This is a genomic window from Xenorhabdus aichiensis (assembly GCF_028598775.1).
Taxonomy (GTDB): Bacteria; Pseudomonadota; Gammaproteobacteria; order Enterobacterales; family Enterobacteriaceae; genus Xenorhabdus; species Xenorhabdus bovienii.
Genome location: NZ_JAQRFO010000029.1, coordinates 1 through 57,671, shown reverse-complemented (window position 1 = coordinate 57,671; position 57,671 = coordinate 1). Strand labels below are relative to the sequence as shown.

Here is a 57,671-nt window from a genome sequence, read left to right as displayed (position 1 = left end):
TCGGCGCATTTTTGCTGAAATGCAGCGTCTGCTCGAAAGGGGTCAACCCATCGACCTGATCACCTTATCGGAATCCCTTGAGCAGAACGGGGAACTCGATAGCGTTGGCGGGTTCGCCTATTTGGCGGAATTATCAAAAAATACCCCAAGTGCAGCGAATATTAACGCTTATGCTGATATCGTCCGGGAACGCGCTGTTGTCCGAGATATGATTGCGGTTGCCCATGAAATTGCGGATGCGGGTTATGATCCACAAGGGCGAACCAGTGAAGATTTATTGGATCTGGCGGAATCACGGGTATTCCAGATCGCAGAAAATCGGGCGAACAAAGATGAAGGTCCGAAAGGCATTGAACAGATCCTTGAAGAAACCGTCGAACGCATTGAGCAGCTTTATCAGCGTCCACATGATGGGGTAACGGGGGTTTCCACAGGATATCAAGATCTTGATAAGAAAACTGCCGGGTTACAGAAATCTGACCTGATTATTGTCGCTGCACGTCCTTCAATGGGGAAAACAACTTTCGCCATGAACTTGTGTGAAAACGCGGCGATGATGCAGGATAAACCGGTACTTATTTTCAGTCTTGAGATGCCCGGCAACCAGATTATGATGCGTATGCTGGCGTCGCTTTCTCGTGTGGATCAAACACGTATTCGTACGGGTCAGCTTGACGATGAAGATTGGGCACGTATTTCCAGCACTATGGGGATCTTGCTGGAAAAACGTAATATGTATATTGATGACTCATCGGGTTTGACCCCTACCGAAGTACGTTCCCGTGCCCGACGGGTTTTCCGCGAACATGGCGGGCTTAGCTTGATTATGATCGACTATCTGCAATTGATGCGGGTACCTTCCCTATCTGACAACCGTACACTGGAAATCGCGGAAATATCCCGCTCACTGAAAGCTTTGGCAAAAGAGCTTCAAGTGCCAGTTGTGGCACTCTCTCAGCTTAACCGTAGCTTGGAGCAGCGTGCTGATAAACGTCCGGTTAACTCAGACCTGCGTGAATCAGGCTCTATCGAGCAGGATGCCGACTTGATCATGTTTATCTATCGTGACGAAGTTTATCACGATAACAGCGAACTGAAAGGTGTGGCAGAAATCATCCTTGGTAAGCAGCGTAACGGCCCTATCGGTAGGATAAGGCTGACGTTTAACGGCCAATGGTCACGGTTCGATAATTACGTAGGGCCAAACTATAGCGACGAATAATCTTACTTACCAAAACCAACTGACCGGAAAATAGTAACGAGGGGACAAAATGAAAGCGGCAACTGCTGTTATCGACCGCCGCGCTCTGCGACACAATCTGCAACAGGTCAGAGTAAAAGCTCCTGACAGCAAACTGGTTGCAGTTGTGAAAGCAAACGCCTATGGACATGGTTTTTTAGAAGTCGCGTACACAATGGAAGATGCTGATAGTTTTGGTGTCGCTCGCATTGGAGAAGCACTGGCCCTGCGTAGTGGAGGGATCGTCAAGCCCATTCTATTACTGGAAGGTTTTTTTGAAGCGGCGGATTTACCCGTTTTGGTCGTCAACCATATCGAAACCGTAGTCCACAGCATTGAACAGCTCGAAGCACTGGAACAGGCGAACTTATCCCATCCCATTAAAGTGTGGATGAAGCTGGATACGGGAATGCACCGTCTGGGTGTTCGTATTGATGAAGCGGAAGACTTTTATCAACGCTTGAGTCGCTGCCATAACGTCGAGCAGCCGGTTAATATCGTCAGCCATTTTAGCCGTGCAGATGAGCTGACCGTGGATACAACCCCTCAGCAAATTGATCGCTTTATGGCATTTATTGCGGATAAATCGGGTGAAAAATCGATCGCTGCATCGGGTGGCATTTTATTGTGGCCACAGGCACATCTGGATTGGGTTCGTCCGGGTATTATGATGTACGGTGCATCGCCGATAGCAGATAAAACCGCTGCTGACTTCAACCTGATGCCTGCGATGACATTGAAATCCAGCTTAATTGCCGTGCGTAAACATAAGGCAGACGAATCGGTTGGTTACGGTGGCACTTGGATCAGTGAACGAGATACAACTCTTGGTGTTGTGGCAGTGGGATATGGTGATGGTTATCCGCGCAGTGCGCCATCGGGTACGCCTGTATTGATTAATGGGCGCGAAGTTCCTTTGGTTGGGCGGGTCTCAATGGATATGATTACCGTCGATTTGGGGCCAGAATGTCATGACAAAGTCGGGGATGAAGTTACCCTTTGGGGGAGTATCCTACCTGTTGAAAAAATTGCGGAACACACCGGCATCAGTGCTTATGAACTGATCACGAAATTGACTTCACGTGTTGTGATGGAATATCTAGACGAATAATCCGTTAAATTATATTGTCTGTTATAGTGTCCTTATACCCAATAGATTTCTCGTTGCAGCCGACAAAGCTGCAATCGGAAAGATGAAGGGTATATATAATCCAGTAACAGGGAGTATACGCAGTGTTTCAGAATATTGATGCTTACGCAGGTGATCCTATCCTTTCGTTGGTGGAAGCATTTAAAAAAGATCCCCGTGCAGAAAAAATCAACCTGAGCATCGGTCTATATTACGATGAACAGGGTATAACACCTCAATTGCAGGCTGTTGCAACCGCAGAAGAACAAATGAGTGCTTTGCCACAGTCTGCTTCTCTTTATCTCCCAATGGAAGGATTGCTTGCCTATCGCTCGGCAATTCAGGAATTGCTGTTTGGCAAAGATCACCCATTATTAGGGCAGAAGCGTATTGCAACGATCCAAACTGTTGGAGGCTCTGGTGCATTAAAGGTCGGCGCTGACTTTTTACACCGTTATTTCCCTGACTCTGAAGTGTGGTGCTGTGATCCGACATGGGAAAACCATGCATCAATTTTTGCTGGAGCAGGGATCAACGTGAATTATTACCCTTATTTTGATGACAAAACTAAAGGGGTAAAATTCGATGAAATGTTGGCAACATTCAACCAACTGCCGGCAAAAAGTATTATTTTGATGCATCCTTGCTGCCATAATCCAACCGGTTCTGATTTAACCAGTGACCAGTGGGATCAAGTGGTTCAGGTTGCAAAAGAACGAGAATTGATTCCATTCCTTGATATCGCCTATCAGGGATTTGCGGATGGTGTAGAAGAAGATGCTTACGCTATCCGTGCGATGGCGAATGCGGAACTGCCATGTCTGGTCTGTAATTCATTCTCAAAAATTTTCTCCCTGTATGGTGAGCGCGTCGGTGGGTTGTCAGTCGTCTGTGATGATGCAAAAGCAGGTGAATGTGTCTTAGGACAATTGAAAGCCAGTGTGCGCCGTATTTATTCCAGCCCACCTAATTTTGGTGCGCAGGTAGTTGCCAGGGTATTGAGCGATCCTGAATTAAAAGCCCTGTGGTTGAAAGAAGTTGGGCAGATGCGTTTGCGTATTAAGGAAATGCGAACTGTTTTGGTTAATGCTCTGAAAAGTGCGCTGCCAGAGAAAAATTTTGATCACTTGTTGAAACAGCGTGGCATGTTCAGTTATACCGGATTCAGTCAGGAACAGGTTGATCGCCTGCGTGAAGAATTTGGCGTCTATCTGGTAGTCTCTGGTCGTATTTGTATGGCGGGCGTGAATCACCAAAACGTACAGAAAATTGCTGAGGCGTTTGCGGCGGTTAGTCGATAATTTTTATTCTCTTGAATATATATTGAATATATAACTATAATCCCTTGTTACAGTATTAGGCAGGGGGTTTTTGTTACCACACAGAATTAATTTTTCTAAAAAATAAATCATTAAAACAATAACAGTATTAATATTCCACATATTAAAAGATTAAAATCAGGAATAAAGAAAATGTAATGCCAATTTTTGAGCTCTTTCATCGATTTTAAGATGAACATTAATCTGTAAAGGTGTAAATACGCTTTTATTAGGATAATTTTTTAAAAGAGTCAAAGCATTATGGATATGCAATCAAGAAAGTATGGTAGAACGTTTCATTATCCGTTCTCGCCAGGCACGACCAGTGATGATCGTATTAATCATAGCTGGTGGCAAGATGTACAGAAAATTAAACATCTCATTCATACAGAAAAGTTAGACGGAGAGAATAACTGCCTAAATCAGTATGGTGTATTTGCACGCTCTCATGCAGCACTGACACAATCCATATGGACACAGCAGATCCGTCAGCGCTGGCAATTAATCAAGGGTGATTTAGGTGATATCGAAATTTTTGGTGAGAACCTGTATGCCATTCACTCTATTGAATATCGTCAGCTCGAAGAGTATTTCTTTGTATTTGCAGTGCGGATTAAAGAGATGTGGTTGAGCTGGGAAGAAGTCAAACTTTATGCCGCGTTATTCGATTTCCCGACCGTACCTGAAATTATCATTCCTGAAACACGGAGTGAATCTGTATTTATGAAAAACATTATTGAAACAGCAAAGCAGGAAAGCTGTTTTTCTTCATGGGATACAAAGACCAAACAATCCTGTTCAATGGAGGGCGTTGTCAGCCGTGATGCAGAGGCATATTCGGTGATTGATTTTCCACATCACGTTTTTAAATACGTGCGGAAAAATCATGTCAAAACCGATATTCACTGGAAACGCCACTGGCAAAGAGCACCTCTCTATTTTGAATACCACTCAGGAGGAGATACAAAATGAGTTGGGTATTCAGTAAAAATAAATCGTGGGATGATTTATCAGCGAGATACTCTTTTATTGCTGATATGTACGGAGTTCAGCAAGATCCCATTCATCATGCCGAGGGGGATGTTGCTATTCATACTCAAATGGTTTTGGCGGCATTGGTGCAATTACCGGAATATCAAAAGTTGACGCCAGAAGAGCAGGAAATTCTCTGGACGGCGGCGCTGTTGCATGATGTGGAAAAGCGCAACACAACGCGGGTTGACTGGGATGGTCGGATTGTTTCTCCTGGCCATGCCCGCAAAGGTGAAATGACTGCCAGACAGATTCTGTTTCAGCAAATTCCGGCACCGTTTGAAATTCGGGAACAGATTGCGGCTCTTGTGCGCTTTCATGGGTTACCATTGTGGTTGATGGAAAGACCTGATCCCCAAAAGGCGCTATTGGCGGCTTCATTGCGTGTCGATACCCACTTGCTGGTTTTATTGGCAAAAGCGGATGTTCTGGGGCGAACATGTCATGATGCTCAAGAGTTACTAGAATGTATCGAACTGTTTGAACTTTACTGCCGTGAGCAGGATTGCTGGCGTAATCCCCGGTTGTTTCCTTCAGGAGAAGCCCGTTTCCATTATTTTTCTACAGAGAGCAAACAACCGGATTATCAACCTTACGATGACTATGGCAGTCAGGTGATTTTGTTGTGTGGATTGCCCGGCATGGGAAAAGATCATTTTATCCAGCAGTATTATGCAGGCATGCCTGTAATCAGCTTGGATGCTATTCGTCGGGAGCACCAGATAAGCCCTGAAGATAAAGACGCTAATGGTTGGGTTGTACAGCAGGTAAAACAGCAGGCCAAAGAAAAATTACGCAGTCAGCAGAGCTTTATTTGGAATGCCACTAACCTTACAGGACAAATACGTCAGCAGTTGATCAAGTTGTTTATAAGCTACAACGCTAGAGTTCGAATTGTTTACATTGAACAAGATTATAAGCGTTGGCGGCAACAGAACAGCAATCGTCAATATATTGTGCCAGATAAAGTCATGGATAGGATGCTTTGTAAGCTGGAAGTTCCAACGCCTGAAGAGGCACATGAAGTTTGTTATTTCATCGATTCTGTCATGCTAAATAACGTGAGCTCTGCTTAAGGAAAGGAACTAAAGTGCCTGAGACACGATCAAAGTTTTTGTCAAAGAAAACAAAATCGTGGAGGCCCTCAGGCAATGATTACGTTTCCCTTTCATTCGCTAAGCCAGTTTTAGTTGACGCAGTGGCCTGAATTTTCCGGCCCCAATCCTAGCACGACTACGCCACACATAATTTCCGGTCAAATTGATATGCTCCCAACTGAGCGGAGACAGGAGGGGGTTTTCTACAGTCGGATAAGCGCAGCTTGTTACCAGACCGCGCTTATCCGGCACAATATCACCCTTAACGCAATGCCTTAAGAATATGATATGCAGCTTCCACGCGGATAGGATTTGGATAGTTCTTGTTAGCCAACATCACAATGCCAATCTTCTCCTCCGGGATGAAAGCAATATAAGCCCCAAAGCCGTCGGTACTGCCGGTCTTATGCACCCAGGATGCCGGTACGGCAGAGCGTGGCGGTATCAGTGCCTCAACCTTATGCGGCTGCAAGGCGATGTCATTGCTGCTGTCGGCAATCACCCTCTGCGGATTGATAGGCCAGTTATGCATTTCCCATCCCAGTCCCTGGAACATGCTTCCCGCTCGGTAATAACGAGACTGGGCCGCGAGGATGGCTTTCTTTAACTTATCGTTATCGGCAGACAGGCTGTCCGGAGCCATATTGACCTGCATGTATTTCACCATATCTTGCGTGGTAGATTTTACCCCGTAGGCTTCTGCACTCAACATGCCCGGTGTGACGCGCACCGGCTGGCCATTCTTATATCCCCACGCGTAATCTGACTGCATCGATTCCGGGACGGTTATAAAAGTATGCGTCAGTTTTAAAGGCAGGAAAACATACTTCGTCATATAGGTTTCAAATGTCAACTGGCTTTTATTCGCCGTCAGCGCACCGAATAAGCCAATGCTGGCATTGGAGTAATTACGCATCATCCCGGGTGCCCACCGTGGCTGCCATTGTTGGTAGTACTGCCACAATGACTTCTGGTCCGTGACCGAATCTGGGAGCTGAAGAGGAAGCCCCCCCGCAGTGTACGTCGCCAGATGCAACATTTTAACACCCCGCCACTGACTTCCCGTTAGCTCAGAACTGTATGCCGTCACCGGATCATTAAGGTTTAGGGTATCAGTTTGCATGGCATATCCCCCGGCGATCCCGGTAAAGGTCTTGCTGACCGAGCCCAGTTCAAACAGGGTATTTTCCGTTATCGGGCGTCGAGTTTTTATATCCGCCACGCCATAGTTAAAAAATTGCGGTTTTCCGTCATAAATCACCGCGACAGCCATACCGGGAATATCCTGCTTTTCGAGCAGCGGTGTAAGCGTATTATTGACAATCTCTGCAACCTGTTGCGCCGTCAGTGTTTTTTGTGCTGAGGCATAAAACGAAGAGGTTGCGATTGTGGCAAAGACCAAAGTATTGATTACAAATTTTTTCATTATTGGGAAACCTTCCATAGGTTGATATATCAGACTGTTACTCTGTGATTGCTCCCCGCCCTATCGAGGATTTACAGCGGATTTTGCTAAAAAGCCGAGCCTGAATTTACGTGATTTTGAAATAGCGGTTCTTAAGCAGAGTTGACGTTAAATAAATAGTCGCTGAATATTTCTGTAGAGAAGAGGAAGGCTGTGGAATATATCAGCCTTCCTGTCTTAGCTATTCCAATGAAAAAGGGTTACTTTTTCAGTAGCTGATAAAACGTTGGATTATCATCACACTGTCCGCTACCACACTCCAGCACAGTAGAAACCAGATTGGCTGCGATCAAAAACGCGAACAGCACCATAGCTACTTTGCCTAATGTGGGCGGTGCGTATCTTGATGAATCGGTGTTACCTGCTTTCAGAGGCATAATGACAGCGATGGCAATAATGGTAAGAATCGATAAGACTGCGGCCCAAGTATAAAAATGCAAGCCTAAGAAGGTGGAGCCATACCCTGTATCTCCCGGCAGGATATGTAGAGAAACTTGACGCATAGCGATAAAACCGGTCACGAGACAGCCAAGCAAAGATAGACTGTAGTGAGCATTTTTAATACCGAAGTAAATATTGAACAGAAAACCTAAGCCAATCATGATGATACCTGCACGTTGTAACAGACATAATGGGCAGGGAAGTTCAAAACGTGCCAATTGATAATAGAACGCGACTATCAAAACGACACTGATGCCGAATAGACCCAGGATATTCAAGACCATTGCAGGATTAAGACTGCGGGATGCTGACATTGTATTATTCATTACGGCCTCCGGTTAGAAAGAAAGGTTTAATGCATCAGTCGCATGATATTTAAACCAAAATACCGTGATGATTAATAATGCAAACCAAAGAATGTAGGTCAGCTTTTTCTTGCCAGTAATAACTGTGGCAATGATAACTAACGCAATTAAGAAAGGTAAAAACATATACATGTTGAATCTCCATTATCACTTTAAAGCATATGTTATATCATTATGGCATTAATGCACCGATAATGTGATCAGTAATAATATTAGTTCAATAAAAGATCATTGATTAAGCAAAATTTATTTCATTAGAAATGATTGTAGGAAATGCCTTTATTGCATGGGGAAAAATAAAACTGGTCAATAAATGGACATAATTCCCCACAGAGTGGGGAGAATATTTGTTTGTGTGGGATGTTAAATAATATTATTGACGCTCAAGTATCGGCTTCAAAAACCGTGCCGTATGGGATTTTTCACATTGAGCTACTTCTTCTGGTGTTCCTGACACTAATATTTCACCGCCACCGTTGCCACCTTCAGGGCCAAGATCGATAATCCAGTCAGAGGTTTTGATAACATCCAGATTATGCTCAATCACCACGATAGTATTTCCCTGATCCCGTAATTGATGCAGGACAGACAGCAATTGCTGAATATCGGCGAAATGCAGGCCAGTTGTTGGTTCATCAAGAATATACAGCGTCTGGCCTGTACCACGTTTGGATAATTCGCGTGACAGCTTAACCCGTTGGGCTTCCCCACCTGAGAGCGTGGTAGCCGATTGCCCCAGACGAATATAGGAAAGACCGACATCCATCAAGGTTTGCAGTTTTCGGGCGAGAGCAGGAACTGCATCAAAAAACTCACGGGCTTCTTCAATGGTCATATTCAGCACTTCATTGATATTTTTGCCCTTATATTTGATTTCCAACGTCTCGCGGTTATAGCGCTTACTCTTACAGTGATCGCAAGGCACATAAACATCGGGCAGGAAGTGCATTTCAACCTTAATCACGCCATCACCCTGACACGCTTCACAGCGCCCGCCCTTGACGTTGAAACTGAAACGTCCTGGCGTATAGCCACGGGCGCGGGATTCAGGCACGCCAGAAAATAATTCCCTCACTGGCGTAAATACGCCAGTATAAGTGGCAGGGTTGGAGCGGGGTGTTCTACCGATCGGACTTTGGTCGATATCGATGACTTTATCAAAATGTTCCAGCCCTTGAACATCAAGGTAAGGCGCTGGATTAATATTGGTCGCTCCATTTAACTGACGTTGCGCGATTGGGAATAATGTATCGTTGATCAGAGTCGATTTTCCGGAACCTGAAACACCCGTAACACAAGTGAACAAGCCGACAGGCAGCTTTAATGTCACTTTTTTCAGGTTATTGCCCTTGGCCCCAATCAATTTCAGAATTTTGTCGGGATTGACAGGAACACGCTGTTCAGGGATCGCAATTTTACATTTACCGCTCAGGAATTTCCCAGTGAGAGACTCCTTGTTAGTCATGATATCTTCAATAGTCCCTTCGGCAACAATTCTGCCGCCATGCACACCGGCTCCCGGCCCGATATCAATGACATGATCAGCCGCACGAATGGCATCTTCATCGTGTTCAACCACGATGACAGTATTCCCCAAATTGCGCAGATGCAGCAAGGTTTCTAACAAACGTTCATTATCACGTTGATGCAGGCCAATAGATGGCTCATCCAGTACATACATGACGCCAACCAGACCCGCTCCAATCTGGCTGGCCAGCCGGATACGTTGTGCTTCACCGCCGGAAAGGGTTTCCGCTGACCGGGAAAGAGTTAGATAATTCAAGCCGACATTCACCAGAAATTTCAGGCGGTCTCGGATCTCTTTCAGGATTTTTTCAGCAATTTGGGCGCGCTGCCCACTCAGTTTGATATTTTGGAAAAACGCCATCGCATGACCGATGCTGAACTCGGAGATTTGCGGCAGTGTGGTGTTTTCGATAAAGACATAACGCGCTTCTTTGCGCAGCCGGGTTCCGTCACAGGAGATGCAGGAACGGTTACTGATATATTTTGCCAGCTCTTCCCGCACTGCGGTGGATTCTGTCTCTTTATAGCGGCGCTCCATATTGTGCAACACACCTTCAAACGGATGATGGCGAACCGTGGTATCGCCCCGATCATTGGTGTATTTGAACTCGATGGATTCTTTGTCTGAACCGTATAAAACTGTTTTTCTGATGGCTGGGTCTAAGTCATTGAATGGAACTTCGATATCAAATTTATAGTGGTCTGACAATGACTTAAGCATCTGGAAGTAATAGAAATTACGGCGATCCCAACCTCGGATCGCACCACCCGCGAGAGAAATATCGCCATTCTGGATAACACGCTCAGGATCGAAAAATTGCTGAACGCCCAAACCGTCACAAGTAGGGCAGGCGCCCGCGGGATTGTTGAAGGAAAACAGGCGCGGCTCCAGTTCGCTCATACTGTAACCACAGATGGAACAGGCAAAATTAGCGGAGAAGATTAACTCCTCAGCCTGCTCGTCATCCATATTGGCAATGACAGCCGTTCCGCCGGAAAGTTCTAACGCGGTTTCGAATGATTCCGCCAGTCGTTGAGCCAGATCAGCACGGACTTTGAAGCGATCGACGACCACTTCAATAGTGTGTTTTTTTTGTAATTCAAGTTTTGGTGGGTCAGACAGGTCACACACTTCTCCATCAATACGGGCGCGGATGTAACCTTGTGCGGCAAGGTTGTCCAGCAGCTTGGTGTGCTCCCCTTTGCGTTCTTTGACGACAGGAGCCAGTAGCATCAGACGCTGGCCTTCCGGTAATACCAGCACATTATCCACCATTTGGCTGATAGTTTGAGCAGCCAGCGTAATATCATGATCGGGGCAACGCGGTTCACCTACGCGTGCAAACAGCAGGCGGAGATAATCGTGAATTTCGGTAATCGTCCCGACAGTTGAACGCGGGTTATGGGAAGTCGATTTCTGTTCAATGGAAATGGCGGGAGAGAGGCCTTCGATATGATCAACATCCGGTTTTTCCATTAGAGACAAAAACTGGCGGGCATAGGCAGAGAGTGATTCCACATAACGACGTTGACCTTCTGCATATAATGTATCGAAAGCCAGGGACGACTTACCGGAGCCAGATAGCCCTGTAATGACTATCAGTTTGTCACGGGGAATTATCAGATTGATATTCTTGAGATTATGGGTGCGGGCGCCCCGAACTTCGATGTTATCCATGTACGACTTCCCAGATAATTGATGGTGTGTAACAAATAAACGCGTTATTATTGCACAAATATTGCTGAATGGATATACAGTGCTAGATGGATATTCATGCTGCAACCATTACAGTGTAAAGTACGATAAACTTCGCAAAGTATAATATAACGGGTCTATGTTTAAACTTAGTCCTCGCATGGTAAACTACTTTGCTTATAATTAGAGAAATCCATTTTTAGCAAAATTCATTTCATCAGGAGTATTCCCAATGGCCAGCAGAGGCGTAAACAAAGTTATTTTAGTGGGTAATTTGGGGCAGGACCCGGAAGTTCGCTATATGCCGAATGGCGGTGCAGTCGCCAACATTACTCTAGCAACGTCTGAGAGCTGGCGTGACAAGCAAACCGGTGAGATGAGAGAGAAAACCGAGTGGCACCGCGTGGTGATCTTCGGCAAACTGGCAGAAGTTGCTGGTGAGTATCTGCGCAAAGGCTCTCAGGTTTATATCGAAGGCTCTTTGCAGACTCGCAAATGGCAGGATCAGGGCGGTCAAGAACGTTACACTACTGAAGTTGTGGTAAATATTGGTGGCTCAATGCAGATGCTGGGTGGTCGCGGCGGCGCGTCACAAGATGCTCCAGCGCAAGGCGGTAATTGGGGACAGCCTCAGCAGCCACAGGCTTCTCAGCAATTCAGTGGTGGTGGTCAACCATCTCCATCTCCATCTCGTCCGGCACAGTCTCCAGCTCCACAGAGTAACGAGCCGCCAATGGACTTTGATGATGATATTCCTTTTTAAATCACATATATTCTAAAAGTGTCAAAATAGAATAGTTAATCAGATTTAACCCAGCGTAAATGCTGGGTTTTTTTATTCTTAACTGACCCCCCTCCTGCGTAGAGAGGGCGTCATGTGGATGGTGGTTGAAACTTCCCCATGACAAATTATTGCCCTTTTCTTAAATTCATGGGTAAATCGTGGTGATCAAAATATAGGTATTGACTGTCAACGGACTCCATGGATTCAGGAGAAAAAAATAAATATTTGCAATAGGTAAGTTATAAGGTGTGCCCTATCTGCGTATCATGATCTAATAATAACTACAATAGAAGAGGCCGATTCAGATAATAGTCTATGCTTTACAAAATATCTTAAATTATTCTTAAAAATAAACATACTGATAATTTTGTATTTGTCTGAGTTAAATGTAATATGACTAATAAATAATATATGAGTGGTTATTATGAAAAATCGAGTGTCATTATGAAAATTATATCTGAATGGATTATATTTTAATTATATATTGAAATTTTGGTTATTATTATAATTATGTAACTATCTCATTATGAATTTAAATAGTGAGGTTGTTTTAGTGTGCATACTTAGATTTCTATTGCATGCTATAAATGAACGTTAATGATAGCGATTAGTATCATGAATTTATTTTTTATTGGGATAGCTAATACGCTTTATTCTTAAAAAAAGGACGAAATATAGCATGTCAGTTAATATTGCGAAAACTTTAGTTAAATTGCTTGAGGATTGTGAGGTTAAAGCGGCATTTGGGGTTTCCGGTGGGTTTATTGCACCTATATGGCAGGCATTCACGGAATCAGAAAAAATAAAAATATTTCACTGTAGGCATGAGTCGGGAGGAACCTTTTCTGCATCTGAATTCAGTTTGTGTCATCAGGTTCCCGCCGTAGCTTTTGCTACAGCGGGTCCGGGAATAAGTAATGCATTAACTGGGTTAAGAGCAGCAAAGTTAGATGGTGCAAAGGTCATTTTCATCTCATCAATCACGTCTGTTACCCCTTCAGGGAAGTGGAGCTTGCAGGAAACTACAGTACAAGATATAGACGGACTGTGTCTCCCGGATGGACACGGTTATTTTGATGAAATCATTATCATAAACCAAAAGGATGATTACTTTGACCTCGAGAAAAAATTAAGGAAAGGGTTAAATAAGAAAGACGGTTACGTGGTTGGTATATTTTTGACAACAAAAGTGCAGCAAGAAATCATCAATTATGAAAATGATGAGGTGTTTTCCTTATCTCATGACGATTTAGACGAAAATGCGAAACGTCATTCACAGGAAATAGCCGATTTGCTCGTCAATGAAAATGCTGTTTTTTGGGCAGGATTTGGTGCTCGGCATGCTTCTGCGTTGTTGACTCAGATTGCTGTAAAAACAAATTCACGGGTCATATCTACTCCGCGGGGGAAAGGGATCTTTAATGAAAAACATAGCCTTTATGCCGGAACCAGCGGTTTAGGATCGGATTCAGAAAGTATTTATAAAACATTACATTGTCCGTTATTGTCAGCTGTTATCATCATGGGAAGCAGATTGGGTGAGCTGAGTTCATCTTACGCCCAAAGTAACCTTGAGAAGGTTAAAGTTTATTATATAGGTCTAAATGCACAGGAAATTAAAGGGAATCTGCCCCCGCATACTGTTCTCATTGACAGCGATATTGAAACATTTCTCACTTCTATTGATGCCTGCATGGCTGAGAAAGTAATTCCCCCCAGTTACATTGAGGCCATCTCAGCGCCACATGACAGTCATAAATGCTATTCAGATGCAGCAAAAGATGTGATCCATCCGCTTGATGTGATGAGTGTGGTTCAGGAAATAGCTATCGATATGTTCGATTGTTATGTTGCTTCAGAAGCGGGAAATTCCTTTGTCTGGACTAATCGCTACCTGAAGTTTTCGAACCCATTGAGATATCGTATAAGTACAGCTTATGGCGCTATGGGGCACTATGCTTGCGGGTTGGTAGGAATTACTGCATCAGAAGAACGCTGTGCAGTAGGTATCATCGGTGACGGCTCAATGCTGATGTCGAATGAAGTAAGCACTGCCGTCAGATACGGATTACCTGCTATCTGGCTTGTGATGAATGATGCCGGTTACAATATGTGCAGGCAGGGGCAGGAGCTATTGGGTTATCCGCCACTTGACTGCAGTATACCTCAAGTTGACTTTGCTCTATTTGGACAGTCTATTGGAGCGACAGGTTATAACGTAAGGAATAAAAAAGAATTACGTGAAGCCCTTATTCATGCAATTGAAGAAAAGAAACCTGCCGTAATTAATGCATTTATTGATAAATATGAGATCCCTCCTCTCGGTGATAGAGTTGAAACTTTCAAGAAATTAAAGGAGGAGCTGGATGCGAAATAACGTCTCAATTATTTCGGCGGCAGGTATCCTGCCACCGGAAAAAATTATTATTCACCCAGAGGATAATATACGTAATGAGTTCAGCGCACCCGGTGAACAGCAGTTATCTCGATCACGTACTTTATGGCGTTTAGAGCATAAAAAAGATTTAATTGAGTTAATGAAAGTAAGTTTGTTAGCAGCAGTAAAGCAGGTACAGATGGATATTTCAGATATTGATTATCTGATTCTTAGCCAGGTATGGTCTGATAACATTTTGGGCGATGAGGCCGGACGACTGGCCAGAGAACTAAAGCTATCCTGTCCGGTGGTGTCAGTCAATGTCGGAACAAGTGGTGGTGCAACTGGACTGGAACTCGCCACTGCTATGTTTTCCAACTCTGAATTTCATAACATTGCTGTTATTGCTGGGTGTAATTATTCGCATTGGTTCGCAATGAGCGATCCCGCGAGGACTTTATTAAGCGATGGTGCTGCATGCTTAGTACTTAGTCGAAAACAAGGTATGACAGTGACTGGTTGTCATACTTTGAGTACTGCACATTACGATGTATTGCAATTTAATGAAGTACCTGAACGTTATGTCTACTATAAACCGAAGGGGGGTGAATATATATTTAATAATATGAAGGAGACGATTTACCAGTGCTGCAATAAAGTGTGTCAATCAAACGGGATTAGTCTAAATGAGGTCAGCGCTTTTTACGTCTATGACCCGAGTGATTGGGTTGCCAGTGCCGCTGCAGAAGCTTTGGGCGTAGGGAAAGATAAAATTATTTCTATTTTTCACAAATATGGAAGTTTGGGGCCAGCGCAGAGCTTTTTCGGTTTAATGGAAATGCAGGATAATAAAAATTTGACTGATTCTGACTGGGTAATTGTTATGGGAATGGGTCCTTCGACCACTGCGACTGCTGTTCTACTTCGATGGCAGCACATTTCTTGCAATGTATATTGTTATGATCATAAGACACAGCTAAGTAATCCAATGTTACCTAGTGGTGTAACTCAAAATATTTAATCGCTTCAGGCCAAACTGATCATGCCTATGTGTTAATGGTTGAGATTGGAATGAGCCTGAGCCTTTATTATAAAGTGTTGGCATGTATTAAAATATAACCTTATACATGTATACCCAATTAACTTTAAGATGCAGAATTTAAGATTTGAAAATTATCATTAATTCGGCAAGCGAACTTATTCGCTTTTTCTCGGAGAGTGACATTAAAAAGTGGAAACGTCCGTAGGTTTCTTAAAACTTTAATTCCTGCCGATGAAGCTATTTAGTATAAATCAGGTATTTCCAATGACTACGGTTATAAATAGGAGCAATTATGACAAGAGTAGCGATTGCATCGTTAGGAATTTGGCATCCTCCAACTTCGGTTGATAATAATTGGTTTATAGAACACTATGCTGCCCAAGGCATTGATATGAGTGGTTTGTTTAATGCGCTTGGCCATAAAAATCGTTACCTGATCCGTGATTCATCTGATACAACACTCACGATGTCAGTTGCGGCATCTAATGATGCTATTCAGCGGCTGGGGTGTCAGGCTAAGGATCTAGACTTCATCGTGTTTGCTTCACAAACGCCAGAATATCTGATTCCTTCAACGGCGCTCAAAATACATCATGCTATTGGAGGCGGAGAAAGGGCTTTGGCATTTGACATGAATGCCAATTGTGCGGGGTTATTAGTTGCGGTAGAAATGGTTTCCAGGGCGATGATGGCAAATCCGTCATGCCAGCTTGCACTGGTTGTAGGCAGCGATTATTTTGGGGCTCACAGCAGTAATGCACCCGTCTACCATTCATGTTTTGGAGAGTCTGCTGTAGCGGTAATTCTTCATAAAACTGAACAGGGCAATGGTTTTATAGATTCAGAATGTCGTATACAAACCTCAGTAATCGATAATTCACTTTTCCCTGCATGTGGATTATCAAATATTCATCGGCATGATGTTTCCGCAAAAGTCAAATTCACCCCCTTTGATGATGATATTTGTATCACCGCCGCATCCGAATCTATCCAATTGTTACTTTCACGACATAATTTAGTTCCTGCTGATATTAAGGGATTTATGTTTTCACAATTTTCTGTAAGTAACATTCGACGACTCTGTGAAGAACTTGGTGTGGATCAGGATAAGGCATTATTTATTGGTGATGAGTATGGTTACACTGCGACCAATAGTCCATTTGTTGCACTTTATGAAACGCTAGAAAGAAAAAAAATTGTCCGTGGTGATTTCCTGATTTTCTGGACGATTGGTGCTGGCTGGCAAAGTATCGCTGTATTAATGCAATATTAAATGATGTTATTATCAAACGCCCCGCTAAATTGCGAGGCGTTTTGTCTTAACTTGTAGTAATCCATCAATTATCAGCACAACAGCCCTTCAATACCTCAGCATGATATGCGATATGCTCACCGATAAAACTGGCGACAAAGTAGTAGCTATGATCATAACCCGAGCGCAGATTCAGTGTATAAGGCTGCCCGGCCTTTTCGCATACCTCTTTCAGCAATTCAGGGCGTAACTGTTCTGCAAGAAACGGATCATCAATACCGATATCAATCAACAAATGTAAGGGTTTAGCGCTATTAGCGATCAGCTCGATGGTATCATAGGCTTTCCATGTGTCACGATCATCACCCAGATAAGCACGAAAAGCTTTTTCTCCCCAGGGAACTTGAGAGGGGGCAACAATGGGCGAGAATGCCGATACACTGTGATAACGATCCGGATTGCGTAGCGCGATTGTCAGTGCGCCATGACCCCCCATAGAGTGGCCGCTAATAGCGCGATCCTCTGTTACTGGAAAATGTGTTTCGATCAATGCCGGTAACTCTGATACCACATACTCGTACATGCGATAGTGCGGCACCCAAGGCTCTTGTGTTGCATTGAGGTAAAAACCAGCGCCCTGACCCAAATCATAAGCATCATCATCCGCAACGTTCTCACCACGAGGGCTGGTATCTGGAGCGACAAGGATAATACCCTGTTCGGCAGCATAGCGTTGAGCGCCCGCTTTAGTGATGAAATTCTGTTCATTGCATGTTAGGCCTGAGAGCCAGTACAGCACCGGTAATTTCTGATGTTCAGCTTGAGGAGGAAGATAGACAGCAAAATTCATGGTACAGCCAAGCACGGCTGAATTGTGCTGATAAACATCCTGCCATCCCCCAAAACAAGCGCGGCGTTCAATTCTCTCCATTTTTTCCTCTCTGTAAAACATACAGTTTCACCCCTTTCACAGCGCGGTTTTTAATTTCCGCAACACGGCTTAATAATGAATGACGGTGCGTATGGATTTTCCCTCATGCATCAGATCGAAGGCTTCATTGATGCGTTCGAGCGGCAAGGTGTGGGTCACAAAAGGTTTTAACTCAATTTCACCTTTCATCGCCTCTTCCACCATTTTAGGCAACTGACTGCGGCCTTTAACACCGCCAAAGGCAGTTCCGCGCCATGAACGGCCGGTGACCAGTTGGAATGGTCGGGTGGAGATTTCCTGTCCGGCACCGGCTACACCAATAATCACTGATTGCCCCCAGCCACGGTGCGCACTTTCGAGCGCGGCACGCATGACATTGACGTTACCAATACACTCGAAGGTATGATCCACTCCCCATTCTGTCATCTCGATAATGACCTGCTGAATAGGTTTATCATAATCATTCGGGTTCAGGCAGTCGGTTGCACCGAACTGTTTGGCCAGTTCAAATTTTGCTGAATTGGTATCGATGGCAAATATTCTGCCCGCTTTTGCCTGACGAGCACCTTGGATTACGGCAAGGCCAATACCGCCGAGCCCAAAGACAGCAACAGAGTCACCAGCCTGTACTTTTGCCGTATTGTGCACAGCGCCAATGCCGGTAGTGACACCACAACCCAGCAGGCATACTTCTTCATGGTTGGCTTCCGGATTGATTTTTGCTAGTGAGACTTCGGCGACAACGGTGTATTCGCTGAATGTGGAGCATCCCATATAATGATAAATAGGCTGTCCATTATAGGAAAAACGAGTTGTGCCATCGGGCATGACACCTTTTCCCTGAGTTGCCCGCACGGCGACACACAGGTTGGTTTTCCCGGATTTGCAGAACAGGCACTCTCCGCATTCTGCGGTATAAAGAGGGATAACATGATCACCGGGTTTGACGCTGGTGACGCCTTCGCCCACCTCAACGATTACGCCTGCGCCTTCATGCCCGAGTATGGCGGGAAATACGCCTTCCGGATCATCCCCTGACAGGGTGAAGGCATCTGTATGACACACACCGGTATGGCTGATTTTAACCAGAACTTCTCCGGCCTGAGGCGGTGCAACATCAATTTCAACAATTTCAAGGGGCTGGCCCGGCCCGAATGCAACAGCGGCTCGTGATTTCATAAACTCTCCTTTTGAATAGGCAGTGTCATACGTTCGCGAATATGGGTTAATAAAGCTAATTGGGGTATCAGCGAAGATAAGTTCGGATCAGAGAAACGGCATCTTCTATCGAGGCTTTCTGTGCTTCTGGTGTTTGCTCGGTATTTGTCAGCTCTTCACGTAAATGGCTTTCAAGGACACCAGCCATTAGCCCATTGACGGCACCACGAATAGCGGCAATTTGCTGTAACACAGGGCCGCAGTCAGCCTGTTGTTGAAGGGCGAATTCTAGGGCTTCAATCTGGCCTTTGATTTTCCTGACCCGAGTGAGAACGCGTTTTTTCTCTTCTGGCGAATGGGGCATAAACAAACATCTCCTAGATAGTGGGGGGGAGTATAGTTGGATGCTGGGGGGATGTATATGGCTTGTTGTAATAGATGGAGTTAGATCGCACTATTGGGATTACTTCCATCATAGGATTGGAAATTCATTTGCATTATTTATAAGGCACAGTTTCTGTCTCCTAATAAAGCAACTTATTTGGGACTTTATTAGGGTTTTATGTCCTCAAAGTCCAAAATATGGGGCTTTATGGATAAACATGAAAATGGCATTTGATGGATTATCTCGTGCTAAAACAGTGGATTGGTTAAAAATCCCATAGAAGATTCGCTTGATTTTCAATAAATACTAAAGACATGCCCTGAAATACACAGGGCATCATCAACTTATTATGATTTGAGGCGCAGTTTTATATGGCAGGCAGTAAAGCCATAAAATAACGCTTGAATACTGCACTGCACTTGGCTATTCCCTATGGCTTTCTCACAAGAATGCACTGAATTCCTCTGCATTCGGCAGCTTTATGGTGTGCTTAAATCCTGATAATTTCACTTCCTGACGTGAAAGTTTTATATCTGATGATTGCATCACTGCGTTGCCGAAATTGTAAACAACCGATTCTTCACCACGACAAATTGCTCGATCCTGATCTTCACTTTTACGTTTAACAATTTGATTACGCTGATGATATGTGTAGACAGCGGAGCTACCGTGTTTTTTGTTCAGCATCTGCATGGTTTGCTGTGGAGATAAAATAACTGCACTGGCGTTATTGCCACCGAATCCTTTGGTATTGATGATTGTGGCGCGCATCTTCTCACCGTGCTCGCCTGCAAACTTATTCTGCATCAAGATATTCAGATTTGTTGCATGTACATCCTCGGCAATGTGATCGATGGTTTTGATACCAGGGATCCATCCGTACTGCCAAACCCCTAATGTACAGGCTAATTGATCGCCCGCAGAGGCGGCAATGGAATGTCCTACATACGATTTTATGGCGGTGACATCCCAGCAATTGAGTCCAAAAACTTTGGCAACTTCATTAATGATATGACTTTCAGTGACTCTGTTCTGTGGTGTTCCAGTACCATGCGCCTGAACGTAAGAATACTGCAATTTGCCATCCAGCAGATGGTCAGCGAGGGAAGCTGCTTTCATCATAGTAATGTAGTTACCGATTCCGGGTGAGGATATTGATTTCTTATTGGCATCCGCATTAACGAAAACATCAGGCACAGCGCCAAGGATGTTGGCGCCACACTGTAAAGCAAGATCGTCACTCATGAGTAATACGAATTGCGCAGATTCGGCAATGGTAAATCCAACATTAGTTGAAAATGGTCGGGTAGCACGGCGGTTGTTAACGATATCGGTTCCATCCAGTTTACATAGTTGATGGTCTTCTGCGAGAGCGCCCATAACTTGAAACCCTTCGATAATTTCAGGGACGATAGCTGCTTCAGAGCATCCGACTAAACTGATCTTTGCCTTACCTTGTTTGATATCATTGACGCCTTGTCTGAGGTTATACAGAAAGCTTGCACAGGCACCTAGATTAGCTGATGTGTTGCCGATGCTGTTGATAATGTAGCTATTAATAAAATTTGCCGGCATATCAGCAAGGGAAAGCGCTAGCATTTTGGAACTAATGCGTATGCCATTCTGTGGATTACCGATTAAGCCTGCCAATGAAAATCGGTCTATCTGACCCAGAGCGCTACTGGCATAAACAGAAATTTGATCGGGTTCCACCAATTTGGCGATATCTGGCCATGAAATGCCAATTGAACTGAGTAAATCCGAGGCTCCATAGACTGTCAGACGTAAACCGCGCGGATGATGGTTTGCGTTATATAAATCACCAACTTCAAATCCTTCCGGCAACTGACCCGCACTGGTTACAGAAGATACTTTTTGCGTGTCGAAGTGCGTTATTTTTCTGATCAGTGTGCCGTTTTTGGCACTCTCGATATGGGTACCTGTAACCGATGCTGTATTTTTAACAATGCCCATTCGATGACATAAATCGAGCCATGTATCTTGCATGATCTCGTCGCTGAGACTGTCTGACACGATGCGTTTATAGCTGTGGAATCCAGAACTTCTTCCGGCCGCATTGATACCACCCAAACCAACAATTACGGGTAAATTACTCATTACGAACTCCGAAAAGATTTTTCTTGAAGTCTAGCAGTTAGGATAAATTAAAACTCTTATATCCCTGTCATTAAAGCTGAGAATATGGTCACACCTTATCGACTATCTCGAAGCTAAATATTGGTGGTGATATATAAAAGAGGTGCGCACAATTCTGGAGAAAAGGAATGAAAATAGCATTTGTCTTATATGACAAAGCGTTGCAAAGCGGGATAACGTTAGCATCGGATATGTTAAACAGTGCCAGCAGCTTGAGAAGCCGGGTACAGCAGAGAGAAGAACCCTTCTATATGTCTGTTATTGGTGATGCGAAGGAAAATAACGAACACATAGCGCAGATTACGCTACATACCCACCATAAATTTTCGGATCCTGTCGATTTTGATTTGGTTTTTTTACCTCCGATGTGGGGAAATCCCTCACCTTCTATGGCTGGCAGGGAAGATATTCTCGAATGGTTGCGTCGGCAAAAAGAAAATCAAGCTATTATTGTTGCGACTGGCACCGGGGTATATTGGCTGGCGAAAGCGGGATTGCTTGAAGAAAAAACAGTAACAACTCATTGGTCTTTCTATGGCAAGTTTGAACGTCGGTTTCCGACGGTTGGTGTAAATCGTAAGGCAAGCATCACGTATTGTGACAACATTTATTGTGTGAGAAGTATTAACTCCCAAACCGAACTACTTGTTTACTTGATCGCCCAGTTTTTCAGTGCACCGATTGCTAAGATCATTGAAAAACATTTCATGCATGAAGTATCAAATTTTCAGTCAGAGCCGTTTTTTCAAGTGGGAGGCAACACGCAATTTGATGAAATGGTGTCGATAGCACAAAGTTATATTAAGCAGCATGTGACTTCACAAATCACGATTAAGGACATTGCTACTCACGTTGGTGTGTCGGAGAGCACCCTGATACGTAGGTTTAAGGGGCAGGTAGGCGTCTCACCACATAAATACATGCTCGATCAGCGTTTATTAATTGCCAAGCAGCTTCTGCAAGATAATAGCCTGACTTTACTGTATATAGCGCAATTAGTGGGCTTTAAGGATCCCCATTACTTTAGTAAAGTATTTGAGCAACACTTTAAACTGACTCCCGTTGCTTACCGTAAGCTGGTGAAAGCCAAAGTTTTCCATGCCTGATGTTATTTATCTATTTGCCGGAATAGCGTCAGAAGAATCCCTTATAATATTGGCTCCAAAGCGAGTTCTGAATACACCAGATTCTGAGCGCCAAAATAACGGCCCCGCAGGTGTAAGGAAAACGGGTTAGCGTTTTAAGAAAATTTCGCAAGTAATATTTTCCCTAGCTAGCCGAGATAAAATAGTAAAGAGCCTGTATTAAGCTCAACTCAATCCAAGACCACGCAAACCGATGATGTTCAAATCAGCAGCCGTAAAACGACCTTTCCAGTTCTTTTCATAGTGTTCTTTGGGAAAATCGGCCGGAGATGTTCCATGTTCAAGAGCATCTGCAACGTGGTGAGCATAAGCCAGATTTCTGTCACACAGCGGCACCACCGGGATATACATTACATTGCCCCAGCCTTGCTGATTTTCCACTTGTGCAACGGAGTGGATAAGATCACAGTGCCACCACACAGAATCACCAGCCTGCAATGATGGAATACTGCACAATCCTCGGACAAGATGAGGGTGCCATTTCTCGGAGATGGGAAGCGCCTTATTGGGGGCAACGCCACACAGTTCGTCTTCGGGGACATCATTCAGCAGTGGCCGTAACAAAATGTATGCCATTGCTTCTGGCACAGGAACAACATGCAGAAGTCCTTGACCGAGGATCATATCAGACAGCGCCGTCCAGCCCTGAAATGTCCGAAAAACTGAACATTTTGTTGTGTTATCGTACTCGGTCACTTCTGGACGGTAGGCTGCATCCCAAGGATCGTATTCTTTGAATCGGTTGGTGAAAATTTTATTGAACACTTTTTGGTAGGCGGGTTGCAGCCAGCGCTCTAGAGTACCCGAGTCTGTATGAGCGCCCAGCCCTTTTGATGTTATGCCCGGTGGCCGACGGCGAATGCGGTCGGGATAAATCATGTTGATATCGGGATCAAACCAACTTACGCCATTTGACTCAAATTTCCACAAACGGTTTAGAAAAGACTGTACCCGCGCAATTTCTTCACTTTGTCTGGCTTCCATCTGAGCATGAGACCAGTAAATGGGGTAAATCTCTGGGCGAGATGCTTCAAGGCTATCGAAGAAGTTATCCCCCGGCCCTTGATAAACGCGATCGAAGTTATTGATATCGAGGTAATCAAGCATGGACTGATCCCATGCCAGTGCTTTATCTCGTGGAAAATTCTGTCTGACGACCAAACATCCACGACGTTTAATCTTTTGTAGGGTTTGTTCTGTGACTTTGCGTTCCGCCACATCACTCCAGTGTATTTCCGGCCAGGCACTCCCGATGTTTTTTTCATCCACACGGGCGGCGGCGATCTCTTTTTCTATTTTGTCGCATACCTGAGCGAACAGGCCTTCAACATCGCCTATCTGTTCGCGCATGGCTTGTTTCATCCGGCGAATTTTTTGTCGGTAATCATCAGGAAAAACGGTAGAGGTGAAAGAAGTATTCATAGCAGACTCTTTCTGTTAATCGTTTTAATTTTCGTATGAAAGTAAATTTGATTTATGTACGCTTTATAAACGAAATATTAACCCATTTACAGCAAAAGGTTTTGAGCTAACGCGCAGAATTTATTTTTCTTTGGTAGGCCGTGGCAGTTGAACGGGATTACTGCTGATCTCTTAATCTCTCATCAAGAAATTAGAAAGTGAAAATCAGATAAGATCTTCACTTGTATAAGTGATTAGTCCCATTTCATCTGCCAGAGCATTAATTTCTTTCATAACCTCGTTTGATGATTGGAGAGGCTGGGATTGAATGGATACGGTAAAGTCACTATTTTTAAGTCGATCACCAAATAACATGATGGCTTTATCACCATGTTGTTTTGATGCCCAAGTTATTGCCTGAGCTGTTGGATTATCTTGGTAAATTTGACTCGCCAGTTCTTGTGTCTGAGGGTAGTTTTCCGCATCGGAGAGTAAAACTTCTTTTGGATCATTACCCCATTTTCGTAATACCCGAGGATTAATATCAACAGTGATAAGATTAATGTTGGGAATGAGTCGGCTATAAACCAGTTTATCTAATTTCCCGAGATCAAAAGGCTGGTTGTCACACCCTGTTGGTACATCGTGATAAACTGTCTCCATAACAGCAACTGGAATATTTTCCCCGCCGTAGATAGTTGGTACAGGTTTACCTTTCGCGTTTTGGCATGGACTGAATCTGGCATTTCCTTTTCCTGGGTTAAATTCAGCCCCGCTGTATGCTTTGTTATGAATCCGCTCAATGGGAGTGTTCGTTTTCCAAACTCCAGTCTTAACTGAAGTGTTGAGACGTTTCTTGCCTTTTAGATTAGCCATGCAGCGGCCCTTCAGCTTCTTGTCTTGCAGCCAATAGCACATCTCCTGGTCGGTTCATCAAAACGTCTTTGGGTTTGGCTTTACCTAACCATGCATTAGGTGTTCCAAACCATATAGCGATTCCCCAGGAAGTCTTTTTCTCATCAAAAAGCTCAATGATGTTTTTCATTATCGGTAGAGGTAAACCGCCTTCATCCAGCGCATATTGTGGATAAAAATCTTTTCCTTTAACGGATATGGCAAAGATTTTTTTTGCCTTTTTCCAACGGTTAGGTGTTGCGCTTGGGTTACTTGATGAAAAGCTGGCAAATTTGCTTAATGCTCTTGATGAAAGCCAGTTTGCGTTTTCTAAGATTGCATTTTTCAATGTTTCAATTCGATCTTTTTTGTTTGATGTTTTTCGTGATACTTTCTCGTTTTTACTATTTCCCAGAAGATCTGCGGGAATATTTATATCTAACTTAATGATATTACGAGAGGAAAGGTTTCGTTTGACTGTGGTTGTTGCATTTAGTGCACTAAGGAGTGCGATCCGAAAATCTCTAACGTCAAACTCTCCAGCAGCCATTTTTGGTAATTCAACTAATAAGAAGCGATCTGCTTCATTGGGAGGGATATCGGTGACATATATATGCTCAATGTGGTCTTGTTCATTTGACAGCACATCAAGGATAGAGACATAACTTAAACTGAGTTCTTCTTGAGCTTTGTTTTTTCTTGGTGTTTTGGTGTTCATTCCAACCTTCTTATCCGGATTTGTATAGGGTGTAGATATTGTTGATATGGTTTATATCAGTTATATCTCAGTATTGTGCAAAATATGGTCAAATGCAAGCTGAGTTTTGGATGGTTGCGCTCAGAGGGAAGGTTTTTCGTTTTCCTTTACGGGAACGCTACATCCAATAATCTATTTACTTAGCTATTTCAGGCATCCCTTTTTTATACACCACTAAATTTTTATTTTTATCATTCGGCCGATGTCCAGACCAAAACAACGCCATGCCTGTCGGAGCGGGTTCAATATCTTCGGATAACATGATAAGCCAGCGACATGTTTGTGGAGCAGCAAAATCTTTCTGTCTTTGATGAAGGATATGGGCGAAGTAATAAAGCATTGGCGCTTCTGATTCGCCGATAAAATAAGATGACATGCAATCATCGGCTTTATATTCTCCTGCTAAATGCTGTTTAAGATCGGTAAATACTTCTTTATAGCCTTTGGTATAATCAATCCAGCCGATAAACAAGGTAAATACCAATCCCCAAACAACAGCAATCCCTAAGGTCCAGTTTTGTGCGGTACGTAAGGCGGGAGATTTAGACAGTATTCTGCTCTTAGCTAGCCAGATAATGGTGATAATAACGGCACTGGTGAATATAAAACCGGAAAAGTGCATCTGATAACTCATTGGCAGCCATTTTCCCAAAGGTGCCAACCAATGTTTGTAATCAGAAGAGAGTGATAGAAAATAAGTTGTCCATACAAAGAGAATCAGAATAGACCATAGCACTGAAAAACAGAGACTCAGAGCGCTGTAAATTTTTTCGGGTAATTGGGTAAAGATGCCCGTTGCTAAGATAGCCATCGGGGCAATAAAGGGTAACAAGTACAACGCACGGCTGGAGGCTGATATTTGTAACAGGATGATACCGAGTAATATAAATGCTGCAAAAATAAAATACCGTTGATCGGTAAGGGTTTTTATCGGGTTTTTAATAATAAAGATAAAGGCTAATAGGCCTGCTGGAAATGCGAATAATAACACAGCTTCTGGAATTCGGCTTGGATCAGCTCTTGCACCTAAATCTTCAACAGAAAACCCTAAGAAGCGGCCGATATTGTTATCCCAAAACCAAACTTTAAATAAGTCTGGGTGTTCAATTAATAACATAACTGGCCACGGTAAAATTAAAATGAGAGCAATTACCCCTGCGAAAAAGACATTTAGCCAATATTGTTTAGCCCGACAATTTTTTAGAAAAATCGGTGTTAATAGCAGGCAAATCCATAATAACCCAGGGATGAACACCCCTTTTGATAACATTGTGATAGCTGTGCCAATAGCCAGCCATAATATGGAATAGCGTTTTTTTTCGTTTTTAATCAACCCCAATAAACCATATAACCCAATCGTCGTGCCTGTAATCAAAGCGGTATCGGTGAACATATCGTGGCTATGACGAACGATCCCAGGAGCACAGGCATACAGTGCAAAGGCGATCCATATGCGACTATTGGTGAAATTCTGTACATCAAATGCACGGCGAGCCAGAAGAATGAAGAATGAAAAATTAATTATGGAGAAAAATAAAGTGGCTGTTCTTGCGGCGTCATACATAGGCAGCCATTGAGACAATAAATGAGTAAATGTAGTGGCTGTCCAATAATATAGCGGGGGCTTTTCCATGAAAGGTTCACCGGCATTGATGGGGACTAGCCAATTACCTGTTTCATACATTGTCTGGATCATACCAAAACTATAATTTTCATCCTGTTTCCAAGGAGTATGACTATAAATTCCCGGCAATAGATAAAGTAACATGAATGCCACAAATAGGAATAATGCCTTGATATCTGTGTTCGAAAATCTATGAATATTATTCATCATTAATTACCAAAGTTAAGAAATATAAATTAATTAAATTGAACGGCTATTCAGTGTTTAAATGTCAAATATTAGACAATAATGGATTCGATGGATTAATGCAATAGTGTTTTATATTATTTAGTTTGATGTTTTGTGCGTATATAGAATGGTTTTATGATAAGAGAATATTGTTTCTTATTGAATTTATTGCAAATAATTTTCATTTATAACTATTACTCAAGATAATAGTTGTTATAGTGTATTTTTCTTGTTGAGGTTTTATTGAAATAAATCTCATTGAGAGATGAAGTTAATATTATATTTGCATATTATTCTATATAAATTATTGTTGTAAATAGAAAGTTGGTCATATTTGTATTTTTTATATTAAACTAATTTCTTTAATAATAAATAATATTATTTATATTAATATGTGTATAATCAATGTTATCTATAATAAGTAAAGTTATTTTTTAAAGTTACCCATATTTTAATAATATTAATCTATATTTTGTTTTTTTAATTAATATTCAAATTATGCTTATGATATATTTATATATTTATATATTTATATATTTATATATTTATATATTTATATATTTATATATTTATATATTTATATGAAAGAGTGTTTTTCGATTAAATATGAATTTTGACAAAATTGTGGGCGATTTTTTCTGGTTTTTAGGCTATGTTTAATAGCTAGTTTAGCTCTTTAAAAGTTGGTAGAGTTTTAGGCTCTTAAAAAGAGATTTTAAAACAAATAGATACTTTTAGAGTGTTCTCCGTACATACGGAGATAAACCTCATTAAAAATTAATGATATAGAGTACGTTCGAGTGTTCTCCGTACATACGGAGATAAACCGATCCCGCGCAGCGTTTCCTGATGATGCAATCCGTGTTCTCCGTACATACGGAGATAAACCGGTTAATTGCCGCCGAAGGTTTTGACGCATTACGTGTTCTCCGTACATACGGAGATAAACCGATTTGGGTATTGTCGGTTTTAAGAATCGATATGTGTTCTCCGTACATACGGAGATTACCCACAACAAATTTTATGATTATCTCTTGATTCTCATCCCTTATTCACTGGATAATCATTCGCCTCAAATTCTCTCTCCATTTTTTTACCTGAAAAGCCAAACGATTGCGTATAGAAGTGGCTGCACTAATGAGTACAGCACTGATTTTAAATATCTTATGACGTAATCGTTTTCGTTGGGTGGAGTGGAGAGCGATAGCGTTAAAAATTCAACATAATGGCAGGGGAAAGACATGTCTGGCATGCAGGCACCAACTCAATGCAAACTCGATAAGTATTTTAAGATTACTGAACGCGGAACGACGGTACGTCAGGAAATTTTGGCTGGATTGACGACATTTCTGGCGATGGTCTATTCCGTTATCGTTGTGCCGGGCATGCTGGGGCAAGCCGGATTTCCTCATACAGCGGTCTTTATTTCTGTATGTTTGGTGACGGGTATTGGCTCATTATTGATGGGATTGTGGGTTAACCTGCCGATGGCGATTGGCTGTGCAATCTCGCTGACCGCATTTACGGCGTTTAGTCTGGTTTTAGGCCAGCAGGTGAGTATTCCCGTGGCGCTGGGTGCCGTTTTCCTGATGGGATGCCTGTTTACGGTGATTTCAGTGACGGGGATTCGGGCTTGGATCTTGCGCAATATGCCAATGGGAATTGCTCATGGAACCGGTATTGGTATCGGGTTGTTTCTGTTGCTGATTGCGGCAAATGGTGTGGGGATGGTGATTAAAAACCCTCATGCCGGTTTACCGGTTGCTTTTGGCTCATTGACTGCATTTCCCGTGATAATGGCACTATTAGGCCTGGCGGCGATTATTGGTCTGGAAAGGAAGAAAGTACCCGGTGGTATTTTGTTGGTCATTATCGTCATCTCAATTATTGGCCTGATTTTCGATCCCGCAGTGAAATATCAAGGATTGTTTAAACTGCCAACGCTGGGAGAAGATGGGCTGTCTCTGATGTTTAGCATGGATATTATGGGGGCTTTGCAGCCGGTGGTGTTGCCGAGTGTCTTGGCGTTGGTGATGACAGCGATATTTGATGCTACAGGGACAATTCGAGCCGTAGCAGGGCAAGCTAACCTGTTGGATAAAGGCGGCCAGATTATCAATGGAGGCAAAGCACTGACGGCCGATTCCGTAAGCAGTATCTTTGCAGGCGCGATTGGGTCTTCTCCCGCTGCTGTCTATATTGAATCCGCTGCGGGTACTGCCGCTGGAGGTAAGACAGGTTTAACCGCAGCGGTTGTGGGTATTCTGTTCCTGCTGATTTTATTCCTTTCTCCGTTGTCGTACCTGGTTCCGGCCTATGCGACAGCTCCCGCTTTGATGTATGTCGGGCTACTGATGTTGAGCAACGTACGGAAGCTGAATTTCGATGATTCTGTCGAGGCTATGTCAGGATTACTGTGTGCGGTGTTTATTGTACTGACTTGTAATATCGTCACCGGTATCATGCTAGGGTTCAGTGCGTTGGTTGTCGGGCGAGTTTTCTCTGGTGAATGGCGTAAACTGAATATCGGTACGGTGATCATTGCTATCGTGCTAGTGATATTTTATGCCGGAAATTGGGCTATCTAAACAAAAAAATCATGCGCAGACGGTCAAGGTTTGCGCATACTTCCTCCCGTCGGATAAATTTTAAAACGTGTTAATTTTTCAGCACACTCCCGCCGATAAGTATAAAATAGACTAATGACTTGCTGGTCATTGATTCACAATGTGATTGTTTTTTGATTTTCTTTAATAACTTTAATATTTCTGGTTATTACGACTGTTATTAGAGTGAAAAAAAAGTCACAATCTCTTCACCGACGGATTTTTGGCAATTTGTAAGGGTAATATGGAAATATTTTTTACTATCTTGATCTTGATTTTGGTGGTGTCAGTTTCAGGTGTTCTTACTAAAATGATCCCGTTCCGCATTCCCTTGCCAATAGTGCAAATAGCAATGGGAGCACTGCTGGCCTGGCCTCATTTTGGTTTACACGTTACTTTCGATCCTGAATTATTCCTCGTTTTACTTATCCCTCCTTTATTATTTGTTGATGGCTGGAAAACACCGACCAGAGAATTTTTTCAACATGGGCGTGAAATAGTCATTCTGGTTTTATTCTTGGTATTAGTGACGGTTGTCGGTATTGGCTACTTGATTTACTGGTTGCTGCCGGGTATTCCACTTATTGCTGCTTTTGCTCTGGCTGCGGTGCTGTCACCAACTGATGCGGTTGCGTTGTCATCCATTGTTGGAAAAGGGCGCATCCCGAAAAACATGATGAGTGTGCTGGAAGGTGAAGCGTTGATGAACGATGCTTCTGGTCTGGTTGCACTGAAATTTGCCGTGGCAATTGCCATGGGAACGATGGTATTTACGGTCACTGGCGCAACGATAGAGTTTTTCAAAGTTGCGATTGGTGGTCTGTTGTCCGGTATTGCCATTACATGGTTGTACAGTAAATCATTGCGATTGATGAGCCGCTGGAGTGGCGATGATCCTGCAACTCAAATCATGTTCATGATGCTGCTGCCATTCGCTTCCTACATGATTGCTGAACATATCGGCGTATCGGGTATTTTAGCCGCGGTTGCTGCGGGTATGACTATCAGTAAGTCTGGCGTAATCCGCAATGCACCTTTGGCTATGCGCCTGCGTGCCGATAACGTATGGGGAATGCTGGCCTTTGTCTTTAACGGCCTTGTATTTGTCATGCTGGGGCTACAATTGCCGGGTATCTGGGAAACGTCTGTCGAGCAGGCTGAACTTGATCCGCAAGTTGAAACGTGGATGCTGTTTGCTGCGGTTGGCATCATTTATGTGGCGTTGGTATTGCTGCGGTTCTGCTGGTTATGGTTGATGAAAAATGCCAGCAAGGTGTTAATGAAGAAGAAACCGCTGGAGTTTGCTTCTTACACTACGCGTGAATTGTGTCTGGCGTCGCTTGCGGGTGTTCGTGGCGCGATTACGTTGGCGGGTGCGTTATCTGTCCCGCTTTTCCTGCCGGATGGCGATCCATTTCCAGCGCGTTATCAGTTGATTTTCATCGCAGCGGGCGTGATCCTGTTCTCCCTGTTTGTTGGTGTTGTTGTCCTGCCACTGTTGCTGCGTGGCATGAAAGTGGGAGATAAGCAGGCGGATATCAATGAAATCAGAATGGCGAAAGCAGCAATGGCTGAAGTTGCGATTGTCAGTATGAATAAAATGGAAGAGCGCTTGTCTGCCAGCACCGAAGAAAAACTGGATGCAGAGGTCGTGAGTGAAATTGCTTCCCGAGTCACGGGTTATTTGCGGCGTCGTACTGTAGGTAAAGATGAAATCGAACATAACTTGCTGGTTGAGGAGTTGGAACGGCGTTTCCGTCTGACGGCATTAAGGGCCGAAAGGGGAGAACTGTATCATCTACGTGCAACCCGTAAGATTAGTAATGAAACACTCCAAACGCTGCTGCATGATCTGGATTTGCTTGAAGCGTTACTTGTGGTTAAAGATCAATAAATTATGTGGCTGTTAACGATCACAACTTTTTTGTGGGCTGCCTCATTCAGCCTGATTGGTGCTTATCTTGCCGGTCAGGTTGATAGCTGGTTTTCCGTGCTGGTCAGAGTAGTGCTGGCCGCTTTGGTGTTTCTGCCGTTTTTGCGCTGGCGTGGGTTATCGCTGAAAGTGATCTCATTGTATATGGCCGTGGGAGCCTGTCAGCTTGGTGTGATGTATTTGTTTGTATTTCATGCCTACCACTACTTGACTGTCGCTGAATTTTTGCTGTTTACGGTGATGACTCCGCTATATGTCACATTGATATATGATGTGATGGGGCGTCAGCGTCTGCGTTGGGGCTATGCGCTGAGTTCTTTGCTGGCGGTGGCTGGCGCAGCGATTATTCGCTATGACCGATTGAGCGAATCTTTTTGGATTGGTTTGATACTGGTGCAGCTGGCGAATATTTTCTTTGCGATAGGTCAGGTTGGCTATAAGCGCTTGATGGAAGTGCATCCAATACCGCAGCGGATCGCGTTTTCGTGGTTCTATCTGGGGGCTTGTGTGGTCGCAATCATTGGCTGGCTGCTGTTTGGTGATCCACATAAATTGCCGACAACGCAATTACAATGGGGAGTCCTGATCTGGTTAGGTGCAGGCGCTTCTGGCATTGGTTATTTTATGTGGAACTATGGTGCAACCCAAGTGGATACCGGAACACTGGCGATTATGAACAATATGTTGGTTCCGGCCGGGTTGTTGGTCAATTTTTTAATTTGGCAGCAGCATCCTGATTGGCTGGGTTTTACCATAGGAAGCAGCCTGATTGTTGCATCTCTTTGGGTGCATCACCGTTGGATACTGAAACCCGTTTTACAAGCGGCAAATTGTCCACCGCGTGCTGGCGCGCAGAACGAATAAATGTATTAATGGCAGGTTGGTGCTGTTCTCCTTCTCGGCAGGCAGCATACAATCTGCTCCATAATCCTTCTCCCAACGTTTTTGTCACAACCAGCCCCTGCCTTTCGAATGTTTCCACTGCCCAATGGGGTAATGCGGCAATGCCTAAGCGAGCCGCCACCATCTGGATCAGTAACAGGGTATTATCGACGCTTTTTAATGTCGGGGTAACACCTGCTGGCTGGAGGAAGCGCCGCCAGATATCAAACCGTTGTCGCTGGACGGGATAAATCAGCAGCGTTTCGGGAGCGAGATCTTGTGGATAGATATCGCGCTTATTTGCCAATGGGTGATCCGGGGCAAGCACGAGTTTCACTTCATAGTCAAACAGCGACGTATAGTTCAGCTTGCTGTCTGCAATAATATCTGATGTCAGTACAATATCCAGTTCCCGCTGTTGCAGTGCAGGCTGGGGATCAAACGTCACACCAGATTTAAAATCCACACTAACCTGCGGCCAGCTTTCACTAAAACGCTTAAGTGCTGGCGTCAGCCACTGAATACAGCTATGGCACTCAATGGCAATGCGCAGGTTAATTTCTTCCGGTTCACTGCATTCACGCAGGGAAGCCGTCACCAGAGGCAGTACCTTCTCCGCCAGTTTTAACAGCACTTCTCCTTGAGGCGTAAGGCGCAATGGCTGGCTTTTGCGAATGAAGAGTTTGAACCCCAGCCGATGCTCCAGTTCACTGAACTGATGAGAAAGAGCAGATTGCGTCTGATGCAGATGATTTGCAGCCGCAGCCAATGAACCGCAATGGTTCAATGCCTGTAGTGTTTTTAAATGTTTTATTTCGATCATGAAAAACCTTCAAGTTGATAATGAATAATTTGCGCTTGTGGTTTATACAGTACCTGTTGATTATAGAAGTGTAAACATCTAGACGGCTAAAATTTGCGGGTGACGACATGACAGTTTTGAATCATACATTAGGTTTTCCACGTATCGGCTTGAAAAGAGAGCTAAAAAAGGCGCAAGAGAATTATTGGGCAGGCAAAATTTCTCAACAGGAATTGCTGGAAACAGGTCGTGAATTACGTGCACGTCACTGGCAACAGCAAAAAGAGGCGGGGGTTGATTTAGTTCCGGTAGGTGATTTTGCTTGGTATGACCAAGTATTAACGACTAACTTGTTATTGGGCAACGTGCCTCCACGTCATCAAAATGAAGATGGTAGCATCGATCTGGATACGCTGTTTCGTATTGGCCGCGGTCGAGCTCCAACAGGTGCACCAGCGGCCGCTTCTGAAATGACTAAATGGTTCAATACAAATTATCATTATATCGTGCCTGAATTTCAGCAGGGGCAAGAATTTAAATTGGGTTGGACTCAATTACTGGATGAAGTGGATGAAGCACTGGCATTGGGACACAACGTCAAACCTGTTCTGCTGGGGCCTGTAACTTATTTATGGCTCGGCAAGGTGAAGGGTAAAGCCTTTGACCGCCTCTCTCTGTTAACGGATATTCTCCCTGTCTATCAGCAAGTACTGGCAGAATTGGCAAAACGGGGCATCGAATGGGTGCAGATTGATGAGCCAGCACTGGTACTGGAATTGCCGAAGGAATGGCTGGAGGCCTTCTCAACGGCTTATCAGGCGCTGCAAGGACAGGCTAAATTACTGCTGACGACTTATTTCGATAGCATCAGCCATAATCTGGCGACGATCAAATCACTGCCAGTACAAGGGCTGCATGTAGACTTAGTTGCAGGGAAGGATTCCCTTGATGAGTTGAATCAGTCTCTGCCGGAAACGTGGTTGCTTTCATTGGGGGTCATCAATGGGCGCAACGTCTGGCGAGCAGATCTGAGTGCGAAATACCAGCTTGTGGCATCGCTGGCAGGCAAGCGTGATATTTGGATCGGCACGTCCTGTTCATTGCTGCATAGCCCGATTGACCTGAACGATGAAACCGGGCTGGATGAAGAAGTTAAGAGCTGGTTTGCCTTTGCATTACAGAAATGTGCAGAGCTGTCTTTGCTGACGCAGGCACTGAATGCACCGGAAGGCAGCAAACAGGCTGAACTGGATGCTTACAGTGCGCCAATCCGTGCACGCCGTAGTTCTACAAGGGTGAACAATCCGACGGTGACTGAGCGCATCACGGCGATCAAACCACAGGATAGCGAGCGTAATCTGGTTTATCCAGAACGGGCCAAACTCCAGCGTGAGCGTTACAACTTACCGTTGTGGCCAACCACAACCATCGGATCATTCCCACAAACAACGGAAATTCGTAGCCTGCGTCTGGACTTCAAGAAAGGTCGTGTGGACAACACGCACTATCGCACCAATATTTCTGAACATATTAAGCAGGCGATCAATGAACAGGAAAATCTGGGACTGGATGTGCTGGTGCATGGTGAAGCCGAACGTAACGACATGGTCGAGTATTTCGGTGAACATTTTGACGGCTATGTCTTTACCCAAAATGGCTGGGTACAAAGCTACGGTTCCCGTTGTGTTAAGCCGCCAGTAATCATTGGCGATATCAGCCGCCCAGAAGCCATTACTGTAAATTGGGCAACATATGCACAATCCCTGACGGATAAGCCTGTCAAAGGAATGTTAACAGGGCCGGTGACTATCCTCTGCTGGTCATTCCCAAGGGAAGATATTAGCCGCGAAACGATTGCCAAACAGATTGCACTGGCCTTGCGTGACGAAGTTGATGATTTACAAAAAGCAGGTATTGGCATCATTCAGATTGATGAACCCGCACTGCGTGAAGGTCTGCCGCTGCGCAGGGAAGAATGGCAGGCATATCTGGAATGGGCTGTGGATGCTTTCAAACTGAGTGCCGCGATTGCGGAGGATGATACTCAGATCCACACCCATATGTGTTATTGCGAGTTCAATGACATCATGCCTTCCATTGCAGCACTGGATGCGGATGTGATCACCATTGAAACTTCTCGCTCAGACATGGAATTGTTGGATTCATTTGAAGATTTCTCATATCCGAATGAGATCGGGCCTGGTGTGTATGATATTCACTCACCTAACGTGCCAAGTGTCGAATGGATTGAAGCGTTGCTGCGTAAAGCGGCTGACCGTATCCCAGTGGAACGTCTGTGGGTTAACCCGGATTGCGGCCTGAAAACCCGTGGCTGGACTGAAACCCGCCAGGCACTGGCGAACATGGTCGAAGCGGCGAAACGCCTGCGTGCTTCCGTAAATAACTAAGCTGAAAAAACGCCCGCTACAGCAGATAAAATGTGGCGGGCGAAAGAATTATTTCCCCAGTAATTTAGCTTTCAATAAATTCATACCCGCAGATTTTAAATCCAGATTTTCTGGAATTTCACCGTTTGGCGTGACTTTATCGATCAAATTGGGCAAATGCTGTGAGATTAATGATGACGCTTCATTGGGATCGATACCCATTTTCTCTGCCAATTGCTGGATCGTGGAAGAGCCAAAAACAGAAGAGATTTGGTCAGCATGAATCGGGGCATTTTCTCCTGAGCCGATCCACGAATGGATTGTGCCACCCAGTCCCTGCTGGGAAAACTTTTCTATTAATCCGCTTATTCCTCCCTGACCTTCAACCCAGTCCATCATATGCTGGAGTTGTTGGTTTTTACCCCCACTCAGCATATTGGTGATTTGATCAAAAAAGCCCATCGTAACTCCCCCTCTTATTGATGCTTTATTGGCTTAACCACATAAAACACTTATTTAGGTACGTTAACAGGAATAAAACAGTGGTAATGTTATTAAATAAAGATAGATGAAAGATATAATTATTACATTAGCATAATATTGCAGATCCATCCCACTTCTGTGGGATGAGAACAAAAATATGGCGGGTTATACCGAGGTTTTTGCCGTCTGATGCTTGCTGACTCTGTGACGGAGCGATAAGTATTGGCCTTGTCTGAATCTTATACTCAGTCCGTTGTTTTGGGTTATGAATGTGATTTTTATCACAAAATTATGTATGTGTTTCTTTATTTTTTCCAATTAAAGATGATTTTTATCACTAAAAAGTGTCAGATTAGGCACTAAATTTAGGCATCCCTGTTTTTTTGAATTATTTCCGTTGAGGAGCTCGATATGTCTGATGTATTTCATTTAGGTATCACCAAAAGCGACCTGCAAGGAGCGACTTTGGCTATTGTTCCAGGCGATCCCAACCGTGTTGAAAAAATTGCAAAATTGATGGATAACCCCGTTCATCTAGCTTCCCATCGTGAATTTACGACATGGCGCGCAGAAATTGACGGAAAGCCCGTGGTTGTCTGCTCTACGGGTATCGGTGGCCCTTCAACGTCAATTGCTGTAGAAGAATTGGCGCAATTGGGGGTGAGTACTTTCCTGCGGATCGGGACAACCGGTGCGATCCAGCCGCACATTAATGTGGGTGATGTATTGGTCACGACAGCGGCAGTTCGTCTGGATGGGGCCAGCCTGCACTTCGCGCCAATGGAATTCCCGGCGGTAGCTGATTTCGAATGTACCAACGCACTGTATGAAGCGGCAAAAGCATCAGGATCGGCCACCCACGTTGGTATAACGGCTTCTTCCGATACTTTCTACCCCGGACAGGAGCGTTACGATACTTACTCTGGCCGTGTCGTCCGCCGTTTCCAAGGCTCCATGCAAGAGTGGCAGCAAATGGGGGTGATGAATTATGAAATGGAATCAGCCACTCTGTTGACGATGTGTGCAAGTCAGGGACTGCGTGCCGGTATGGTGGCAGGGGTGATCGTCAACCGGACGCAACAGGAAATTCCAGATGTTGAACTGTTGAAAAAAACTGAAAGCAGCGCTTTGGGAATCGTGGTCGACGCGGCTCGCCGTTTGTTGTAATCGCTTTCATTAAGGGCCAGAACATGCTGGCCCGATCTTTCTGCTTACCTATCTTTCTTTCGTTCTAAAATCTGATAATGTCATAACGCTTTTTATCAATAACGATCTATTTAAATCATAACAAGAGTAACTATGACCACAACATTGCTATCCCATCCTTCATTGCTCCCCTTACATGGCGGCATTAACTTCCGTGATTTAGGTAATAAAACGCTACATAATGGCGCGAAAATCAAATCAGGGCTGTTATTTCGCTCAGGCTCTCTGGACAGGTTGACCGAAAACGATCAAGCTTTTCTGGTTGGCCAAAACCTTTTCCAGATCATTGATTATCGTGATAGCAGCGAAATTGAGGATAAGCCAGATCGAGTGTGGCGTGGGGCGAATTATCACCATGCTCCGGCCAATCCACTCTCTAAGGAAGTTGATGCCAATCTGGAAAAATTGGGTCAGGAACTTCTGGAACAGTTTGATGCACAAGCATTCATGCTGCGTTTATACGAATTATTGCCAATCAACAATCCTGCTTACAAAAAGCTGGCCAATCTATTGATGCAACCAGAGAACGGCGGAATTGTACAGCATTGTGCAGTGGGTAAAGACAGAACTGGCGTTGGATCTGCGCTGGTGCTGTTTGCTCTGGGAGCAGATTTGGATACGGTAATGGAAGACTATTTAGTCACCAACGTTACGCTGGCACCGTATCGGGAATATCTCTTGAATGAACATGCAAAAGTCATGAGTGACCGTGTGATTGAAAAATTTGCTTATGTTTATTCAGTGCGGGAAGAGTTTTTACTGACGGCCTTAAATAGTATTAACCAGCATTATGGCAGTGTGGATATCTGGCTGGAAAAAGATATCGGGCTGGATATGACAGCACGTGAAAAGTTACAAAGTTATTTTCTTGAATAAAAATACTGCGTTAGCATTGGTTTATATATCAGGTGCTAACTTGGTACATCTGATGAATTAATACAGGAACGGCTAATTTGAGCTTGCATGAAATTATCGAACTGGTCACAGACTTCGTAAAAGCCCATGAAGATTGGGCAATCCCCATTATTTTCCTACTTGCTTTTGGTGAATCTCTGGCATTTATCTCCCTGTTGTTGCCTGCGACGATCATTTTATTAGGATTGGGCGCGTTGATTGGTGAAAGCGGGTTAAATTTCTGGCCGATATGGATAGCGGCGGCCGCGGGAGCCTTTTTTGGCGATTGGGTTTCCTATTTGTTTGGTGTCCACTACAAGGATAATGTCGGCAAAATATGGCCACTGTCACGTCATCCGCAAACATTAGTTCGCGGCCATCGATTTTTTGAACGCTGGGGAGTTTGGGGTGTTTTCATTGGGCGATTTTTTGGTCCATTTAGAGCAGTTATACCGCTGGTGGCGGGTATTTGCGCCATGCCGAAACGTCATTTCCAGCTCGCCAATTTTGCCTCTGCGCTGATTTGGGCCTTCGGTATTTTGGCCCCGGGAGCGTTTGGTTTACGCTGGCTGGCAGAATGGATGGGCTAACTGCGAGCCGCTTTGCAAACTGAAAGAAACTCATTAAAGAATCTGGACATCTATACAGCATCTATTTAACTTACATTAAGGTGAAGTTAACCGGGGTGAAGTAAGCGGGAGGCGTATAGGTGGATATCCAGTGGTTATACATGTTGATTGGCAGTTTAAGTGGATTGCTGGGCGGAGGGATTTTCGTCTGGCTTTCTGTTCACCAGCGAATTCAACAGAAAGAGTTGGAACTGCGTGAACTGCATAGTCAGCTTGCTATCAGCCATGAAAAGTTAGAACAGTCCCGCTATTGGCGTACTGAGTGTGAGCAATTAAATCAAGAACTGCTGGCGCAGCGCGAAATCAACAGCGTACAGGAAGTTGAATTACGTGAATTAAGCACACGGCTTGAAGAGAGCAGGCTGGCCGCAGAAGAAAAACAGCGTCTATTGATCAATAGTGAACAACGCCTCAATACCCAATTTGAAAATCTCGCCAATCGTATTTTTGAGCAGAATCGGCGCCGTACCGATGAATACAGCCGCCAAAGCCTTAATGACCTCTTGATGCCTTTTCGCGAGCAGCTTGACGGGTTCCGCAGTCAAGTACAGGACAGTTTCGGACAGGAAGCTCGCGAACGCCATACTCTGACCCATGAAATCCGCAATCTCCAGCAACTTAATGCACAAATGGCAAAAGAGGCGATCAACCTGACGAAAGCCCTGAAAGGGGATAATAAAATGCAGGGTGATTGGGGCGAAATGGTGTTGGCTCGCGTTTTGGAATCTTCTGGTTTACGTGAAGGGTATGAATTTCATACACAGGTCAACATTAAAACAGAAAACGGTGAGCGCTTTCAGCCTGATGTCATCGTGCATTTGCCACAGGAAAAAGATGTCATTATTGATGCCAAAATGTCACTGATCGCCTATGAACGTTACTTTAACAGCGATGATGACACGCAGCAGGCACAGGCGTTACAGGAGCATATAAACTCAATCAAAGGACATATTCGGGGACTAAGCCGGAAAGATTATCAACAATTGCCCGGCTTACGGTCGCTGGATTATGTTTTGATGTTTATCCCCGTAGAACCGGCTTATCTGGTGGCTCTCAATCAAGCACCTGAATTACTGGATGAAGCATTGAAACATAATATTATGCTGGTTAGTCCATCAACACTTCTGGTTGCAGTGCGTACCATTAATAATCTTTGGCGCTATGAATATCAGAGCCAGAATGCACGCCTTATTGCGGACAAAGCAACCAGAATGTATGACAAAATGCGGTTGTTTGTGGATGATATGCAAGGGTTGGGACACAGCCTCAATAAAGCACAGGAGAGTTACCATTTGGCAATGAAAAAACTGGCTGAAGGGCGGGGAAACCTGATTAGCCAGGCTGAAGGATTCCGTGATTTAGGTATTGATGTTAAGCGCCCTATTGATTCACAGCTTATTGATAAATCTTTCCAATCATTGCAGGTTAATGAGTGAAGTGTGGATAGGGTTTTGTCAGAAAGGCTGGTACACTTGCTATAAATTTTTTTGAATAAAAAGCGGGCAAATAACATGGCTGATCAATCGAAAAAAACTACAGATTTTGGTTTCCGCACCGTAGAAAAAGATGAAAAACAAAATATGGTGGCCGAGGTATTTCACTCTGTCGCTTCAAAATACGACTTGATGAATGATTTGATGTCATTTGGCATTCATCGCATCTGGAAACGTTTCACCATCGATGCAAGTGGAATTCGCCGTGGTCATAAAGTGTTGGATCTTGCGGGAGGAACGGGGGATCTGACGGCGAAGTTTTCCCGTATCGTGGGAGAAAAAGGTGAAGTCGTATTGGCAGATATCAACGAATCGATGTTGAAAGTCGGGCGTGAGAAACTACGTGATATCGGTATCGTGGGCAATGTTAATTATGTTCAGGCTAATGCTGAAGAATTGCCTTTTCCAGACAATCACTTTGACTGTATTACCATCTCTTTTGGCTTGCGCAATGTGACGGATAAAGAAAAAGCCTTGCGTTCTATGTGCCGAGTACTTAAACCGGGCGGGCGTCTTTTAGTGCTGGAATTCTCCAAACCCGTACTGGCACCTTTGAGCAAAGTTTATGATGCTTATTCGTTCCATGTCTTACCTCGAATTGGCCAGATGATTGTCAAGGACGCGGACAGTTACCGCTACCTGACAGAATCCATCCGTATGCACCCTGATCAGGAAACATTAAAAACCATGATGGAAGAAGCAGGCTTTGACCAAGTTTCTTACACTAATATGACCGGGGGGATCGTTGCACTGCATAAAGGATTCAAATTCTGAAATGGAGACTCCCGAATTAAGTGATAACCTGAATTCTACGGTGTTGTTTCCGGTGCTGACTGCGTTTCTGGAAACGACTCTGAATCATCTTCTGTACCGTGAAACTGTATTGAAGTCTGCCCGCATGAGGCTGGCAGGTAAGGTACTGTCCATCGAATTGAAAGAAATTAAAACACCACTGGTATTGATATTCAGTGAAAAACAGGTGGATGTTTTGAGCCAATGGTCAGAGTCTGCCGACTGTTCGATGAAAACGACGTTCACCGCGTTACTCAAATTGCGAGATCGTCAGTGTCTTTCATCTCTGATTAACAGTGGTGAAATCGTTATCGAAGGGGATATGCAAGTTATGCAGCAATGGTCGGCTCTGCTGGATATGTCTGAGTGGGATCCTGCTCATTATCTTTCCCCTTATGTTGGCGATATTGTGGCAGAAGGCCTCAGTCGGGTGATGAAGGAAGGCGTTAAATTTGCCAGCAATGCGATTACAAGGCAGAAAACCTATCTTACGGAATCATTGACGGAAGAGTGGCGAATGGCACCCAACCCGCTGGAAGTGGCTTACTTCAGTGAAGAAGTCAATGCGGTTGCCAATGATATGTCTCATATGGAAAAACGGCTGGCGGCACTGGAGGGAAAATATGACTCCCAGTGAAATAAAACGCCTTTACTTTATTGTTCGGGTCTTTCTTTCCTATGGTCTGGATGAACTGATCCCCAATATTCGTCTGACATGGCCGTTACGTTTCGGGCGTTATTTCCTGTTCTGGCTCCCCAATCGACACAAGGATAAACCACTCGGTGAGCGGTTACGTCTGGCATTGCAAGAACTTGGCCCAGTGTGGATCAAGTTTGGTCAAATGCTCTCTACCCGTCGGGATCTGTTTCCTCCGGCTATCGCCGATCAACTCTCGATGTTGCAGGATCGGGTCGTTTCTTTTGATGGCGCAGTGGCTCGCAAATCCATTGAAACTGCTTTGGGTGGACCGCTGGAAACATGGTTTGATGATTTTGATTCACAGCCATTAGCTTCAGCTTCTATTGCACAGGTACATACTGCTCGGCTTAAGGAGAATGGCAAGAAAGTTGTCCTTAAGGTGATCCGTCCAGATATCCTGCCTGTTATCAAAGCAGATGTCCGTTTAATGTACCGTATGGCGCATCTGGTTCCTTTACTGCCCAATGGCTATCGTCTTCGCCCGCGTGAAGTTGTGCGTGAGTACGAAAAAACGTTGCTTGATGAACTGAATTTATTGCGTGAAGCAGCAAATGCGATCCAACTGCGCCGCAATTTTGAAGATAGCTCAATGCTTTACGTGCCAGAAGTTTATCCTGATTATTGTCGGGAAAATGTACTGGTCATGGAGCGTATTTATGGCATTCCCGTGTCAGACATTGCTACATTGGAAGCGCGGAATACGGATATGAAACTGCTTGCTGAACGTGGTGTTCAGGTGTTCTTCACGCAGGTATTTCGTGACAGTTTTTTCCATGCGGATATGCATCCCGGCAATATTTTTGTCAGTTATGAACGGCCGGAAGATCCGACTTATATCGGCATTGATTATGGTATTGTTGGCTCATTGAACAAAGACGATAAGCGCTATTTGGCAGAAAACTTCATTGCTTTCTTCAATCGTGATTACCGCAGAGTGGCTGAACTTCATGTGGATTCTGGTTGGGTTCCAGCCGATATCAATGTGGAAGATTTCGAGTTTGCTATCCGTACTGTCTGTGAACCCATTTTTGAAAAGCCGCTGGCTGAAATCTCATTTGGTCATGTCCTGTTGAATCTCTTCAATACAGCTCGTCGTTTTAATATGGCGGTTCAACCTCAGTTGGTTTTGCTGCAAAAAACGCTGCTGTATATTGAAGGCCTGGGGCGCCAGCTTTATCCTCAGCTTGATTTATGGAAAACGGCAAAACCTTTTCTGGAAGACTGGTTACACGATCAGGTTGGCATTCCGGCGATTGTGCGCGCATTTAAAGAAAAAGCGCCATATTGGGCTGAAAAATTACCGGAATTCCCTGAGCTGGTTTATGGCGCTCTTCAACAGCATAAACGTTTGCAGACGAGCATTGATCAGATATCGCAACAATTACAGAAACAACAGGTCAGCCAGAAAAAATCTCTCTATTTACTGGGGATCGGTGCGACATTGTTTATCTGTGGTAGTCTGTTTTTCATGACTGACCAGATTCATCTATCGTGGTGGTTGATGGGGGCGGCAGTCATATCGTGGATATTTGGTTGGCGCAGGCTTAAGTAAAGGTTATTTTGCCGTAGCCTTAATAGTGTGGTTGCGGTATTTTCGAACAAAAGTTCGTGGTTTATAATGAAAATATTAGTCGTTATTATTCCCTATGAATAGAGGTCAGTCATGATAAGCATCCCACAATTACTCATTATTGCTGTCATTGTCGTATTGCTGTTTGGCACCAATAAGCTTCGCTCCCTGGGTTCAGACTTGGGAGCATCGATCAAAGGTTTTAAAAAAGCGATAAGTGATGATGAAAAGCCAGATCAGGCTGAAAAAAATAGTCATGATGCTGATTTTGAGACCAAAAGTATTGCTGAAAAATCCACTGTTGCCGAGTCTGAAAAATCAGAGAGCAAAAATAAAGAGCAGGTATAAACCGTGTTTGACATTGGTTTTAGCGAACTGCTGCTGGTGATGGTGATTGGTCTGGTTGTTTTGGGGCCAGAACGCTTGCCTATAGCAGTCAAAACAGTGGCTGGCTGGATACGGGTATTACGCTCGCTGGCGGCTAATGTCCAGAATGAACTTGCTCAGGAGCTAAAAGTGCAAGAGCTTCAGGACAGCTTGAAAAAAATGGAAGAAAAAGCAGATTTGCAATCACTGTCCCCAGAATTAAAGGCATCGATGGACGAGTTAAGGGAGGCTGCTGAATCACTGAAAAAATCGTATCAGCTGACTCCTGACGAGGCTAAAGCGTTAGAAGAGGATGAAACACATTTTCACTCTTCTGCATCTCACTCAGTATCAGAACCGACGTCAAAACAAAATAAAAATCAATCTCCTGAAAAAGCCAATAGTGAACACTAAAACATGTCTGTGGATGATACCCAACCTCTTATCGGTCACTTGATTGAGCTGCGTAAGCGGATTTTAAATAGTTTGATTACCGTGCTGGTGATTTTTTTGGCACTGGTTTATTTTTCTAATGATATTTATCGGCTTATTGCTGCACCGTTAATGGAACAATTACCGAAGGGAGCAAATATGATTGCGACAGATGTCGCATCGCCTTTCTTCACGCCAATCAAACTGACTATTATGGTGTCTATCGTTGTGTCGGCACCGATGATCCTGTATCAGGTATGGGCATTTATTGCGCCAGCATTATATAAACACGAGCGCCGTTTGATCATGCCCCTGCTGTTTTCCAGCAGTGTACTGTTTTATCTGGGCATGGCATTTGCTTACTTTGTGGTATTTCCCATTGCATTTGGTTTTTTTGTCAAAACAGTGCCAGCAGGGGTGGTCATTTCGACAGATATCAGTAATTACCTGAGTTTTGTCATGGCCCTATTTATGGCGTTTGGTGTCTCATTTGAGGTGCCGGTCGCCATTATTCTGTTGTGTTGGAGTGGCGTTGTAACGCCTGAATCCCTGAAAAGAAAACGCCCTTACATTTTGGTTGGTGCGTTTGTGGTTGGCATGTTGCTAACACCTCCGGATGTTTTCTCGCAAACTTTGCTGGCTATCCCGATGTATCTGCTATTTGAAGTGGGGATTCTGCTTTCTCAGTTTTATGTGGGTGGACGAAAATTAGACAGAGCAGAAAACGAATCTGAATATGATGAAGGTAACAATCCAGAAAAATAACTAGCCATCTGCCATTGATGGTTATCGCTAACTGAATGATGGTGTTAAGATTATCAGCGGAGCGATGACAAAATTAACCCAGCGTGTTGTCGCTGGGTTTTACATTAGGAGAGCAGTAATGAGCTATGCATTTCCAGGTACGTTTCCTGGTCGTCGTATGCGCCGTGTACGTCGTCATGATTTTTCCCGCCGTCTGGTTGCTGAAAATCAACTCACTGTCAATGATCTGATTTATCCTGTTTTTGTTATGGAAGGAACCAATCAACGTCAAGAAGTGTCTTCTATGCCAGGAGTGTATCGTCTGACAATCGATCTTTTGTTGAAAGAAGCGGAAGAGATTGCCCGACTGGGTATTCCTGTTTTGTCTCTGTTCCCAGTCATTGAAGCAGACAAAAAATCACTGGATGCGCAGGAAGCCTATAACCCTGATGGTTTGATTCAGCGCTCTATTCGCGCATTGAAAGATGCGGTTCCTGAGCTGGGATTGTTGACAGATGTGGCACTGGACCCATTTACCACGCATGGACAGGATGGTGTCATTGATCAGGATGGGTATGTCATCAATGATATTACCAAAGCGATTCTGGTTAAGCAGGCGCTATCCCATGCTGAAGCAGGGGCTGAAATCGTTGCGCCGAGCGATATGATGGATGGCCGTATTGGTGCCATTCGTGATCAGCTTGAGGTCGATGGCCATATCAACACGCAGATTATGGCTTACTCAGCCAAATATGCCTCCTGTTACTATGGGCCATTCAGAGATGCAATTGGCTCTAGCGGTAATTTGAAAGGCGGCAATAAGATGACCTATCAGATGGACCCCGCAAACAGCGATGAAGCGTTGCAGGAAATTGCACAGGATTTGCAAGAAGGAGCGGATAGCGTCATGGTTAAACCTGGTATGCCTTATCTGGATGTGATCCGTAGGGTGAAAGATACTTTTGGTGTGCCAACATTCGCTTATCAAGTTTCTGGCGAATATGCGATGCATATGGCTGCTATCCAAAATGGCTGGTTGAAAGAACAGCCAGCCATTATGGAATCACTGCTGTGCTTCAAACGTGCGGGTGCCGATGGCGTACTGACTTATTTTGCCAAGCGTGTAGCACAATGGTTGCATGAGCAGAAATACTGATTATTTTTAATAAAATAGATAAAAAACAGATAATAAAAACGGGCAAAATAGCCCGTTTTCGCTGATTAAATTTTAATGAATTGTTTATTATCCAATGCCTTGGATACTTCTTTATTGAGAATATTCAACAAGAGAATTGAGCGGGTTTCTCCATCTGGTTCATTATAAATTGCTTGAATACCTTCGAAAATCCCTTCAGTTATCAGCACGGTATCGCCAGTAATTGGGGTTTCAGGTGCAATATATTCCTGTTCCGTTGCGGACATCAATTCATCAATCAACGTTTGTGGGACAACAGCAGGGTAAGTGCTGAAACGAATAAAATGATTGACGCCTCGTGTTGAATTGATAGTCGTGGTATGAATAATCTCTGGATCAAAATTCACAAAAAGGTAATTGGGAAAAAGGGGTTCAGTGACGGTAGTTCTTTTACCCCGAACGATTTTTTCAATTTTGGCTGTAGGTGTCAGGCAAATAACATCCTGTCTCTCTAAATTTCCTATTGCTCGAGAAATTTGCCCGCGTTTACAGTACAGAAGATACCAGTTTCCCATAATATTCCGACTCCATTACACAATATGTCTAGCATAACAAAACCAGGGCTTCAGGATCATCAATAAAGTCAGAGTGTGTTTAACGTGTATACCTAATAGATTGCAAATTGCAGCGCAGTGGCAAGTGAATGAACGCAGTCAACAAAACAGCAATTTGAAAAATGAATGAAGGATTCAAATTTTTCCAGCATGGTAAAACATTCCCTGAACAATGTGATACACAGGCATTAGTTGATTGGATACCATTTTGCTGCATCTGAGCAGTTAAACTTACAAAATCGGAATAAATGCATTTATTTTTAGTCAGTTATGAGTTTGCCTTGTAACCATCATGGGAGGGTTTATAATGTTCTTCCTCCTTAAAAACCGGCACAAATGAATAATATGAAATACCGTGATCTACGAGACTTTCTTTCCTTGTTGGAACAATCAGGTGAATTAAAACGAATCCGTATGGAGGTTGATCCTTATCTGGAAATGACGGAAATCGCGGATCGTACTCTTCGTGCCGGTGGCCCTGCCTTATTATTTGAAAATCCAAAAGGGTATTCAATGCCAGTATTATGCAATCTGTTTGGGACACCTAAGCGGGTTGCTATGGGAATGGGGCAGGATGATGTCAAGGCATTGCATGATGTCGGCAAGTTACTGGCTTTCCTCAAAGAGCCAGAGCCGCCAAAAGGTTTTCGTGATCTGGTCGATAAGCTGCCTAAGTTCAAGCAAGTTCTGAATATGCCAACTAAGCGCCTCAATTCTGCACCTTGTCAGGAGCAAGTCTGGACGGGAGATGAGGTTGATCTCACCCGTATTCCTGTTATGCATTGCTGGCCAGAAGATGCTGCACCATTGATAACATGGGGGCTTACTGTTACCAGAGGGCCAAATAAAGAGCGCCAGAATTTGGGTATTTACCGTCAGCAGGTTCTGGGTAAAAACAAGCTCATTATGCGTTGGTTATCACACCGTGGTGGAGCGCTCGATTTTCAAGAATGGTGCCAGGCACATCCGGGAGAGCGTTTCCCTGTTTCTGTTGCGTTGGGTGCTGATCCTGCCACGATATTGGGTGCTGTGACTCCAATTCCTGATACTTTATCTGAATATGCCTTTGCTGGGTTGTTGCGTGGGCATAAAACGGAAGTGGTTAAGTGCCTGTCCAATGATCTGGAAGTTCCTGCCAGTGCGGAAATTATCCTTGAAGGGTATATTGAACCGGACGAAATGGCACCGGAAGGGCCATATGGCGATCACACTGGTTATTACAATGAAGTGGATATGTTCCCAGTATTCACTATCACCCATATCACTCAGCGCCGTGACGCTATTTACCATTCTACTTATACTGGCCGTCCACCGGATGAGCCTGCTGTACTGGGCGTGGCGTTGAATGAAGTTCTGGTGCCAATACTGCAAAAACAATTTCCTGAAATTGTCGATTTTTATCTGCCACCAGAGGGGTGCTCCTATCGGCTTGCTGTCGTTACGATGAAAAAACAATATGCAGGCCATGCCAAGCGGGTCATGATGGGAGTCTGGTCATATCTACGGCAGTTTATGTACACAAAATTTATTATCGTTTGTGATGATGACATCAACGCGCGAGATTGGAATGATGTCATTTGGGCGATAACTACGCGAATGGACCCGCAGCGAGATACTGTCTTAATGGAAAATACACCGATCGACTATCTCGATTTTGCATCACCGGTTTCTGGGTTAGGCTCAAAAATGGGATTGGATGCAACCAATAAATGGCCAGGAGAGACACAAAGGGAATGGGGGCGCCCGATAGTTATGAGTGATGAAATTCGCGCCCGTGTCGATGAAATTTGGGATCAATTAGAAATTTTGAAGCGATAAGAGGGAACGCATGACAACACTGAGCTGTAAAGTCACATCGGTTGACTCCATTACAGATACCGTTTATCGGGTTCATTTATTACCTGATTCGCCTTTTTCTTTTCGTGCGGGGCAATACCTGATGGTAGTTATGGATGAAAGAGATAAGCGTCCGTTCTCCATGGCATCGCCACCATCAGAAAAACAGACGATCGAGTTGCATATTGGGGCTTCTGAGTTAAACCTGTATGCAATGGCGGTGATGGACAGGATCCTGGATCAGAAAGTGATCGATATCGATATTCCACATGGTCAGGCATGGTTTCGTGAAGACAGTGAAAACCCGATGTTATTGATTGCCGGGGGAACTGGATTCTCTTATACCCGCTCTATTTTATTGTCAGCACTGGAAAAAAATCCGAACCGTGATATCTCGATCTACTGGGGAGGGCGTGAATTACATCATCTCTATGATCTGGGTGAATTGCAGGGGTTGAGTGAGCGTTATCCCAATCTGGCTGTGATTCCTGTGGTTGAACAGGTTGATGAATACTGGCAGGGCAGAACGGGTACGGTCTTGAGTGCAGTCTTAGAAGATTTTGGCAGTTTGGCGAACCATGACATTTATATTGCTGGGCGCTTTGAAATGGCCAAAATTGCCCGTGAACGCTTTTGTAGTGAACGTGATGCGTCTATTGATCGCATGTATGGGGATGCGTTTGAGTTTATCTGATCTGAGTGTTTTTGATCCGGCTGTTCGATAACAATAAAAAAACCCGCCCCTGACAGGCGGGAAACTACGGCAACAACTTATTCGAGTGATGCAATAGATAAGACAGACAAGGGAAAATGTTAAAAATCTCAATCAGTCAGATACTGAACAGCTAAACTCTCTCGATAATTGTAGCAATACCTTGCCCTAACCCAATACACATGGTTGCCAGCCCGAACTGTACATCTTTGCGTTCCATCAGGTTAAGCAGGGTAGTTGTGATGCGTGCGCCAGAACAGCCTAATGGGTGGCCGAGAGCAATTGCACCACCGTTCAGGTTAATCCTATCGTCCATACTATCCAGCAGATTCAATCCTTTCATACAGGCCAGTGATTGGGCTGCAAATGCTTCGTTTAATTCAATAAGGCCAATGTCAGCAAGGCTCAAGCCTGCTTTTTTCAATGCCATCTGTGTTGCAGGTACAGGGCCATAACCCATGATGGAAGGATCACAGCCAACAACTGCCATCGAACGAATTCGGGCACGTGCTTTCAACCCTAACTCGTTGGCTTTGCTTTCACTCATGATGAGCATCGCAGATGCGCCATCTGAAAGTGCTGAAGAGTTACCCGCTGTGACACTGCCTGTGACAGGATCAAAGACAGGCCGCAGCCCAGCCAGATTTTTCAGGTTGGTATCTGGACGAATCACTTCATCAAAATCGATGAACTTCAGGTTGCCATCAGCATCGTGCCCATGAATTGGTGCGATTTCGTTAGCGAACGCTTTTGATTCTGTCGCTTGTGCGGCGAGTAGATGAGAGCGCAGGGCGAATTCATCTTGCATTTCGCGGCTGATACCGTGCATTTTTGCCAGCATTTCTGCGGTCAAGCCCATAACACCTGCGGCTTTAGCAACATTGCGGCTTAATTTTGGATGAAAATCAACACCGTGAGTCATGGGAATATGCCCCATATGCTCAACACCGCCAATCATCGCAATGTTGGCATCGCCAGTCATGATCATGCGAGCACCGTCATGCAATGACTGCATTGAAGAACCACACAGACGGTTAACGGTCACCGCAGGGACCGAATGGGGAATGCCTGCCAGCAATGCGGAATTACGGGCGATATTGAACCCCTGTTCCAGTGTTTGTTGCACACACCCCCAAGAGATATCGTCGATATGCTCAGGCTGTACTGACGGGTTGCGCTTGAGTATTGATTTCATCAGATGTGCGGAGAGATCTTCGGCACGGACCTGACGGAATACACCACCTTTTGAGCGCCCCATTGGGGTACGAATACCATCAATAATGACTACGTTTTCCATGTTTTCAGACCTCACGCTTTTTCACCTGGATTAACAGCAATTTTGGCTGCGGCAGGGTAGTAACTTTCATTGCTTTCGGATTTCGCTTTCAGGCCAGCGGGAACTTGATACATTGCGCCTAAGTGGGCATAACGCTCAGCCAGTTTCACATAAGCTGCGGTTCCCATCGTATCCAGATAGCGGAAAACACCACCGTGGAATGGAGGGAAGCCTAAACCATAAACCAGCGCCATATCTGCTTCCGCAGGACTGGCAATGACACCTTCTTCCAAGCAGCGAACGACTTCGTTAATCATCGGGATCATGGTACGGGCAATGATATCTTCGCCAGAGAAAACCTGTTTCGGTTGACTGATACCTGCCAGCAGTTGATCGACGGTTTCATCCTGCTCTTTTTTCGGCTTGCCTTTTTTGTCTTGAGTGTATTTATAGAAACCCACGTCATTTTTCTGGCCGTAACGCTGATTTTCAAATAATACATCAATGGCATCGTGATAATCGCGAGTCATGCGCTCTGGAAAACCTTGTGCCATGACCGCTTGAGCATGATGGGCGGTATCAATGCCAACAACGTCGATGAGATATGCAGGACCCATCGGCCAGCCAAACTCTTTCTCCATGATCTTGTCGATTTGACGGAAATCACCGCCATCGCGCAGTAACATGCCGAAGCCTGCCAGATAAGGGAACAATACGCGGTTGACGAAAAAGCCTGGGCAATCATTGACAACAATCGGTGTTTTGCCCATTTTGCTGGCGTAAGCCACAACAGTCGAAATGGCCTTGTCTGAGGTTTTTTCTCCACGGATGATTTCAACCAGCGGCATACGGTGAACTGGATTGAAAAAATGCATACCACAGAAATTTTCCGGCCGTTTCAGTGATTTTGCCAATTCAGTGATTGGGATTGTGGAGGTATTGGAGGCTAGAATGCAATCATCGTTGATATGTGATTCTGTTTCTGCCAAGACCGCAGCTTTAATCTTCGGATTCTCAACAACGGCTTCGACAACAATCTGAGATTGTTCAATGCCCGCATAACTGAGTGTTGGTTGAATGGATGACAGAATCTTAGCCATTTTCATAGCATCCAGACGTCCACGCTCAAATTGCTTATGCAATAACTTAGCGGCTTCATTGACTCCTAAATCCAGCGCTTTCTGATTAATGTCTTTCATCAGAACAGGAACGCCTTTGCGTGCAGATTGATAGGCGATACCACCACCCATGATACCTGCACCCAGTACCGTTGCATGCTGTGGCACTGTGACTTCTTTCAGATGTTTTTTCGCCAGACCTTTGACATATTGGTCATTCAGGAAGATGCCGACCAAGGCACGGGCAACAGTGGTATGAGCCAGTGGAACAAAACTTTCTGCTTCTAGTTTCAAGGCTTCATCACGACCCAATGTCGCTGCTTTTTCAATAGTTTTTACAGCAGTAATTGGCGCTGGGTAGTGTGGGCCTGCGACTTTCATCACCATTCCTTTCGCCACGGTGAAGCTCATGGTGCGTTCAACATCATTGAGGTTCAGTGGGGAAAGTTTAGGTTGGCGGACGGCTTGCCAATCCAGATCGCCTATGATGGCCTGTTCCAGAATAGAAACAGCAGCATCTACCAGCTTTTCAGTCGGCACAACGGCATCAACCAGGCCATTTTTTAGCGCGTCTTCTGCACCAATATCTTTGCCTGCTGTAATAATTTCGAGAGCGTTATCTGGGCCAATTAAACGTGGCAGGCGAACAGAACCACCAAAGCCCGGCATAATGCCTAATTTAGTTTCTGGTAATCCGATGCGAAGATCTGGGGATGCAACACGAAAGTCAGTTGACAGCACTACCTCACAACCACCGCCAAGTGCATAGCCGTTGATCGCAGAAATAGTAGGAACAGGGAGATCTTCAATACGGTTGAAAATATCATTGGCGAACTTCAGCCATTCCTGAAGTTTTTCTTTTGGTGCATCAAATAATGATAAGAATTCTGTGATGTCTGCACCAACAATAAAGGCTTGTTTTTCAGAACGTAGTAACAGCCCTTTTAATTCAGTTTGTTGTTCAAGGACGGCAACCGCTTTATCCAATGAAGCAACGGTTTTTGTATCTAATTTATTAATTGCAGCTGGTGCATTGAAGATCAGTTCTGCAATGCCATCTTTCAGCCAGTTTACTTGAATAGTGTCACTTAGGTAGAGCATGTCAATCTCCTCAATGAGTGCATACCATCTGGTATGACCAGATACGGTTGATTGTGATTAGTGTGTTAATCGAATGCAAATCAATGATGAATTTTTTGTAGAGTGGATCACAGGTAAGATTTATGATGGACGACAATATTTTTTATTATAGTTATGAAAAATATAAATATTGTCAGTCAACTGCGCTAAGGTGAGATTTCCCCATGGTGACACCAAAAATAATGAATTGTGGTAAGATTTATACTCCTGCCAGATAATCAAAAGGTTTATGAAGATGGAAAAGTTGGCATCCCTGTATCACGAACATATTAAAATATTACAAAGACGTGCCCGCGAAATACTGACACGAAATCAGCTTGACGCTCTACTTATTCACTCTGGCGAGTCATTACGTGTTTTTCTGGATGACTGCCATTATCCTTTCAAGGTAAATGCACACTTCAAGGCTTGGGTGCCTGTGACTAAAGTACCCGATTGCTGGTTATGGATTGATGGTGTTAATAAACCCAAACTCTGGTTTTATTCTCCCGTGGATTACTGGCATAGCGTGGAGGCTTTGCCCAATAGCCACTGGACTGAAGAAGTCGAGTTGATCCGTCTGGCAAAAGCCGATGATATCAAAGCAGAATTGAGTGGCTTATCAAAACAGAATACAGCTTATATTGGTGAGCAGACTGAGCGTGCAAAGGATTTGGGTATTCTCGAACATAATATCAATCCCAAAATGGTCTTGGATTATTTGAGTTACCATCGCTCATATAAAACAGATTACGAGCTGGTTTGTATGCGTGAAGCGCAGAAAACTGCCGTGAATGGTCATCTGGCCGCATACGACGCGTTTACATCTGGTGTGAGCGAGTTCGAAATCAATATGTTCTATTTGATGGCAACAGGGCACCGCGATACAGATGTCCCTTATAATAATATTATTGCCCTGAATGAAAATGCGGCGGTCTTGCATTACACCAAATTACAACAGACTGTACCTTCTGAAATTCGCAGTTTCTTGATTGATGCTGGTGCAGAATATAATGGCTACGCTGCTGATATCACCAGAACTTATGCAGCAAAACATAACAACGATTTCGCTTCATTGATTAAAGATTTAAATGATGAACAACAAGCGCTTATTGGCTCGATCAAGGCGGGTATTCGGTATACCGATTATCATATCAATATGCATCGTCGCATAGCCAAGTTGCTAAAAAAACACGGAATCATTAATGGAATCACTGAAGAAACTATGGTTGAGAAAGGGCTGACAACGCCATTTTTCCCACATGGGCTAGGCCATCCACTGGGTTTGCAGGTGCATGACGCTGCCGGATTCATGCAGGATGATACCGGAACCCATCTGGCCGCGCCGACATTACATCCTTACCTGCGTTGTACACGTATTTTGGAGCCGAGGATGGTTTTGACCATTGAACCGGGTATTTATTTCATTGAAACTTTATTGGCACCGTGGCGTGAAAATGAATACAGCAAACATTTCGACTGGAAAAAAATCGACATGTTTAAGCTTTATGGTGGTATTCGCATTGAAGATAACATCGTTATTCACGATGGAAAAATTGAAAATATGACCAGAGATTTACAGTTGTCATAATGAAGCCTTATTTGATCCCTGCGGCTTCAGTCAATTTCACTGAAGAAATAAAGAAAAGTCGCTTCATCACTCTGCTGGAACACACCAGCGGGGTGAATGAGGCAAAGTTATTTATCCAGAGCATCAAGGAGCAATACCCGGATGCCCGACACCATTGCTGGGCTTTTGTGGCAGGTGCGCCGGATGATTCGCAGCAATTAGGTTTTTCAGATGATGGAGAACCGACGGGAACTGCCGGTAAGCCCATGATCGCGCAATTAATAGGAAGCGGAGTGGGAGAAATCACTGCCGTGTCAGTTCGCTATTTTGGTGGCATCAAACTTGGCACGGGAGGATTGGTAAAAGCCTATGGCAATGGTGTGCAGCAGGCACTGAAATTACTGGAAACAGAATACAAAGTACCGCAGAAACTGTATCAATTGCAGTGTGAATATGCCCATATCTCGATGGTGGAACAATTGCTACAAAAATTTTCAGGGCAAGTGATTGCCAGTGAATATGCGGAAAACGTTACATTGCAAGTTTCACTGCCAGCTACCCTTGCGGGGGAAATAGGTGATAAATTACGTGACTTAAGCCGTGGTGCTCTGTTTTTAACACCAAAATCATAATTATTTTGTCCTACCGGATTTTTGAGGAACCAGCCGAATGCATTTTCGCGCCATAACCCGTATTGTCGGGCTACTTGTCATTCTTTTCTCTGTCACAATGATTATTCCGGGATTGGTGGCATTGATTTATCGAGATGGCGCGGGTAGGGCATTCAGCCAGACATTTATCTTTGCTCTCGTGATTGGTTTAATGTTATGGGTGCCTAATCGGAACCAAAAACATGATCTTAAACCGAAAGAGGGATTTTTGATCGTCGTCCTGTTCTGGACCGTTCTGGGGAGTGTCGGTGCATTACCTTTCATTTTCTCAGAGAAACCCAACCTTTCAGTGACTGATGCCTTTTTTGAATCATTTTCAGGCTTGACGACAACAGGGGCAACCACGCTTGTTGGTCTCGACTCTCTGCCGAAAGCTATCCTCTTCTATCGACAAATGCTGCAATGGCTTGGGGGAATGGGGATCATCGTATTAGCTGTTGCGATTCTGCCCTTGCTCGGTGTCGGGGGAATGCAGCTGTATCGGGCAGAAATGCCGGGGCCGTTGAAAGACAATAAAATGCGCCCCCGCATTGCGGAGACTGCAAAAACACTCTGGCTGATCTACGTCTTGCTGACCATTGCCTGTGCAATAGCGTTATGGGCGGCGGGCATGTCGATATTCGATGCGATTTCCCATAGTTTTTCTACAATCGCGATTGGTGGGTTTTCGACACATGATGCCAGCATCGGTTTTTTTAATAGCCCGGCTATTAATACCATTATTGCGATTTTCCTGCTGATCTCTGGCTGTAATTTTGGTTTGCATTTCGCCGTACTTTCCGGACGAAGTTTGAAAGTTTACTGGCGTGACCCGGAATTCCGCATGTTCATTACCATCCAATTGGCATTACTGGTGATCTGTGTGCTGATATTGTGGCAACAATCCGTTTACGAATCAGAATTAGATGCACTGAATCATGCTTTCTTTCAAGTGGTTTCGATGGCAACCACAGCAGGATTTACAACAGTCAGTTTTGCCAATTGGCCTCTGTTCCTGCCTTTTCTTCTCTTATGTTCTGCATTTATCGGAGGATGTGCGGGATCGACGGGTGGGGGATTGAAAGTTATCCGCATCTTGTTGTTGTTCTTGCAAGGCTCCCGTGAACTAAAACGTCTGGTTCACCCGAACGCCGTATACACCATTAAATTGGGACAAAGAGCATTACCGGAGCGAATTATTGAAGCAGTATGGGGTTTCTTCTCTGCTTATGCGCTGGTTTTTCTTATTAGTATGCTGTTACTGATTGCAACAGGCGTTGATGAATTTTCCGCTTTTTCTGCCATAGCCGCAACATTGAATAACTTGGGGCCAGGGTTGGGAGCCGTCTCTGATAACTTTACCACCATGAATCCGGCGGCTAAATGGATATTGGTCGTAACCATGCTGTTTGGACGTTTGGAAGTTTTCACTCTATTAGTTCTGTTCACACCGACTTTTTGGCGTGAATAACTGTGAAGATGAGTCGTTGTTTAAAAAAGGTGTATTTATGAATTATTTGCTGCTTTATTCCACGCAGGATGGACAGACTAAAAAAATTATTACCTGTATCGCTGAGAATCTCCGTCGAGCAGGTGCTGAGTGTGACTTAAGAGATCTGGCTACAATAAAGCACATTAATCTGAAACCTTATCATAAAGTGATGATAGGGGCGTCGATACGTTATGGCCATTTTAATTCCGTATTACATCAGTTCGCTATTCGACACCAAAAACAATTGAACCAAATGCCGACGGCGTTCTTCGGTGTCAATCTAACGGCGAGAAAACTAGAAAAGAGAACACCAGAAACCAATGCTTATATACGCAAGTTCTTGATAAAAAGCCCTTGGAAGCCAAATTTATGTGATGTCTTTGCTGGCGCGTTGCTTTATCCCCGCTATCGTTGGCTGGATCGCATCATGATTCAGTTTATTATGAGGATGACAGGTGGGGAAACTGATACAACAAAAGAGATTGAATACACTGATTGGGAGCAGGTCGATCTCTTTTCTGGGAAGTTTCTGCAAATATCATGTGAAAAAGAGTCTCAAAAATAGCCTTTTTGCTGGTTGTTACAGCGTTTTGAAGAAAAAAAACACGAACGATAAAAAAATTCAAAAAAACTATTGTCAGGGGCCGAAAAGTCCCTATAATGCGCCACCACTGACCGACGCTGAGCGAAGACACGCCGCGGAGGACAGCGAGAGAAAAGCCCCGAAATAAAGGCTTGACACTCAGCGAGGAAAGCGTAAGATACGCAGCCTCACGACACGGAG

At 44.2% G+C, this 57,671-nt stretch carries 49 protein-coding genes (1 of these 49 running past the window's edge); 31 read left to right on the top strand and 18 right to left on the bottom strand.

The features are described 5' to 3' along the window. The 5 genes from dnaB to PSI22_RS13650 all read left to right on the top strand — a co-directional run. A protein-coding gene (gene dnaB, locus PSI22_RS13670; protein ID WP_273580222.1) for a replicative DNA helicase crosses the window boundary here: on the top strand, positions 1–1,222 show its 3' portion. The gene continues 188 nt to the left of window position 1, outside the view; 1,222 of the gene's 1,410 nt are visible here — the last part of the coding sequence; its start codon lies beyond the left edge, outside the window; its stop codon occupies positions 1,220–1,222. Between the two features lie 49 nt (positions 1,223–1,271). Beyond that, a complete protein-coding gene (alr, locus tag PSI22_RS13665; RefSeq protein ID WP_273580221.1) occupies positions 1,272–2,351 on the top strand; it encodes an alanine racemase in 1,080 nt (359 codons plus the stop codon). A gap of 122 nt (positions 2,352–2,473) precedes the next feature. Beyond that, positions 2,474–3,670: an amino acid aminotransferase gene (locus tag PSI22_RS13660; protein ID WP_273580220.1), complete on the top strand. Its 1,197-nt coding sequence runs from the start codon at positions 2,474–2,476 to the stop codon at positions 3,668–3,670. A gap of 279 nt (positions 3,671–3,949) precedes the next feature. Beyond that, entirely contained in the window at positions 3,950–4,660 is a 711-nt protein-coding gene (locus tag PSI22_RS13655; protein WP_273580219.1) for an RNA ligase family protein, read from the top strand. Further along, on the top strand, positions 4,657–5,796 hold the full coding sequence (locus tag PSI22_RS13650; RefSeq protein ID WP_273580218.1) for an AAA family ATPase: 1,140 nt from the start codon (positions 4,657–4,659) through the stop codon (positions 5,794–5,796). Before PSI22_RS13655 ends, PSI22_RS13650 begins: the two co-directional genes overlap by 4 nt. A gap of 99 nt (positions 5,797–5,895) precedes the next feature. On the opposite strand, the gene PSI22_RS13645 is transcribed toward PSI22_RS13650, so the two are convergent. The 5 genes from PSI22_RS13645 to uvrA form a co-directional block, all read right to left on the bottom strand. Further along, complete coding sequence (locus PSI22_RS13645) at positions 5,896–6,069, bottom strand: hypothetical protein (RefSeq protein ID WP_273580217.1); 174 nt, start codon at positions 6,067–6,069, stop codon at positions 5,896–5,898. 10 nt (positions 6,070–6,079) lie between these two features. Beyond that, positions 6,080–7,243: a class C beta-lactamase gene (gene ampC / locus PSI22_RS13640; RefSeq protein WP_306310587.1), complete on the bottom strand. Its 1,164-nt coding sequence runs from the start codon at positions 7,241–7,243 to the stop codon at positions 6,080–6,082. A 239-nt stretch (positions 7,244–7,482) separates the two neighbouring features. Further along, the gene (locus PSI22_RS13635; protein WP_273580216.1) at positions 7,483–8,049 is read right to left on the bottom strand and encodes a disulfide bond formation protein B; all 567 of its coding nucleotides are present in this window, start codon (positions 8,047–8,049) and stop codon (positions 7,483–7,485) included. A gap of 12 nt (positions 8,050–8,061) precedes the next feature. Beyond that, the gene (locus PSI22_RS13630; RefSeq protein WP_273580215.1) at positions 8,062–8,220 is read right to left on the bottom strand and encodes a DUF5993 family protein; all 159 of its coding nucleotides are present in this window, start codon (positions 8,218–8,220) and stop codon (positions 8,062–8,064) included. Between the two features lie 241 nt (positions 8,221–8,461). Beyond that, on the bottom strand, positions 8,462–11,293 hold the full coding sequence (gene uvrA, locus PSI22_RS13625) for an excinuclease ABC subunit UvrA (RefSeq protein WP_273580214.1): 2,832 nt from the start codon (positions 11,291–11,293) through the stop codon (positions 8,462–8,464). 250 nt (positions 11,294–11,543) lie between these two features. On the opposite strand from uvrA, the gene PSI22_RS13620 reads away from it, so the two are divergent. From PSI22_RS13620 to PSI22_RS13605, 4 genes are all read left to right on the top strand, one after another. Beyond that, positions 11,544–12,074 carry a single-stranded DNA-binding protein gene (locus tag PSI22_RS13620; RefSeq protein WP_038193273.1) on the top strand — a complete coding sequence of 177 codons (531 nt, stop codon included), beginning with the start codon at positions 11,544–11,546 and terminating at the stop codon, positions 12,072–12,074. A 700-nt stretch (positions 12,075–12,774) separates the two neighbouring features. After that, positions 12,775–14,472 (top strand): thiamine pyrophosphate-binding protein, encoded by a 1,698-nt coding sequence (locus PSI22_RS13615; protein ID WP_273580213.1) that lies wholly within the window; start codon positions 12,775–12,777, stop codon positions 14,470–14,472. Continuing rightward, the gene (locus PSI22_RS13610; RefSeq protein ID WP_273580212.1) at positions 14,462–15,493 is read left to right on the top strand and encodes a 3-oxoacyl-[acyl-carrier-protein] synthase III C-terminal domain-containing protein; all 1,032 of its coding nucleotides are present in this window, start codon (positions 14,462–14,464) and stop codon (positions 15,491–15,493) included. Before PSI22_RS13615 ends, PSI22_RS13610 begins: the two co-directional genes overlap by 11 nt. A gap of 313 nt (positions 15,494–15,806) precedes the next feature. Continuing rightward, complete coding sequence (locus tag PSI22_RS13605) at positions 15,807–16,787, top strand: 3-oxoacyl-[acyl-carrier-protein] synthase III C-terminal domain-containing protein (protein ID WP_273580211.1); 981 nt, start codon at positions 15,807–15,809, stop codon at positions 16,785–16,787. 64 nt (positions 16,788–16,851) lie between these two features. Here the strand turns inward: PSI22_RS13605 and fghA are convergent, their stop codons facing one another. The 4 genes from fghA to PSI22_RS13585 all read right to left on the bottom strand — a co-directional run bounded on the left by fghA (position 16,852) and on the right by PSI22_RS13585 (position 21,358). Next, positions 16,852–17,697, bottom strand: coding sequence for an S-formylglutathione hydrolase (gene fghA, locus PSI22_RS13600; protein WP_273580223.1), 846 nt, complete (start codon positions 17,695–17,697; stop codon positions 16,852–16,854). Between the two features lie 69 nt (positions 17,698–17,766). Next, positions 17,767–18,876 (bottom strand): S-(hydroxymethyl)glutathione dehydrogenase/class III alcohol dehydrogenase, encoded by a 1,110-nt coding sequence (locus PSI22_RS13595; RefSeq protein WP_273580210.1) that lies wholly within the window; start codon positions 18,874–18,876, stop codon positions 17,767–17,769. 67 nt (positions 18,877–18,943) lie between these two features. Further along, the gene (frmR, locus tag PSI22_RS13590; protein ID WP_273580209.1) at positions 18,944–19,219 is read right to left on the bottom strand and encodes a formaldehyde-responsive transcriptional repressor FrmR; all 276 of its coding nucleotides are present in this window, start codon (positions 19,217–19,219) and stop codon (positions 18,944–18,946) included. Between the two features lie 462 nt (positions 19,220–19,681). Then, positions 19,682–21,358, bottom strand: a complete 1,677-nt coding sequence (locus PSI22_RS13585) for a beta-ketoacyl synthase (protein WP_273580208.1) — start codon at positions 21,356–21,358, stop codon at positions 19,682–19,684. 167 nt (positions 21,359–21,525) lie between these two features. Between PSI22_RS13585 and PSI22_RS13580 the strand changes: the two genes are divergently transcribed. Continuing rightward, positions 21,526–22,503: a GlxA family transcriptional regulator gene (locus PSI22_RS13580; protein WP_238098808.1), complete on the top strand. Its 978-nt coding sequence runs from the start codon at positions 21,526–21,528 to the stop codon at positions 22,501–22,503. 204 nt (positions 22,504–22,707) lie between these two features. Here the strand turns inward: PSI22_RS13580 and PSI22_RS13575 are convergent, their stop codons facing one another. From PSI22_RS13575 to PSI22_RS13560, 4 genes are all read right to left on the bottom strand, one after another. Then, on the bottom strand, positions 22,708–23,964 hold the full coding sequence (locus tag PSI22_RS13575; RefSeq protein ID WP_273580207.1) for a DUF1479 domain-containing protein: 1,257 nt from the start codon (positions 23,962–23,964) through the stop codon (positions 22,708–22,710). A gap of 204 nt (positions 23,965–24,168) precedes the next feature. Continuing rightward, positions 24,169–24,819 (bottom strand): RES family NAD+ phosphorylase, encoded by a 651-nt coding sequence (locus PSI22_RS13570; protein WP_273580206.1) that lies wholly within the window; start codon positions 24,817–24,819, stop codon positions 24,169–24,171. Next, entirely contained in the window at positions 24,812–25,555 is a 744-nt protein-coding gene (locus PSI22_RS13565; protein WP_273580205.1) for a hypothetical protein, read from the bottom strand. Before PSI22_RS13565 ends, PSI22_RS13570 begins: the two co-directional genes overlap by 8 nt. Before the next feature lie 175 nt (positions 25,556–25,730). Then, positions 25,731–26,987, bottom strand: coding sequence for an ArnT family glycosyltransferase (locus PSI22_RS13560; protein ID WP_306310586.1), 1,257 nt, complete (start codon positions 26,985–26,987; stop codon positions 25,731–25,733). 1,700 nt (positions 26,988–28,687) lie between these two features. On the opposite strand from PSI22_RS13560, the gene PSI22_RS13555 reads away from it, so the two are divergent. The 3 genes from PSI22_RS13555 (at position 28,688) to PSI22_RS13545 (ending at position 32,849) form a co-directional block, all read left to right on the top strand. After that, positions 28,688–30,034, top strand: a complete 1,347-nt coding sequence (locus tag PSI22_RS13555) for an NCS2 family permease (RefSeq protein ID WP_273580203.1) — start codon at positions 28,688–28,690, stop codon at positions 30,032–30,034. Between the two features lie 262 nt (positions 30,035–30,296). After that, positions 30,297–31,946 (top strand): Na+/H+ antiporter, encoded by a 1,650-nt coding sequence (locus PSI22_RS13550; RefSeq protein ID WP_273580202.1) that lies wholly within the window; start codon positions 30,297–30,299, stop codon positions 31,944–31,946. Positions 31,947–31,949: 3 nt separating this feature from the next. Then, on the top strand, positions 31,950–32,849 hold the full coding sequence (locus PSI22_RS13545; protein ID WP_273580201.1) for a carboxylate/amino acid/amine transporter: 900 nt from the start codon (positions 31,950–31,952) through the stop codon (positions 32,847–32,849). Here the strand turns inward: PSI22_RS13545 and metR are convergent. Further along, the gene (gene metR, locus PSI22_RS13540) at positions 32,734–33,690 is read right to left on the bottom strand and encodes an HTH-type transcriptional regulator MetR (protein ID WP_038187284.1); all 957 of its coding nucleotides are present in this window, start codon (positions 33,688–33,690) and stop codon (positions 32,734–32,736) included. The two genes, PSI22_RS13545 and metR, sit on opposite strands and share 116 nt — an antisense overlap. Before the next feature lie 107 nt (positions 33,691–33,797). Between metR and metE the strand changes: the two genes are divergently transcribed. Continuing rightward, on the top strand, positions 33,798–36,077 hold the full coding sequence (metE, locus tag PSI22_RS13535; protein WP_273580200.1) for a 5-methyltetrahydropteroyltriglutamate--homocysteine S-methyltransferase: 2,280 nt from the start codon (positions 33,798–33,800) through the stop codon (positions 36,075–36,077). A 48-nt stretch (positions 36,078–36,125) separates the two neighbouring features. Here metE and PSI22_RS13530 read toward each other — a convergent pair whose 3' ends face one another. After that, positions 36,126–36,518 (bottom strand): YidB family protein, encoded by a 393-nt coding sequence (locus tag PSI22_RS13530; protein WP_273580199.1) that lies wholly within the window; start codon positions 36,516–36,518, stop codon positions 36,126–36,128. Between the two features lie 432 nt (positions 36,519–36,950). Here PSI22_RS13530 and udp point away from each other — a divergent pair, with 432 nt between their 5' ends. From udp to hemB, 11 genes are all read left to right on the top strand, one after another. After that, on the top strand, positions 36,951–37,706 hold the full coding sequence (gene udp, locus PSI22_RS13525) for a uridine phosphorylase (protein ID WP_273580198.1): 756 nt from the start codon (positions 36,951–36,953) through the stop codon (positions 37,704–37,706). A gap of 132 nt (positions 37,707–37,838) precedes the next feature. Next, positions 37,839–38,621 (top strand): tyrosine-protein phosphatase, encoded by a 783-nt coding sequence (locus PSI22_RS13520; RefSeq protein WP_273580197.1) that lies wholly within the window; start codon positions 37,839–37,841, stop codon positions 38,619–38,621. A 77-nt stretch (positions 38,622–38,698) separates the two neighbouring features. Then, entirely contained in the window at positions 38,699–39,229 is a 531-nt protein-coding gene (locus tag PSI22_RS13515; protein WP_273580196.1) for a DedA family protein, read from the top strand. A 119-nt stretch (positions 39,230–39,348) separates the two neighbouring features. Beyond that, complete coding sequence (rmuC, locus tag PSI22_RS13510) at positions 39,349–40,704, top strand: DNA recombination protein RmuC (protein ID WP_273580195.1); 1,356 nt, start codon at positions 39,349–39,351, stop codon at positions 40,702–40,704. 75 nt (positions 40,705–40,779) lie between these two features. Further along, on the top strand, positions 40,780–41,535 hold the full coding sequence (ubiE, locus tag PSI22_RS13505) for a bifunctional demethylmenaquinone methyltransferase/2-methoxy-6-polyprenyl-1,4-benzoquinol methylase UbiE (RefSeq protein WP_273580194.1): 756 nt from the start codon (positions 40,780–40,782) through the stop codon (positions 41,533–41,535). 1 nt (position 41,536) lies between these two features. After that, positions 41,537–42,190 carry a ubiquinone biosynthesis protein UbiJ gene (gene ubiJ, locus PSI22_RS13500; protein ID WP_038191719.1) on the top strand — a complete coding sequence of 218 codons (654 nt, stop codon included), beginning with the start codon at positions 41,537–41,539 and terminating at the stop codon, positions 42,188–42,190. Then, the gene (ubiB, locus tag PSI22_RS13495; RefSeq protein ID WP_273580193.1) at positions 42,177–43,805 is read left to right on the top strand and encodes a ubiquinone biosynthesis regulatory protein kinase UbiB; all 1,629 of its coding nucleotides are present in this window, start codon (positions 42,177–42,179) and stop codon (positions 43,803–43,805) included. The genes ubiJ and ubiB overlap by 14 nt, the downstream gene beginning before the upstream one ends. Positions 43,806–43,916: 111 nt before the next feature. Continuing rightward, positions 43,917–44,171, top strand: a complete 255-nt coding sequence (gene tatA / locus PSI22_RS13490; RefSeq protein ID WP_038187259.1) for a Sec-independent protein translocase subunit TatA — start codon at positions 43,917–43,919, stop codon at positions 44,169–44,171. Between the two features lie 3 nt (positions 44,172–44,174). Further along, positions 44,175–44,603: a Sec-independent protein translocase protein TatB gene (gene tatB / locus PSI22_RS13485; protein WP_273580192.1), complete on the top strand. Its 429-nt coding sequence runs from the start codon at positions 44,175–44,177 to the stop codon at positions 44,601–44,603. Between the two features lie 3 nt (positions 44,604–44,606). Next, positions 44,607–45,386, top strand: a complete 780-nt coding sequence (gene tatC, locus PSI22_RS13480; RefSeq protein WP_273580191.1) for a Sec-independent protein translocase subunit TatC — start codon at positions 44,607–44,609, stop codon at positions 45,384–45,386. Between the two features lie 118 nt (positions 45,387–45,504). Next, a complete protein-coding gene (gene hemB, locus PSI22_RS13475; RefSeq protein ID WP_273580190.1) occupies positions 45,505–46,521 on the top strand; it encodes a porphobilinogen synthase in 1,017 nt (338 codons plus the stop codon). Between the two features lie 65 nt (positions 46,522–46,586). On the opposite strand, the gene rfaH is transcribed toward hemB, so the two are convergent. Further along, positions 46,587–47,075 (bottom strand): transcription/translation regulatory transformer protein RfaH, encoded by a 489-nt coding sequence (gene rfaH / locus PSI22_RS13470; protein WP_038243836.1) that lies wholly within the window; start codon positions 47,073–47,075, stop codon positions 46,587–46,589. A gap of 384 nt (positions 47,076–47,459) precedes the next feature. On the opposite strand from rfaH, the gene ubiD reads away from it, so the two are divergent. Together ubiD and fre are read left to right on the top strand one after the other, a co-directional pair. Continuing rightward, positions 47,460–48,932 carry a 4-hydroxy-3-polyprenylbenzoate decarboxylase gene (gene ubiD, locus PSI22_RS13465; protein ID WP_038191741.1) on the top strand — a complete coding sequence of 491 codons (1,473 nt, stop codon included), beginning with the start codon at positions 47,460–47,462 and terminating at the stop codon, positions 48,930–48,932. A 10-nt stretch (positions 48,933–48,942) separates the two neighbouring features. Beyond that, complete coding sequence (gene fre / locus PSI22_RS13460; RefSeq protein WP_273580189.1) at positions 48,943–49,644, top strand: NAD(P)H-flavin reductase; 702 nt, start codon at positions 48,943–48,945, stop codon at positions 49,642–49,644. 151 nt (positions 49,645–49,795) lie between these two features. On the opposite strand, the gene fadA is transcribed toward fre, so the two are convergent. Then, positions 49,796–50,959, bottom strand: a complete 1,164-nt coding sequence (fadA, locus tag PSI22_RS13455) for an acetyl-CoA C-acyltransferase FadA (protein WP_273580188.1) — start codon at positions 50,957–50,959, stop codon at positions 49,796–49,798. An 11-nt stretch (positions 50,960–50,970) separates the two neighbouring features. Then, positions 50,971–53,157, bottom strand: coding sequence for a fatty acid oxidation complex subunit alpha FadB (gene fadB, locus PSI22_RS13450; protein WP_273580187.1), 2,187 nt, complete (start codon positions 53,155–53,157; stop codon positions 50,971–50,973). A gap of 274 nt (positions 53,158–53,431) precedes the next feature. Here fadB and pepQ point away from each other — a divergent pair, with 274 nt between their 5' ends. From pepQ to hemG, 4 genes are read left to right on the top strand one after another with little or no spacing between them, the layout of a single operon-like run. Further along, positions 53,432–54,766 carry a Xaa-Pro dipeptidase gene (gene pepQ, locus PSI22_RS13445; protein ID WP_273580186.1) on the top strand — a complete coding sequence of 445 codons (1,335 nt, stop codon included), beginning with the start codon at positions 53,432–53,434 and terminating at the stop codon, positions 54,764–54,766. Then, the gene (locus PSI22_RS13440; RefSeq protein WP_273580185.1) at positions 54,766–55,377 is read left to right on the top strand and encodes an IMPACT family protein; all 612 of its coding nucleotides are present in this window, start codon (positions 54,766–54,768) and stop codon (positions 55,375–55,377) included. Before pepQ ends, PSI22_RS13440 begins: the two co-directional genes overlap by 1 nt. A gap of 37 nt (positions 55,378–55,414) precedes the next feature. Continuing rightward, entirely contained in the window at positions 55,415–56,866 is a 1,452-nt protein-coding gene (gene trkH, locus PSI22_RS13435) for a Trk system potassium transporter TrkH (protein WP_273580184.1), read from the top strand. A gap of 37 nt (positions 56,867–56,903) precedes the next feature. Beyond that, the gene (hemG, locus tag PSI22_RS13430; protein ID WP_273580183.1) at positions 56,904–57,452 is read left to right on the top strand and encodes a menaquinone-dependent protoporphyrinogen IX dehydrogenase; all 549 of its coding nucleotides are present in this window, start codon (positions 56,904–56,906) and stop codon (positions 57,450–57,452) included. Positions 57,453–57,671: the final 219 nt, after the last annotated feature.

What these genes read in the sequence shown, in the direction of transcription:
- alr (WP_273580221.1), top strand. Translation starts at nt 1,272, where the DNA reads ATGAAAGCGGCAACTGCTGTTATCGACCGCCGCGCTCTGCGACACAAT.
- PSI22_RS13655 (WP_273580219.1), top strand. Translation starts at nt 3,950, where the DNA reads ATGGATATGCAATCAAGAAAGTATGGTAGAACGTTTCATTATCCGTTC.
- PSI22_RS13650 (WP_273580218.1), top strand. Translation starts at nt 4,657, where the DNA reads ATGAGTTGGGTATTCAGTAAAAATAAATCGTGGGATGATTTATCAGCG.
- ampC (WP_306310587.1), bottom strand. Translation starts at nt 7,243, where the DNA reads ATGAAAAAATTTGTAATCAATACTTTGGTCTTTGCCACAATCGCAACC.
- PSI22_RS13635 (WP_273580216.1), bottom strand. Translation starts at nt 8,049, where the DNA reads ATGAATAATACAATGTCAGCATCCCGCAGTCTTAATCCTGCAATGGTC.
- PSI22_RS13630 (WP_273580215.1), bottom strand. Translation starts at nt 8,220, where the DNA reads ATGTATATGTTTTTACCTTTCTTAATTGCGTTAGTTATCATTGCCACA.
- uvrA (WP_273580214.1), bottom strand. Translation starts at nt 11,293, where the DNA reads ATGGATAACATCGAAGTTCGGGGCGCCCGCACCCATAATCTCAAGAAT.
- PSI22_RS13620 (WP_038193273.1), top strand. Translation starts at nt 11,544, where the DNA reads ATGGCCAGCAGAGGCGTAAACAAAGTTATTTTAGTGGGTAATTTGGGG.
- PSI22_RS13615 (WP_273580213.1), top strand. Translation starts at nt 12,775, where the DNA reads ATGTCAGTTAATATTGCGAAAACTTTAGTTAAATTGCTTGAGGATTGT.
- PSI22_RS13610 (WP_273580212.1), top strand. Translation starts at nt 14,462, where the DNA reads ATGCGAAATAACGTCTCAATTATTTCGGCGGCAGGTATCCTGCCACCG.
- PSI22_RS13605 (WP_273580211.1), top strand. Translation starts at nt 15,807, where the DNA reads ATGACAAGAGTAGCGATTGCATCGTTAGGAATTTGGCATCCTCCAACT.
- fghA (WP_273580223.1), bottom strand. Translation starts at nt 17,697, where the DNA reads ATGGAGAGAATTGAACGCCGCGCTTGTTTTGGGGGATGGCAGGATGTT.
- PSI22_RS13595 (WP_273580210.1), bottom strand. Translation starts at nt 18,876, where the DNA reads ATGAAATCACGAGCCGCTGTTGCATTCGGGCCGGGCCAGCCCCTTGAA.
- frmR (WP_273580209.1), bottom strand. Translation starts at nt 19,219, where the DNA reads ATGCCCCATTCGCCAGAAGAGAAAAAACGCGTTCTCACTCGGGTCAGG.
- PSI22_RS13585 (WP_273580208.1), bottom strand. Translation starts at nt 21,358, where the DNA reads ATGAGTAATTTACCCGTAATTGTTGGTTTGGGTGGTATCAATGCGGCC.
- PSI22_RS13580 (WP_238098808.1), top strand. Translation starts at nt 21,526, where the DNA reads ATGAAAATAGCATTTGTCTTATATGACAAAGCGTTGCAAAGCGGGATA.
- PSI22_RS13575 (WP_273580207.1), bottom strand. Translation starts at nt 23,964, where the DNA reads ATGAATACTTCTTTCACCTCTACCGTTTTTCCTGATGATTACCGACAA.
- PSI22_RS13570 (WP_273580206.1), bottom strand. Translation starts at nt 24,819, where the DNA reads ATGGCTAATCTAAAAGGCAAGAAACGTCTCAACACTTCAGTTAAGACT.
- PSI22_RS13565 (WP_273580205.1), bottom strand. Translation starts at nt 25,555, where the DNA reads ATGAACACCAAAACACCAAGAAAAAACAAAGCTCAAGAAGAACTCAGT.
- PSI22_RS13560 (WP_306310586.1), bottom strand. Translation starts at nt 26,987, where the DNA reads ATGTTCACCGATACCGCTTTGATTACAGGCACGACGATTGGGTTATAT.
- PSI22_RS13555 (WP_273580203.1), top strand. Translation starts at nt 28,688, where the DNA reads ATGTCTGGCATGCAGGCACCAACTCAATGCAAACTCGATAAGTATTTT.
- PSI22_RS13550 (WP_273580202.1), top strand. Translation starts at nt 30,297, where the DNA reads ATGGAAATATTTTTTACTATCTTGATCTTGATTTTGGTGGTGTCAGTT.
- PSI22_RS13545 (WP_273580201.1), top strand. Translation starts at nt 31,950, where the DNA reads ATGTGGCTGTTAACGATCACAACTTTTTTGTGGGCTGCCTCATTCAGC.
- metR (WP_038187284.1), bottom strand. Translation starts at nt 33,690, where the DNA reads ATGATCGAAATAAAACATTTAAAAACACTACAGGCATTGAACCATTGC.
- metE (WP_273580200.1), top strand. Translation starts at nt 33,798, where the DNA reads ATGACAGTTTTGAATCATACATTAGGTTTTCCACGTATCGGCTTGAAA.
- PSI22_RS13530 (WP_273580199.1), bottom strand. Translation starts at nt 36,518, where the DNA reads ATGGGCTTTTTTGATCAAATCACCAATATGCTGAGTGGGGGTAAAAAC.
- udp (WP_273580198.1), top strand. Translation starts at nt 36,951, where the DNA reads ATGTCTGATGTATTTCATTTAGGTATCACCAAAAGCGACCTGCAAGGA.
- PSI22_RS13520 (WP_273580197.1), top strand. Translation starts at nt 37,839, where the DNA reads ATGACCACAACATTGCTATCCCATCCTTCATTGCTCCCCTTACATGGC.
- ubiE (WP_273580194.1), top strand. Translation starts at nt 40,780, where the DNA reads ATGGCTGATCAATCGAAAAAAACTACAGATTTTGGTTTCCGCACCGTA.
- ubiJ (WP_038191719.1), top strand. Translation starts at nt 41,537, where the DNA reads ATGGAGACTCCCGAATTAAGTGATAACCTGAATTCTACGGTGTTGTTT.
- ubiB (WP_273580193.1), top strand. Translation starts at nt 42,177, where the DNA reads ATGACTCCCAGTGAAATAAAACGCCTTTACTTTATTGTTCGGGTCTTT.
- tatA (WP_038187259.1), top strand. Translation starts at nt 43,917, where the DNA reads ATGATAAGCATCCCACAATTACTCATTATTGCTGTCATTGTCGTATTG.
- tatC (WP_273580191.1), top strand. Translation starts at nt 44,607, where the DNA reads ATGTCTGTGGATGATACCCAACCTCTTATCGGTCACTTGATTGAGCTG.
- hemB (WP_273580190.1), top strand. Translation starts at nt 45,505, where the DNA reads ATGAGCTATGCATTTCCAGGTACGTTTCCTGGTCGTCGTATGCGCCGT.
- rfaH (WP_038243836.1), bottom strand. Translation starts at nt 47,075, where the DNA reads ATGGGAAACTGGTATCTTCTGTACTGTAAACGCGGGCAAATTTCTCGA.
- ubiD (WP_038191741.1), top strand. Translation starts at nt 47,460, where the DNA reads ATGAAATACCGTGATCTACGAGACTTTCTTTCCTTGTTGGAACAATCA.
- fre (WP_273580189.1), top strand. Translation starts at nt 48,943, where the DNA reads ATGACAACACTGAGCTGTAAAGTCACATCGGTTGACTCCATTACAGAT.
- fadA (WP_273580188.1), bottom strand. Translation starts at nt 50,959, where the DNA reads ATGGAAAACGTAGTCATTATTGATGGTATTCGTACCCCAATGGGGCGC.
- fadB (WP_273580187.1), bottom strand. Translation starts at nt 53,157, where the DNA reads ATGCTCTACCTAAGTGACACTATTCAAGTAAACTGGCTGAAAGATGGC.
- pepQ (WP_273580186.1), top strand. Translation starts at nt 53,432, where the DNA reads ATGGAAAAGTTGGCATCCCTGTATCACGAACATATTAAAATATTACAA.
- PSI22_RS13440 (WP_273580185.1), top strand. Translation starts at nt 54,766, where the DNA reads ATGAAGCCTTATTTGATCCCTGCGGCTTCAGTCAATTTCACTGAAGAA.
- trkH (WP_273580184.1), top strand. Translation starts at nt 55,415, where the DNA reads ATGCATTTTCGCGCCATAACCCGTATTGTCGGGCTACTTGTCATTCTT.
- hemG (WP_273580183.1), top strand. Translation starts at nt 56,904, where the DNA reads ATGAATTATTTGCTGCTTTATTCCACGCAGGATGGACAGACTAAAAAA.